The following is a 55,960-nucleotide window of genomic DNA, read 5'->3' as shown; positions in this document are numbered from 1 at the left end:
CTCGTCATCGGGGCGTTCTTCACCGTGTGGACGATCCAGCGCAGCGGTGACATCGCCGTCCTGAAGGCGCTGGGCTCCTCGACGTCCTATCTGCTGCGGGACGCGCTCGGCCAGGCCGTCGTGCTGCTCGTCGGCGGCACCGCCGTGGGCACCGCGCTGGCCGCGCTGATCGGGGCGTTCGTGCCGGACAGCGTGCCGTTCGTGCTGGAGCCGCTGACCAGCTTCGGCCCGGCCGCCGTCATGACCGTCCTCGGAGTCGCCGGCGCCGCCCTGTCCATCCGGCGGATCACCGCCGTCGACCCCCTCACCGCGCTCGGGAGCGCCCGATGACCCTGCTGCTCGACGACATCACCCTCACCTACGCGGACGGGGAGGGCCGGCTGACGGCCCTGGACCGGGTGGACCTGGAGGTCCCGGCGGGGACGGTGACCGCCGTGGTGGGACCGTCCGGCTCGGGCAAGTCCAGTCTGCTCGCGGTCGCCGCGACCCTGGTGACGCCCGACAGCGGGCGGGTGGTGATCGACGGGGCCGAGGCGACCGGTCTGCGCCGGGCCGCGGCGGCGGAGCTGCGCCGCCGCGCCGTCGGCATCGTGTTCCAGCAGCCCAATCTGCTGCCGTCCCTGACGGCCCTTGAGCAACTCCAGGTCATGGCCCACCTGGACGGCCGTCGCGCCCGCGAAGTGCGGGACCGCGCCGCGGAGTTGCTGGACGCGGTGGGTCTGGCCGGACAGGCCCACCGGCGGCCCCACCAGCTCTCCGGCGGCCAGCGTCAGCGGATCAACATCGCGCGGGCCCTGGTGAACGCTCCGCGGGTGCTGCTGGTGGATGAGCCGACCAGCGCGCTCGATCATGAACGAGGGGCCGCCGTGCTGGAGTTGCTGGGGCGGCTGACGCGGGAGCGGGGGGTGGCGACGGTGCTGGTCACGCATGACCGGGCGCACCTGGGCGTCGCCGACCAGGTCGTCGAGATGGTGGACGGACGGCTGGCGGGGGCGGAGGTTCTGCGTCTGCCTCGGTAGGTGTGCGGGTGGGTGCGGGGTGCGTCGTGGCGACCGGCCAGACAGCACCCGCACCCGCAGACGGCCCCGCTAGGACGCCGCCCCGGAACTGGCCAGCGCCTCGGAGAGCTCCCGCGCCACCTGCTGGAGCACGGGCACGATCTTGTCCGTGGCCGCCTCGGTGACCCGCCCCGCGGGACCCGAGATGGAGATGGCCGCCGCGGTGGGCGAGTCCGGCACCGGCACCGCCAGGCACCGCACCCCGATCTCCTGCTCGTTGTCGTCGACGGCGTACCCGAGGCGCCGCACGTCCTCCAGCGCGTTCAGGAACCCGTCGGCCGTGGTGATCGTCTTCTCCGTGGCCGCGGGCATCCCGGTCCGCGAGAGCAGCGCCCGCACCTCGTCCGCGGGGGTGTCCGCGAGCAGCGCCTTGCCCACACCGGTGGAGTGCGGCAGCACCCGGCGGCCGACCTCGGTGAACATGCGCATCGAGTGCTTGGAGGGCACCTGGGCCACGTACACGATCTCGTCCCCGTCGAGCAGGGCCATGTTCGCCGTCTCGCCGGTCTCCTCGACGAGCCGGGCGAGATACGGCCGGGCCCACGTGCCGAGCAGGCGCGAGGCGGACTCGCCGAGGCGGATGAGGCGGGGGCCGAGCGCGTAGCGCCGGTTGGGCTGCTGGCGTACGTAGCCGCAGGCGACCAGGGTGCGCATCAGGCGGTGGATCGTCGGCAGGGGCAGACCGCTGCTCGCGGAGAGCTCGCTGAGCCCGACCTCGCCGCCGGCGTCGGCCATCCGCTCCAGCAGGTCGAAGGCGCGCTCGAGGGACTGGACACCGCCACTGGGCGTGGCCTTGGCGGTGTCGGTGGTGCTGGCGTCGGACGTCGGCACGGCGCGTTCCTTTCGAGGACAAGCAGGCGATGGTGCAGCCTACCGAGCGTTTCCCGACCAGTGATCCCTTGACCCCGAAGTTCGTCGGTAGCTACGTTCTGCGTACCGGAATAATAATTTCACTTTGTGGAAACGTCCAGAGAGTGTGCGGGACGTACGGTGCGCGCTGCGGACCCTTGACGGACCGCGAACGAGGAGTGAAGACTCCTTCAACAGAACGTTGAATCAGAGGAGGTCCAGGGTGTCGGACGTCGAAGTCGAACTGGTGCTGCGCTCGACCCGCGTCATCACCCCCGACGGTACGCGGCCCGCGTCGGTCGCCGTCGCCGCCGGGAAGATCGTCGCGGTGCTCGGCCACGACGCGGAGGTACCGGCGGGCGCCCGGCTCGAGGACTTCGGCGACCACGTGCTGCTGCCCGGCATCGTGGACACGCACGTCCACGTGAACGACCCGGGCCGCACCGAGTGGGAAGGCTTCTGGACCGCCACCCGCGCCGCCGCGGCCGGCGGCATCACGACCCTCGTCGACATGCCGCTCAACTCGCTGCCGCCGACCACCAGCGTCGACAACCTCCGCACCAAGCAGGAGGTCGCCGCCGCCAAGGCGCACATCGACGTCGGCTTCTGGGGCGGCGCCCTGCCGGACAACGTCAAGGACCTGCGCCCGCTGCACGACGCCGGCGTCTTCGGCTTCAAGTGCTTCCTGTCGCCGTCCGGCGTCGACGAGTTCCCGCACCTGAACGGCGACCAGCTCACCGCCTCGATGGCCGAGATCGCCGGCTTCGGCGGTCTGCTCATCGTGCACGCCGAGGACCCGCACGAGCTGGACGTCGCCCCGCACCACAGCGGCCCCAAGTACGACGACTACCTCGCGACCCGGCCGCGTGTCTCCGAGGACGTCGCGATCAAGGGCCTCATCGACACCGCGAAGCGGATCGGCGCCCGCGTCCACATCCTGCACCTGTCGTCCTCCGACGCGCTGCCGCTGATCGCCGCCGCCAAGGCCGAGGGCGTCAAGCTCACCGTCGAGACCTGCCCGCACTACCTCACGCTCACCGCCGAGGAAGTCCCGGACGGCGCCAGCGAGTTCAAATGCTGCCCGCCGATCCGTGAGGCCGCCAACCAGGACCTGCTCTGGCAGGCCCTCGCCGACGGCACGATCGACTGCATCGTCACCGACCACTCGCCGTCCACCGCCGATCTGAAGACCGACGACTTCGCCACCGCGTGGGGCGGCATCTCCGGCCTCCAGCTCAGTCTCTCCGCGATCTGGACCGCGGCCCGCGAGCGCGGCCACTCCCTGGAGGACGTGGTGCGCTGGATGTCCGAGCGGACCTCCGCCCTCGTCGGCCTCGACGACCGCAAGGGCGCCATCGCCGTCGGCCGCGACGCCGACTTCGCGGTGCTCGCCCCCGAGGAGACCTTCACCGTCGACCCGGCCGCGCTCCAGCACCGCAACCGCGTCACCGCCTACGCGGGCAAGACGCTGCACGGCGTCGTCAAGTCGACCTGGCTGCGCGGCGAACGCATCGTCGCCGACGGCGAGTTCACCGCCCCGCAGGGCACGCTGCTCGAAAGGAACAAGTAACCACCATGTCCGCGAACTCTGGGATACCCAGCTTCACCGGTGACGCCAGCCCCTACGGCGGCGGCGACCCGTACGCCGACTACCGCACCGCGGACTTCCCGTTCACCCAGTACGCCGACCTCGCCGCGCGCCAGCTCGGCGCCGGTGTGATCGCCGCGAACGACGAGTTCTTCGCGCAGCGCGAGAACCTGCTCATCCCCGAGCGCGCCGAGTTCGACCCGGAGCACTTCGGCCACAAGGGCAAGATCATGGACGGCTGGGAGACCCGCCGTCGCCGCGGCACCGGCGCCGACCACCCGTGGCCCACCGCCGAGGACCACGACTGGGCCCTCGTCCGCCTCGGCGCCCCCGGCGTCATCCGCGGCATCGTCGTCGACACGGCCCACTTCCGCGGCAACTACCCGCAGGCCGTCTCGGTCGAGGCCGCGTCGGTCGCGGGCGCGCCCACCCCCGAGGAGCTCCTCTCCGACGACGTGAAGTGGACGACGCTCGTCCCCCGCACGGCCGTCGGCGGTCACGCGGCGAACGGCTTCGCGGTCGACGTCGAGCAGCGCTTCACGCACCTGCGCGTCAACCAGCACCCCGACGGCGGCATCGCCCGCCTGCGCGTGTACGGCGAGGTCGTCCCGGACCCGAAGTGGCTCGCCACGCTCGGCACCTTCGACGTCGTCGCCCTGGCGAACGGCGGCCGCGCCGAGGACGCCTCGAACCTCTTCTACTCGCCGGCCTCCAACACCATCCAGCCGGGCTACTCCCGCAAGATGGACGACGGCTGGGAGACCCGGCGCCGCCGCGACAACGGCAACGACTGGATCCGGTACCAGCTCGTCGCCCAGTCGCAGATCCGCGCCCTGGAGATCGACACCGCGTACCTGAAGGGGAACAGCGCCGGCTGGGCCTCGGTCTCCGTCAAGGACGGCGAGGACGGCGAGTGGGTCGAGGTCCTGCCCCGCACCCGCCTCCAGCCCGACACGAACCACCGCTTCGTGCTCGACACCCCGGCGGTCGGCACCCACGCCCGGATCGACATCTTCCCCGACGGCGGTATCTCCCGACTGCGCCTGTTCGGCTCCCTCACGGAGCAGGGCGCGTCTCAACTGGCGGCCCGCCATGCGGAGTTGGGTGCGTAACCGATAGGAAGAGCCTGCGGGGCACACCGGCCTGACAGCACCGGTGTGCCCCGCATCTTTTGCGTGTCTACGCGGCGTGCCCGCCGTCCACCGCGAACTCCGCACCCGTGACGTACGCGGCCGCGGGCCCCGCCAGGTGGGCCACGGTCCCCGCGATCTCGTCCGCCGTGCCGAAGCGGCCCAGCGCCGTCATCTGCGCCTGCCCGGCCGCGAAGGGGCCGTCCGCCGGGTTCATGTCCGTGTCGACCGGGCCCGGATGGACGATGTTCGCCGTGATACCCCGGCCGCCCAGCTCCCGGGCGAGCGCCTTCGTCAGACCGATCAGGGCCGACTTGCTCATCGCGTACAGCGTGCCGCCGGGGCCCGGGACGCGCTGCGTCATGCAGGTGCCGATCGTGACGATCCGGCCGCCCTCGCCCATGACCCGGGCCGCGGCCTGCGCGGCGAGGAAGACGCCGCGCACGTTCACCGCGAGGACCCGGTCCACGTCGGCGAGGGCCAGGCCGTCGAGCGGGCCGAGAACGCCGACACCGACGTTGTTGACCAGCACGTCGAGACGCCCGAGCCGCCGCGCCGTCACGGTCACCGCGCCCGCCGCCTCGTCCGCGTCCGCCGCGTCGGCACGCACCGCGAGTCCGCGCCGCCCCAGGGCCTCGATCCGGCGGACCACGTCCTCGGCCGCCTCCTTGCCCTGCACATAGGTCAGCGCGACGTCGAAGCCGTCCGCCGCGAGCCGCAGCGCCGTCGCCGCACCGATCCCGCGGCTGCCGCCGGTCACCAGAGCCACCTTGCCGTTCATGCTCTCTCCTGAGGTCATCGGTCGTTGTGGCCTCGAGTACAGCGGCGTACGGAGGCGGAAGCTGGCGGCAATCGGACGCCACGATCGGGCCCGGCGGAGGTATGGCCGGGACGATCACGCCACGGGTACGGTGATCGCTCCCGTGCGAGCCGCCGTCGTCTCCACAGCCTTCATGCCTCCATCCGAAGCCGGAGACCCGCCCTTGACCGCGCTCGCCCTGCCCGCGCCCCGCCCCCGTGCCTGGCTCACCGACGTCCCGCTCCTCGCGGTCGCCGCCGTCTGGGGCGCCAGCTACCTCGCGGCCAAGGGCGTCACCACCCGGTCCACCGTGCTCGCGGTCCTCGTGCTGCGCTTCGGGACGGTGCTGCCCGTGCTCGCCGTGGCCGGCCGACGGGCGCTGAAGAACCTGACCGCCGCCCAGTGGCGCGGCGCGGGCACGCTCGGCCTGATCCTCAGCGGCATCTTCCTGCTGGAGACGTACGGGGTCGTGCACACCTCGGCGACCAACGCGGGCCTCATCATCAGCCTCACGATGATCTTCACCCCGCTCGCCGAGGCGGCCGTCACCCGCACCCGGCCGCCCCGCGCCTTCGTGGCGGCGGCCGCGACATCCGTGCTCGGCGTCGTCCTGCTCACCCAGGGCGGCGGATTCACGGCCCCGTCGGCCGGCGACCTCCTGATGCTCCTCGCCGCGCTCGCCCGCACGGTGCACGTGCTGGTCATGGCCCGGCTGAAGTCCGTCCAGGGAGCCGACGCGCTGCCGCTGACCACCGTCCAACTCGGCTCCGCCGTCGTCGTGTTCGCCCTGCTGTGCGCCGCGCCCGGCACGGGCGCGGCGCCGTGGGACGCGGCGGCCGCCTTCACCCCCGCCGACTGGGCGGGGCTGCTGTTCCTGTCCGTCTTCTGCACGCTGTTCGCGTTCTTCGTGCAGATGTGGGCGGTGCGCCGCAGTTCGCCCTCCCGCGTCAGCCTGCTCCTGGGCACCGAGCCGCTGTGGGCCGCGGCCGTCGGCATCGTGCTGGGCGGTGAACACCTGGGCGCGACGGGCCTGGTGGGCGGCGCGCTGGTGCTGGCCGGAACCGGATGGGGCCGCAGGGCCGCACGTTAACTCATGGAAAACAAGCTGTAGTTGGTGTTGACGTGTACCCGTCTACGCGCGTCACACTAGGGGGCATGAAGATTCCCCCACGCTTCATCAGCGTCGCAGCCCTTGCCGCCGCTCTCTTCGTCGGCGGCCCCGCCACGGTCGCCGCCCAGGCCGCCCCGGCCCCCGTCACCACCGCCGCCACGTTCTCCGCCGCCGCGGTCGGCGACATCTGCTACTCCGACCTGCCGTCCCAGGCACACGACACCCTGGACCTCATCGCGCAGGGCGGCCCCTACCCGTACGAGCAGGACGGCACCGTCTTCCAGAACCGCGAGGGCGTCCTGCCGTCCCGGTCCACCGGCTACTACCACGAGTACACGGTCATCACGCCGGGCTCCTCCGACCGCGGCGCCCGCCGCATCGTCACCGGAGAGGCGAGCCAGGAGGACTACTACACGTCCGACCACTACGCGTCGTTCGACCTCGTCGACCACGACTGCTAGACCACGACCGCCGAGCCGGAGCCTCTTCCGGGGCCCGGGTCCTAGTCCGCCTTCTGACTCTCGGCGGCCGCGATCAGGGCGATCGCGACCACGATCAGCGCGATGCTGCCGTACACCTCGCGGCCGTCGAGGAAGCCGACATGGCGGATCAGGCCCCAGCCCAGCCGGCCGGTGAACTCGTGGACGATGCCGACCACGCCCTGGATCAGGGCGAGGCCGCCGACGATCTCCAGAATCTGCTGCACCTGCTTCTTGTTCATGCAAGGACTCTCGCCCCGCGGACCCCCCACTCACATCGGCCGCGGGGCGAGGCACGTACGACGCACGTCGCGGTCCGGACGGTGCCGGGCCGACCAAAGTCGCCGATCGCGCGACTTTGGTCGGCTCCGGGCGGCTCGGGGCGGTGCGGGGCCTCCACGGTGCGTAGATTTGTCGACCATGGAGGCATCGACGCGGAGCGGACACCCCGGGCATGCGGCCCCGTCACCGTCGCGGTCCCGCCGCTGGCTGCTGCCGTCGGCCGTGGCCGACGAACTCGACCTCGACTCCGACGGCCGCCCCGGCCGTCGTCGGCGTACCGCCCGGGACTGGGCCGTCGACTTCAGCTGCTTCCTGATCGCGGTCTTCATCGGCATGCTCTCCGCCGACCAGCTGGACAAGAACCCGGACATCTCGCACGGCGTCGCCGTCCTCGACCAGCTCGTCGGAGCCCTGTCCTGCGCCGCGGTCTGGCTGCGCCGCCGCTGGCCGCTCGGCCTCGCCCTCGCGATGGTGCCCGTCGGCCTGCTGTCCGACAGCGCCGGCGGCGCGGTGGCGATCTCCGTGTTCACGCTGGCCGTCCACCGCCCGCTGCGCTACGTCGCCTGGGTCGCGGGCATCTCCATCGCGCTGATCCCGGTCTTCTTCTGGATGCGCCCCGACCCGAGTTCCCCGTACCTGGTCTCGGTCGCCTTCACCGTGATCATCGCGATCACCTGTGTCGGCTGGGGCATGTTCGTCCGCTCCCGGCGCCAGCTCCTGATGTCGCTGCGGGACCGCGCCCACCGCGCCGAGACCGAGGCCGCGCTCCGCGCCGAGCAGGCCCAGCGGCTGGCCCGCGAGGCCATCGCCCGCGAGATGCACGACGTCCTGGCCCACCGCCTGACGCTGCTGAGCGTGCACGCGGGCGCCCTGGAGTTCCGGCCCGACGCGCCGCAGGCGGAGATCGCCCGGGCCGCGGGCGTCATCCGGGAGAGCGCGCACGAGGCGCTCCAGGACCTGCGCGAGATCATCGGCGTGCTCCGGGCCGGCGACCACGGCGAGGAGTCCGGCCGGCCCCAGCCCACGCTCGCCGCCCTGGACCTGCTGGTCGCCGAGTCCCGCGAAGCCGGCATGAAGGTCAGCCTCGACAACCGCGTCACCGAACCGACCGCCGTGCCCGCCTCCGCCGGCCGCACCGCCTACCGCATCGCCCAGGAGGGCCTGACCAACGCCCGCAAGCACGCCCCCGGCGCCGAGGTCGCGGTCGTGGTCGGCGGCGCGCCCGGCGACGGCCTCACCGTCACGGTCAGCAATCCGCCGCCGCCCGGCGACGTGCCGCACGTCCCCGGCTCCGGGCAGGGCCTGATCGGCCTGACCGAACGGGCCACCCTCGCGGGCGGCCGGCTCGACCACGGGCCCGGACCCGACGGCGGGTTCGTCGTCCGGGCCTGGCTGCCATGGAGCGGCTGAGCGGCTGAGCGGCAGGCAGGACGACGGATCCGGTACGACAACGGTGTGACTACGGTGGGGGCCATGAACGTGATCCGTTTGCTGCTCGTCGACGACGATCCGCTGGTCCGCTCGGGCCTGACCTTCATGCTGGGCGGGGCGCAGGACGTCGAGATCGTCGGCGAGGCGGCCGACGGCGAGGAGGCCCTCGCGGTCGCCGGCACGGTCCGGCCCGACGTCGTCCTCATGGACATCCGCATGCCGAACATGGACGGCCTCACCGCCACCGAACGGCTCCGGGCGCGGGCCGACGCCCCCGAGGTGGTCGTCCTCACCACGTTCCACGCGGACGAGCAGGTGCTGCGGGCGCTGCGCGCGGGCGCGGCCGGATTCGTGCTCAAGGATGCCACCCCCGCCGAGATCCTCGGCGCCGTGCGCAGCGTCGTGGCCGGTGACCCCGTGCTCTCGCCCGCCGTGACCCGGCAGTTGATGACCCACGCCGCCGCCTCCGAGCGGGACGTCCGCGCGGCGGGCGCCCGGCGCCGGCTCGACGACCTGGCCGACCGCGAACGCGACGTCGCCGTCGAGATCGGCCGCGGCAAGTCCAACGCCGAGATCGCCGCGACCCTCTACCTGAGCGTCGCCACCGTCAAGGCGCACGTCTCTCGCATCATGACCAAGCTCGACCTCACCAACCGCGTACAGATCGCGCTGCTCGTCCACGACGCGGGCCTGCTCGACGGCTGACCGTCCGCGGAGTCACGGTAAATTTCACACCGTGATCTAAGCGTTGCGCGAAGGGGGAGCCAGGGATGGCAGGGCCACGCCGGCGGACGGTGCGCGATCTGCGCCGCAACAACCGGGCGACCGTATTGAGCAAGCTCTACTTCGACGGACCGCTCAGCAGACAGGAGCTGGGCCCGCTCACCGCGCTCAGTTCCGGCTCCATCAGCAATGTCGTCGCGGAGCTGGTCGCCGACGGCCTGGTGGAGGAGGCCGGCTCCGTCGACTCCGACGGCGGCCGCCCGCGGACCCTGCTGCGCGTCGCGCCCGGCAGCGGGCACGTCGTCGGGGTGGACGTCGGCGAGACCCGGGTCCGGGTGGAGCTGTTCGACCTGTCCCTGAGCGAACTCGCGCGCGTGGACGCCCCGTTGCCCGACGCGACGCCGGACGGCACGTACGACGCCCACGAGGTGGTACGCCTCATCGCCGGCGGCCTCACCCAGGTCCTGGCCGGAACGGACGTCACCCCGGCGTCGCTCATCGGTGTCGGCATCGGTGTGCCCGGCATAGTGGACGCCTCCGGCCCGGCCGGCGCCGTCGTGCACGGCCAGACCATCGGCTGGGAGGCCGTGCCCCTGGAGGCGATGCTGCGCGCCCCGGGCGAACTCCCGCAGGAGATCCCGCTGTTCGTCGACAACGGCGCCAAGACGCTCGGCCGCGCCGAGATGTGGTTCGGCGCGGGCCGCGGCGCCCGCAACGCCGTGATCACCCTCATCGGCTCCGGCGTCGGCGCCTGCGTCATCGCCGACGGCGTGCCCTACCAGGGCTCCTCCAGCAGCGCGGGGGAGTGGGGCCACACCGTGCTGCGGGTCGGCGGCCGGCCCTGCCGGTGCGGGGCGCGCGGCTGCCTGGAGGCGTACGTCGGCGCCGAGGCGCTGCTGGAACGCTGGCGCGAGGCGGGCGGCGACCGGACGTCGCCGGACGAGGAGGGCGCGCTCGCCGAACTCCTCGCCGACCCGGGCCCGGCCGCCGCCGAACTCCTCGACGATACCGCCGAGTTCCTCGGCGCGGGCATCGCCGACCTGGTCAACCTCTTCAACCCGGAGCGGATCGTCGTCGGCGGCTGGGCCGGTCTGCTGCTCGGCCCGCGCCTGATCGAACCGGTGCGCCGCGCCGCCGCCGCGTACGCGCTGCGCCACCCCTTCGCCCAGACCACCGTCGAACTCGGCCGCCTCGGCGCCGACGCGGTCACGGTCGGCGCGGCGACCCTGCCGCTCGCCCGGTTCCTGGAGACCGGCGGGAGCGGACGGGAACGGATCGTGAGCGGCGCGAGTTGAACAGGCAGAGCGGTGGACACCGGCCGGCGGCCGTGACGAGAGCGGGGGACACACAGCCATGGCAGATCTGAGCGGGACCGTCGACCTCGGCGAATTCGCCGCCGACGCACGGTCGTTCTACGCCGACCCCTATCCCGTGTACGACGCGCTGCGCAGGCACGGTCCCGTGCACCACGTGCGCACGCCGGGCCCCGGGCCCCGCGAGGAGGTCTGGCTGATCGTCGGGCACGAGGCGGCCCGGGCCGCGTTCACCGACCCGCGCCTGGTCAAGTCGCCGCCCTGGGGCTTCGAGGACTCCCTCATCGGGCGGCATCTGCTCTTCGCGGACCCGCCCGAGCACGGCAGGCTGCGCTCCCTCGTCACCCGCGAGTTCACTCCGCGCCGGGTGGCGGAGCTCGCGCCGCGCATCCAGAAGATCACCGACGAGCTGCTCGACGACATGGTGCCGCGCGGCTCGGCCGACCTGATCGCCGCACTCGCCTTCCCGCTGCCCCTCGTCGTCATCTGCGAGCTGCTCGGCGTCCCCGACATCGACCGGGACCGCTTCCGCCGGATGTCGACCCAGGTGGTCGCGCCCACCAGCGCCGACGAGTCGGACGTCTACGTCGAACTGGCCGCGTTCCTCGACGCGTTGATCGAGGACAAGCGCCGCTCGGAGCCCGCCGACGACCTGCTGGGCGCGCTCATCAGGACCACCGCGGAGGACGGCGACCGGCTCTCCCCCTCCGAGCTGCGCGCCATGGCCTTCCTCCTGCTGATCGCCGGCCACGAGACGACGGTGAACCTGATCGGCAACGGCGTCCGTGCCCTGCTCGACCACCCGGACCAGCTCGCGGCCCTGCGCGCCGACATGACGCTCCTGGACGGCGCGGTGGAGGAGATGCTCCGCTACGACGGCCCGGTCGAGACCGCCACCCACCGCTTCGCGGCGGAACCGGTCGAGATCGACGGCCGGGTGATCCCGGCGGGTGCCCCCGTCCTCATCGGCATCGGCTCGGCGGGCCGTGACCCGGACCGCTTCGCCCGCCCGGACGACTTCGACATCCGCCGCGACGCCCGCGGGCACCTGGCGTTCGGCCACGGCATCCACTACTGCGTCGGCGCCCCGCTGGCCCGCATCGAGGGACGGACGGCGATCCGGTCGCTGCTGGAGCGCTGCCCGGACCTGGCCCTGGACGGCGAGCCGGACAGCTGGCTGCCCGGGGTGCTGATGCGCGGGGTCCGGGGACTGCCGGTGCGCTGGTAGCCGCCGACCGTCCCCAGGAGCTCCGATCTCCTACGCCGCGGACAGCGCCCTGATGTTCGCGGCGGGTGCCGCGCTCGGCCCGTCCGTCCGCACGTCCGGCGCACAGCTTCTCCGCGCCGGCCTCGTCGCGCGCCGGCACGCCGCCGCGCAGGGCCCGGTCCGCACCGCCGACCAGCGCTGATCCGCCGTCCGGCGGCGCGTCGCGGACGTGCCGAAGAACACCCTTGACACTCGCACCCCACCGAACTCATAGTTCTCGCCCCTGAGCGCAACGACGTTGCGCTCAGCGCACCGAGCAAGGGTACGGAGAGGAGCGAGCGATGACCGAGGCGACCCGCAGGAACGCCGACGACACCGCGGACGAGGCCGACCGGGACGACACCGCGGACGCCCCGGTTCCACCCCAGCCCGGCGTCCTCCAGGGCGCCGACCGGGCCCTGCTCGCCCTGCTCTCCTTCACCGAGCGCCGCCCGGAGTGGGGCGTGAGCGAGATGGCGCGCCGGCACGGCTGGGACAAGGCCGTCGCCCAGCGCATCCTCACCACGCTCGCCTCCCGCTCCTTCCTGACCTGCGACACCACCACCCGTCGCTACCGGCTCGGCCCCGCCGTCTCCCGGCTGGCCCGCGCCGGTGAGCACAGCGGCGTCCTGCCGTCGCTCGTCCGCCCCATCCTCGCGGGCCTGCTGCGCGAGACCGGCGAGAGCGTCGTCCTGAACGTGCCACAGGGCGCGGGCTACCGATGCGCCGCCGCCGTCGACGGCACCGGACCCGTCCGCTACACCGCGATCATCGGCGCCGTCATGCCCGGCCACGCCGGCGCCTCCGGCCACGCGATCTTCGCCCACTACCCCGAGGCCGAGATCCAGCGCCTGTTCGGAGCCACCCCGCTCCAGCGCTTCAACGACCACACCGTCACCGGACTCGACACCCTGCAGAGCCTGTACGCCGACGTACGCGCCCAGGGGTACAGCGTCAGCCACGGCGAGTACGACGAAGCCGTCGCCGCCGTGTCCGCCCCGGTGTTCCAGGCCGGCTCCGTCGCCGCCTCGCTCACCGTCATCGGCCCCGCGCACCGCATCACCCGCGCCGCCGACCGCATCACCGCACTCGTCCTGGCCGGCGCCGAGGAGGCCACGGCCGCCTTCGGCTCCTGACCCGGCCGGCGCGGCACCGCCCGCCGGACCACCACCGCCCGTACGACGCGCCCCGCACCGCCGTACGCGGCTCGCTGCCGCCTGCCCGCACCAGCCCCGCCCGTCCGCCCGTTCCAGGGGACGAGCCCGCCCACCAAGGGGTGCCCCCGTGTCGCACCACACCTCGCCGTCCGCCACCGAGCCGCCCCCGCCGCGCGACCCGGACCGGACCGCAGCGCCGCCGGGCGCCGGTCACCCGCGCGTGCGCGAACCCGTCGTGTTCGTCGTCCTCGCCGCGCTCTCCGTCGTCGGCGCCGTCATCGGCGCGGACCTCGTCGCCAAGCTCGGGATCTCCGCCAACACCTCGGTCGTCGGCGCCCTGATCGCCATGCTCATCGGACGCATCCCGCTCGGCGCGCTGCGCTCGATGCGCTCCGTCCACCGGCAGAACCTCGCGCAGAGCGCCATCTCCGCCGCCACCTTCGCCTCCGCCAACGCACTGCTCACCTCGATCGCGGTGCCGTACGTGTTCGGGCGCCAGGACCTGGTCTGGCCGATGCTCGCCGGCTCGTTCGCGGGCCTGCTCATCGACACCTGGGTGCTGTACCGGTCCTTCGGCTCGCGGCTGCTGCCCGCCGACGGCGCCTGGCCGCCCGGCACCGCCGCGGCCGAGACCATCAAGGCCGGTGACAAGGGCGGCAAGCGTGCCCTGGTGCTCGGCGCGGGCACCCTCGTCGGCATCGGCGGCACCCTGCTGAGCCTGCCGCTGTCCGCCGCGGGCGTCGCGTTCCTCGGCAACGTCTGGGCCCTGCTGATGTTCGGCGTGGGCCTCGGGCTGCGGGAGTTCGGCCCCGACCTGTTCCACACCGACCTCGGCGCGGGCTACGTCCCGCACGGCGTCATGGTCGGCGCGGGCGTCGTCGCGCTCGGCCAGGCCGTCGTCATGCTGGTCCGCCGCCGCTCGACGGCCGCGCCGGACTCCACCGGGCCCGCGGCCCCCGAGGCGCCGGCCGCCGACCCGACCACCGCGTACACCGTCGACGAGCGGGCCCTGCGCCGCTCCCTCGTCCGCGGCTACGCCCTCTTCGTCGCCGGCGCCGTGCTGCTCGCCGTCCTCGGCGGACTGATCGGCGACATGAGCCCCCTGGGTCTCGTCGGCTGGGTGCTGTTCGCCGCGTTCGCCGCCCTCGTGCACGAGCTCATCGTGGGACTCGCCGCCATGCAGTCCGGCTGGTTCCCGTCCTTCGCCGTCACCCTGATCTTCCTGGTCTTCGGCCTGCTCATCGGCATCCCCTCGGTCCCGCTCGCCCTCCTCGTCGGCTATGTGTCCGCCACCGGGCCCGCCTTCGCCGACATGGGCTACGACCTCAAGGCCGGCTGGCTGCTGCGCCGTGACCACCAGCCCTGGGACCCCTTCGAGCGGGAGGGCCGCCGCGAGCAGTTCCGCGCCGCGCTCATCGGCTTCGCCGCCGCCCTCGTGGTCGTGGCCGTGCTCTGGCAGTCGTACTTCCGCCAGGGCCTCGTCCCGCCGGTCGCCAAGGTCTACGCCGACACCGTCAAGCACGGCCTGGGCGAACCCGGAGTACTGCGCACGCTGCTGCTGTGGGCGATCCCCGGCGCCCTGATCCAGCTGATCGGCGGCACCCGGCGCCAGATGGGCGTGATGCTCGCGACCGGCCTGCTGATCCTCACCCCGCACGCCTGCTTCCTGGTCCTCGCCGCCCTCGCGGTCCGCGTCGGCTACCGCAAGTGGCGCGGCCCGCGCGCCGACGAGGAGCTGAACCTGGTCGGCGCGGGCCTCATCGCGGGCAGTTCGCTCGGCGACTCCGCCCAGATCATCAAGGCGGGCTGACGCTCCGCCTCCTCGAACCACCTCTCCCACCCGCACCCCCGCAAGGAGCACCACCATGGAGATGTTCAGCCGGCTCGAACCCCGGGCCGAGTACCTGAGCTACGAACTCGCCCTCGCCGCCCGCAAGCTGGTCGAGCAGGTGATGCTCGTCAAGCCCGGCGAGCACGTCGTCCTCACCGGCGACACCAGCAGCGACCGGCGCGTCGTCGACGCCACCGCGCAGGCCGTCGCCGCCGCGGGCGCCCACCCCGTCGTCGTCTGGTCCGAGACCATGCCCAGCTCGTCGATGGAGCCGCCGCGTCCCGTCGCCGGCGCCATCGCGGACGCCGACGTGTGGATCGAGTTCGCCGTCTCGTACGTCATGCACTCCGACGCCTTCCGGCGCGCCATGGCAAACGGCTGCCGCTACACCAACCTGACCGCCATGGACGTGCACATGCTCGTCGCGACGGTCGGCCGCCCCGACTTCGAGGGCGTCATCAAGCTCGGCAAGGCGCTGGTCCGCCTCCTGGAGCAGGCCGACGAGGTCCGCATCACCTCCGCCAACGGGACCGACATCACCGGCCGCAACGGCGACCGCCCGATCAACCTGCGCGGCAAGCCCGCCGAGAAGCCCGGCGAGACCGTCATGCTCTCCGGCCAGATCTCCTGGAACCCCCTGGAGGAGACCCAGGACGGCGTCCTCGTCTTCGACGGCGCCCTGTGGCCGCCGGACCAGCTCGGCCTGCTGCGCTCCCCGGTGCGCTGCACCGTCGAGAAGGGCGTCGTGACGAAGATCGACGGCGAGGGCCAGGACGCGGAGATCTTCCGCCGCTGGATGGAGTCCTGGGACGACCCGAACATGTTCCGCGTCGCCCACTGGTCGCTCGGCTTCAACCCGGGCGTGCCCGCGCCGACCGGCCGCATCGTCGAGGACGAGCGCGTCTTCGGCTGCGTGGAGCTCGGCATCGGCACCAAGGGCGCCTGGATCGGCGGCGAGCCGTGGGTCTCGGCCGCCCACACCGACGGCTCGATCCTCGGCCCGTCGATCTACCTCGACGGCGAGTGCATGGAGAAGGACGGCGTGTACGTGCACCCCGAGCTGGTGAAGATCTGCCGCGAACTGGGCGTGGCCGGCTACTGATCCGCTCCGCGGGTCCGAGGGTGACGGTCCTGGCCGGCGGGCGCCGTCGCCGACCGTCGCGCCGTCGTAGCCGGTCGCGCAGTTCCCCGCGCCCCTGAAATGCCAGCATTGCGTGCAGCATTGCCCCGATGAAGGGCGCGGGGAACCACGCGACCGGCCCCCGACCCACCCGCAGCCGGGAACGCACCGCTCACCACCCCTCCGAGGAGCCGACCCCCCCATGACCCCCAGCTACCGCCACAGCGGCCTCGTCTGCACCGACCACACCCTCGACGTCCCCCTGGATCACGCCAGGCCGGACGGCCCGCGGATCAGCGTCTTCGCCCGCGAGGTCGTCGCGGAGGGCATGGAGGGGCGCGAACTGCCCCGCCTGCTCTGGCTCCAGGGCGGCCCGGGCGGCCGCGCCGAGCGCCCCAACGCGGCCGGCGCCTGGCTGCGCCGCGCCCTGCGGGAGTACCGCGTCGTCCTTCTCGACCAGCGCGGCACCGGCCGCTCCACCCCGGCCGACCGCACCACCCTCGCGGGGCACCCGGACCCGGCCCAGTACCTCACGCACTTCCGCGCCGACGCGATCGTCCGTGACGCGGAACTGCTGCGCCGCCGGCTCCAGGGCGACCGCCCCTGGACCGTGCTAGGCCAGAGCTTCGGCGGGTTCAGCACCCTGACCTATCTGAGCCTGGCCCCCGAGGGCCTCGACCGGGCGCTGATCACCGGCGGCCTGCCCACGCTCACCGGTCACGCGGACGACGTCTACCGGGCCGCGTACCGGCGCACGCTCGCCACCAACGCCCGCTACTTCTCCCGCTACCCGGGGGACCGCGCCCTGGCCGAACAGGTGGCGGACCACCTCGCCGAGCACGACGTGCGGATGCCGTCGGGCGAGCGCCTGAGCGTGCGGCGCTTCCAGTCGCTGGGCATCACCTTCGGCACGTCGTCCGGGTTCGACACCCTGCACTACCTCCTGGAGTGCGCGTTCGTCGCGGGCCCGGACGGCCCGGCCCTCTCGGACCCGTTCCTGCGCGGCGTGGACGGCGTGGTCTCGCTCGCGCCGCGGCCCCTCTACGCGGTGCTGCAGGAACCGATCTACGCCCAGGGCGGCCGCGCCACGGCCTGGTCGGCGCACCGGATCAGGTCCGAGTTCCCCGAGTTCGACGCCGACGGGCGCGGCCCGCTGCACTTCACCGGCGAGATGATCTACCCCTGGATGTTCGACGAGGACCCGGCCCTCGCCCCCCTCAAGCCCACGGCGGAGAGCCTCGCCCACCGCACGGACTGGCCCGCCCTGTACGACCTCGACCGGCTCGCCGCCAACGACGTCCCGGTCGCCGCCGCGGTCTACCGCCACGACATGTTCGTCGACCACGACCAGTCCCTGGAGACGGCGTCCCTGGTGCGCGCCCTGCGCCCCTGGGTCAGCGACACGCACCTCCACGACGGCGTGAAGGCGGACCCGGCCGTCCTGGACCGCCTGCTGACCACTGAGCCGTAGGGGGGACCCGGGGCCGTCAGGCCCCGGCCACCTCCGCCACGCGTACGACCCGTCGCTCGGCCCGCGACCTCTCGCACGCCTCCGCGACCCGCAGCGCCCGCAGGGCCTCCCACCCGTCACAGGGGTTCTCCCGCGCGCCCCGGACCACGTCGACGAACGCCTTCAGCTCGGCCTCGTACGCCGGGGCGAACCGCTCCAGGAAACCGGGCCACGGCTTCGCGGCGGCCGGCGGGCCCTCCGGCTCCGTCGAGGTGACCGGCGTCCGGTCGTCGAGGCCCACGACCACGGTGTCCCGTTCGCCGGAGAGCTCCATCCGCACGTCGTACCCGGCGCCGTTGCACCGCGTCGCGGTGGCCGTCGCCAGGGTCCCGTCGTCCAGGGTCAGCACCACCGCCGCCGTGTCGACGTCGCCGGCCTCCCGGAACATCGCGGGACCCGCGTCGGACCCGGCCGCGTACACCTCGACGACCTCCCGCCCCGTCACCCAGCGCAGGATGTCGAAGTCGTGGACGAGGCAGTCCCGGTAGAGGCCGCCGGACAGCGGCAGATACGCGGCCGGGGGCGGCGCCGGATCGGACGTCATCGCCCGGACGGTGTGCAGCCGGCCGAGCCGCCCCTCGCGCACCGCCTCCCGCGCGGCCGTGTACCCGGCGTCGAAGCGCCGCTGGAAGCCGAGCTGGAGGACGGTGCCCGCCGACTCGACCTCGCCCAGCGCGGCCAGCGTCCCGGGCAGGTCGAGCGCGATCGGCTTCTCGCAGAACACCGGCAGACCGGCCCGCGCCGCCCGTCCGATCAGCTCGGCGTGCGCGGCGGTGGCCGCCGTGATCACGAGGGCGTCCACGCCCCAGGTGAAGAGTTCGTCGACGCTCGGCGCCGCGGTCGCCCCGATACGGTCGGCGAGCGCGACGGCCCGCGCGGGCTCGGCATCGGTGACGACGAGCGAGCCGACCTCCCGGTACCGCTCCAGCACACCCGCGTGAAAGGTTCCGATCCGGCCCGTTCCGATGAGTCCGATGCGCATGGACCCAACGTGCCGTTCCGTCCAGATGCTGTCAATCCTTTGTCCTGACAAAGCGACGCAGGTGAGCCACCGTACTTTGTCCGGACAATCGAACTTCAGGACTTCCCGTCAACATTCCCCACCGCTACTCTCGGCCCGTGGCCAAATCCGTAGCCGACCCGACCGTCCAGCTGGAGCTCAGCGTCGACCGCAGCAGCCCGGTCCCGCTGTACTTCCAGCTCTCCCAGCAGCTGGAGGCGGCGATCGAGCGCGGCGCCCTGACCCCCGGCAGCCTGCTCGGCAACGAGATCCAGCTGGCGGGCCGGCTCGGCCTGTCCCGGCCCACCGTCCGCCAGGCCATCCAGTCCCTCGTCGACAAGGGCCTGCTCGTGCGGCGCCGCGGCGTCGGCACCCAGGTCGTGCACAGCCAGGTCAAGCGCCCCCTCGAACTGTCGAGCCTGTACGACGACCTGGAGGCTGCGGGCCAGCGCCCCGAGACCCGGGTCCTCGGCAACACGCTCGTGCCCGCCTCCGCCGAGGTCGCCGCCGCCCTCGCGATCGGGGAGGGCGAGGAGGTGCACCGCGTCGAGCGGCTGCGCCTCGCCCACGGCGAACCCGTCGCCCACCTCTGCAACCACCTGCCCATCGGACTCCTCGCGCTGGACGACGTACGCCTGGAGGCCACCGGCCTCTACCGCCTGATGCGCGCCGCCGGGATCACCCTGCACAGCGCCCGGCAGTCCGTCGGCGCGCGCGCCGCCACCGCCGCCGAGGGCGAGCGGCTGGGCGAGCCGGCCGGCTCGCCGCTGCTGACCATGCAGCGCACGACCTTCGACGACAAGGGCCGCGCGGTCGAGTTCGGCTCACACACGTACCGGGCGTCGCGCTACTCGTTCGAGTTCCAGCTCCTCGTCCGTTCCTGACGGCCCCGGCCGATGCCGTAAGTGGTCCGAATGTTCTGACAAATTCATTGACGCTGGGAAGGCGACCCCGCTACAAACTCCTCCAGCCGCACCGCGCGGCCGGAGGAGAGGTGGCTCCACGATGCGCACGCGTACGACCCGCACAGCTCGCACGGCCGCGGCCCTCGTCGCGATGGTCGCCCTCGCCGCCGGATGCAGCGGATCGGGAGGCAAGGACTCCGAGGCCACGGCGGACGGCGCCCAGGACGGCACGGCGGTCTCCACGCCCCGCCTGAAGATCGCGATGATCACGCACTCCGGTGAGGGCGACACCTTCTGGGACATCGTGCGCAGTGGCGCGAAGCAGGCCGCCGCCAAGGACAACGTCGACTTCCTGTACTCGAACGACAAGGAAGCAAAGGGCCAGGCCGAGCTCGTCCAGGCCGCGATCGACAAGAAGGTCGACGGGATCATCGTCACGCTCGCCAAACCGGAGGCCATGCAGGCGGTGCTCGCCAAGGCGAAGGCCGCGGGCATCCCGGTGGTCTCGATCAACTCGGGCTCCGAGTTCTCGCGGAAGTACGGCGCGCTCAGCCACATCGGCCAGGAGGAGGCCGTGGCCGGCGAGGCGGTCGGCGCCGAGCTGACCGAGGAGGGCCGCAAGAAGACGCTGTGCGTGATCCACGAGCAGGGCAACGTCTCGCTGGAGCAGCGCTGCGCCGGCGTCAAGGAGACCTTCAAGGGCACCGTCGAGAACCTGAACGTCGACGGCACGAACGCCCCCGGCTCGCAGTCCTCCATCGAGGCCAAGCTCCAGGCCGACAAGTCCGTCGACGCGATCGTCGCGCTCGGCGCCCCCATCGCGGCCCTGGCGGTGAAGGCCAAGGGGGACACGGGCAGCAAGGCGGAGATCGCCACCTTCGACCTGAACGCCGAGGTCGTCCGGCGCCTCAAGGCCAAGGAGGTCTCCTTCGCCGTCGACCAGCAGCCGTATCTGCAGGGCTATCTGGCCGTGGACGAACTGTGGCTCCACAAGACCAACGGCAATGTGCTGGGCGGCGGAAAACCCGTGCTCACCGGCCCCGCGCTCGTCACCGGGAAAGACGTGCCCCGGCTGGAGAAGTACACCGCGCGCGGTACCCGGTGAACCGTTGGATGATCCCCGTGACCCATACTTGTGCGTTTGGGACCGCAAAGTGGTCCTCAAGGACCGGTAAACGGTCCGCCGGGGCCGGCTCGCGGCCGGTCCCGGCGTACGACGCAGCAGACCAAGAAGGGCACGGCCTCGTGGCACGGTTTCGGACCTGGGTGAGCATCGCCGTAGCGGGGGCGCTCGGCGTCACGCTCGCCGGATGCAGCAGCACCGGCGGCAAGCGGGCGGAGGACGCCCGGAAGGCCCAGACCGCCCAGGGCAAGGCCGCGGTGAACACCCCGAAGTGGACCTTCGCGATGATCACCCACTCGGGTGATGGGGACACCTTCTGGGACATCGTGCAGGAGGGGGCCAAGCAGGCCGCCCGCAAGGACAACATCAACTTTCTGTACTCGCACAACGACGAGGCCCAGCAGCAGGCGCAGCTCGTCGACGCCGCCGTGGACAAGAAGGTCGACGGCATCATCGTCACGCTCGCCAAGCCGGACGCGATGAAGGCGGCTGTGGCCCGCGCCGAGAAGGCCGGCATCCCCGTCATCACCGTGAACTCGGGCTCCGCGGAGTCCAAGAGATTCGGCGCGCTCACCCACATCGGCCAGGACGAGAAGATCGCGGGCGAGGCCGTCGGCGAGGAGCTCAACAAGCGCGGCAAGAAGAAGGCCCTCTGCATCCTGCACGAGCAGGGCAACGTCGGCCACGAGCAGCGCTGCGCCGGCGCCAAGGAGACCTTCGACGGCACGATGCAGAACCTGTACGTCGAGGGCACCAACATGCCCGACGTGCAGTCCTCCATCGAGGCGAAGCTCCAGTCCGACTCGTCCATCGACGCGGTCGTCACGCTCGGCGCGCCCTTCGCGGCCACGGCCGTGAAGGCCAAGGACGACGCGGGCTCCAAGGCCGAGATCGACACCTTCGACCTGAACGAGAAGGTCGCCCAGGGCCTGCGGGACGACTCGCTCGGCTTCGCCGTCGACCAGCAGCCCTACCTCCAGGGCTACGAGGCCGTGGACCTGCTGTGGCTGTACCGGTACAACGCCAATGTGCTCGGCGGCGGCAAGCCGGTCCTCACCGGCCCGCAGATCGTGACCAAGGACGAGGCCGCCAAGCTGGAGGAATACGCGAAGCGGGGGACACGATGACAGTGACCGCTCCGGAGAAGCAGCTCGACGAGAGGCTGCTGAGAACCTCTCCCTGGAAGAAGCTGCTCGGCCGCCCCGAACTCGGCTCGGTCGTCGGCGCCATCGCCGTCTTCGTCTTCTTCTCGGTCTTCGCCGACAGCTTCCTGCGCGCGACCAGCCTCGCGACCGTGCTGTACGCGGCGTCGACCCTGGGCATCATGGCCGTGCCGGTCGCGCTGCTGATGATCGGCGGCGAGTTCGACCTGTCGGCGGGCGTCCTCGTGACGTCGTCGGCGCTGGTCTCGTCGATGTTCAGCTACCAGATGACGGCGAACACCTGGGTCGGCGTGGGAGTGTCCCTCCTGGTCACCCTCGCCATCGGCGTCTTCAACGGCGTCATGCTGACCCGTACCAAACTGCCCAGCTTCATCATCACGCTGGGCACGTTCCTGATGCTGACCGGCATGAACCTCGGCTTCACCAAGCTGATCAGCGGCACCGTCTCCACGAAGTCGATCTCCGACATGGAGGGCTTCTCCTCCGCGAAGGCGCTCTTCGCCTCGACGTTCACCATCGGCGGCGTCGACTTCAAGATCACCATCGTCTGGTGGCTCGCCCTGATCCTGGTAGCGACCTGGATCCTGCTGCGTACCCGCGTCGGCAACTGGATCTTCGCGGTCGGCGGTGACGTGGACGCGGCCCGCGCGGTCGGCGTCCCGGTCAACAAGACCAAGATCGGCCTGTACGCGGGTGTCGCGTTCGGCGCCTGGATCTCGGGCCAGCACCTGCTCTTCTCGTACGACGTCGTGCAGTCCGGCGAAGGCGTCGGCAACGAGCTGATCTACATCGTCGCGGCCGTCATCGGCGGCTGTCTGATCACCGGCGGCTACGGTTCGGCGGTCGGCGCGGCCATCGGCGCGCTGATCTTCGGCATGACCAGCAAGGGCATCGTGTTCGCCGAGTGGAACTCGGACTGGTTCAAGTTCTTCCTCGGGGCGATGCTGCTCCTCGCGACCCTGCTCAACGCATGGGTCCGCAAGCGCGCGGAGGCGATCAAGTGACGACCACCGGGGAACGTACCCCGCTCGTCGAGCTCGACGGCGTCAGCAAGTACTACGGCAACATCCGCGCGCTCGAGGAGGTCTCCCTCGTCGTGCACCCGGGCGAGATCACCTGTGTCCTCGGTGACAACGGCGCCGGCAAGTCCACCCTCATCAAGATCATCGCGGGTCTGCACCGGCACGACACGGGCTCCTTCTCGATCGAGGGCGAACCGGCGCGGCTGGCCAACCCGCGCGAGGCCCTGGACCGCGGCATCGCCACGGTCTACCAGGACCTCGCCGTCGTCCCGCTGATGCCGGTCTGGCGCAACTTCTTCCTCGGCTCCGAGCCGACGAAGGGCAAGGGCCCCTTCACGCGCATGGACGTCGACCTCATGCGCCGCACGACCCGCGAGGAACTGCTGCGCATGGGCATCGACCTGCGCGACGTCGACCAGCCCATCGGCACGCTCTCCGGCGGTGAGCGCCAGTGCGTCGCCATCGCCCGCGCCGTCTACTTCGGCGCCAAGGTCCTGGTCCTCGACGAGCCGACGGCCGCGCTCGGCGTCAAGCAGTCGGGCGTCGTCCTCAAGTACGTCGCGGCGGCGCGTGACGCGGGTCTCGGCGTGGTCCTGATCACGCACAACCCGCACCACGCCTACCTGGTCGGCGACCGGTTCATCCTGCTCAAGCGCGGGGCCATGTTCGGCAGCCACACCCGCGAGGAGATCACCCTCGACGAGCTGACCCGGCAGATGGCGGGCGGCAGCGAGCTCGATGACCTCCGTCATGAGCTGGAGCGGGCGCCGGTGCCGACACATCTGGGCGGGCACGCGTCGGACGGGGCCGAGAAGTAACGCCCCCTCGCCGTAGGGCGGGGGCCGCCTCATCGGCGGGTGCGGGCCGGTGGGGCTTCCCCCACGCGGCCGTACCCGCCCGCGTGATCCCCACCACCCCGCCTCCTGGACGCACCCGGAAACGACCCCGCCGCACCGGAAACCCGGCATGCGGCGGAGCCACGCCGTGAGGCAGAATCGCCGCAATGAGCACCTACCGCGACCTCGCCCACCGGGGCAGCGCCCGGGCCACCGTCCTGCGAACCGTCGGCACCCGGGAGCGCCGCTCGCACCTGACCGCGCCCCGGGTCCCCACCGTCGGCATCGACATCGGGGGCACCAAGGTGATGGCCGGTGTCGTCGACGCGGACGGCGTCATCCTGGAGACGGTGCGCACGGAGACCCCGGACAAGTCGAAGAGCCCCAAGGTCGTCGAGGACACCATCACGGAGCTGGTCCTCGACCTGTCCGACCGGCACGACGTGCACGCGGTCGGCATCGGCGCGGCCGGCTGGGTCGACGCGGACCGCAACCGCGTGCTGTTCGCCCCGCACCTGTCCTGGCGCAACGAGCCGCTGCGCGACCGGCTGGCGGGCCGCCTCTCCGTCCCGGTGCTGGTCGACAACGACGCGAACACCGCCGCCTGGGCCGAGTGGCGGTTCGGCGCCGGCCGCGGCGAGGACCACCTCGTCATGATCACGCTGGGCACCGGTATCGGCGGCGCGATCCTGGAGGACGGCCAGGTCAAGCGCGGCAAGTTCGGCGTCGCCGGCGAGTTCGGCCATATGCAGGTCGTGCCCGGCGGGCACCGCTGCCCGTGCGGCAACCGCGGCTGCTGGGAGCAGTACAGCTCCGGCAACGCGCTGGTCCGCGAGGCCCGCGAGCTCGCCGCCGCCGACTCCCCGGTCGCGTACAACATCATCGAGCGGGTCAAGGGCCACGTGCCCGACATCACCGGGCCCCTCATCACGGAGCTGGCCCGCGAGGGCGACGCCATGTGCGTCGAGCTGCTCCAGGACATCGGCCAGTGGCTCGGCGTCGGCATCGCCAACCTCGCGGCCGCCCTCGACCCGTCCTGCTTCGTCATCGGCGGGGGAGTGTCCGCCGCCGACGACCTCCTCATCGGCCCCGCCCGCGACGCGTTCAAGCGGCATCTCACCGGCCGCGGCTACCGCCCCGAGGCCCGCATCGCCCGCGCCCAGCTCGGCCCCGAGGCCGGCATGGTCGGCGCCGCGGACCTGGCCCGCCTGGTCGCCCGCCGCTTCCGGCGCGCCAAGCGCCGCCGCGTGGAGCGGTACGAGCGGTACGAGCGGTACACCCGCACGCGCAGCGGCGCCGAGGGCTAGGGCCTGTCCGGCCAGGCCACAGAACAGCGACAGGAATGCCAGCAATGACGACCGTGCCCCGCCAGCCCTCGTCCCCGGACGACGAGCCGCGCCCGGGCGAGGACCGCGGCCGGATGATCCGCCGCCGCGCCCTCACCCTCCTGACCATCGTGCTGCTCATCGGGATCCCCGCCGGATACCTGGTGATCTCCGCGAACCAGAGCCGCAACAGCGGCAAGGACAAGGAGGCCAAGTACTCGGCGACCGGCCTCACCATCGGCTGGCCGTCCAAGGTGCAGCGCCGCCTCTACCAGATCCCGATCCCGTCGTACTCCCGCTCCGTCGCCTACTACGAGACGAACAACTACAAGGTCAGCCGCCTGTACGCGCAGTTCCTCACCGACAACGACGGCCTGGACGCGTTCCTGGCGAGGATCGACAGCGATCCGGCCGACCTCAAGAAGGACGACTTCGCGATCGGCGCCCGTGACCGGCACGTCGCCGGCTGGGACTTCACGGGCCCCGGCCCCTGGTACGGACTGACCCACACCCAGCGGGAGCCGTCCCCCACCCAGAGCGTCGTGGTGAACCGCTCCAACCCCGACCACCCCATGGTGTACGTCGTCTCGACCACGCACCCCTGACGCGCCCGGTGATGTGAACAGCGCATTGCGGTAAGGGAGTTGCTCTGGGCCGCGGCGCCGCGGCCTTCCTACACTCGCCGCGTGACGACACCGACCGACGCACCTGACACAGCAGTCGACGAGGCCGCCTACGACCGGCGCCGGCTGCGCCAGTGGGTGACGGGCCGGGCCCGCGCCGACGGAGTGGCCCGCCGCGACCTGCTGAGACTGCTCGCCGCCGCGGGTCTGGCGACGGGCCTGCCGGCGGCCCTTGCGGCCGCGGCGCGCGCGGCGACCCCGGCCGCGCCCGGCATCGTCAAGCCGCTCCCCGAGGAGTGGTTCACGGTGCGCGGCACGAACGCGGAGACGAACTTCGCGTCCCTCGCGGCCACCGGCCACCACACCCCCGTCTCCCACTTCTTCGTGCGCAACCACACCTCCACGCCCCAACTGGACGCGAAGAAGTGGGAGTTGAGTGTCTGGGGCAGCGGGCTCGCCGGCCCGGGGCGGACGTTCACCCTCGCCGACCTCAAGCGCCTGCCCGCCGTGACCCGCTCCTCCTTCATCGAGTGCGCGGGCAACGGCCGCAGCTTCTACACCAGCCAGCAGGGCCAGAAGGCCGAGGGCACCGCCTGGACCCTGGGCGCGATCGGCTCGGCCCGCTGGCGCGGCGCGCGGCTCGCCGACGTCCTGCGTCTGGCGGGCATCCGGCGCGACGCGGTCGACGTCCTGCCGGGCGGGCTCGACCCGGACTACGTCACGGCGGACGGCACGAACCTGGGCCGCGTACGCCGCCCCCTGCCCGTGACGAAGGCCCTCGACGACGTGATCCTCGCCTACGAGATGAACGGCGAACCCCTCCCGCCGGACCACGGCGCCCCGGTCCGCGTCGTCGCCCCGTCCTGGATCGGCATCGCCTCGATCAAGTGGGTGGGCGACATCGAGGTGTCGCGCGAACCCCTCTACTCGCCCTGGAACACGGACTTCTACCGCCTGTTCGGCGACGCGTACCCGGCCGGCGGCAGCGCCCCGCTCACCCGCCAGACCCTGAAGTCCGCCTTCGAGCTCCCCTGGAACGCGCGCGTCACCGCGGACACCGGACACCATCTGACGGGCCGCTCCTGGTCCGGTGCGGGCGCCATCGCCCGCGTCGAGATCAGCACGGACGGGGGCGGCACCTGGCACCGCGCCCGCCTCCACGACACCCCGCGCCGCGCCGACTGGGTCCGCTGGTCCACGCACTGGCGCCCGACGGCCAGGGGCCCGGTGGAGCTCCGGGCGCGCGCCACCGACACGACGGGCCGCACACAGCCGGAGACGACGGTGCACAACACCCAGGGCTATCTCTTCGACGCGGTGGTGCGGCACGCGGTCACCGTCGTCTGACGCCCCGCCCCGCGGCGCGGCGGCAACGACCTGTTCGCGCGGGGACGTGCCGCCGTCGCGGTGGGACGATGGCAGGACCGAACTGCCTCAGGGGGTGGCCATGCCGGAAAGCCGTGGTGGAACGCTGCGGGGCACGACCGGGCACCGGGACACCGATCCGGTCACCGGCCCGCCCATGTTCGCCGGCCTGCTCCTGGAGCTGAGCGGGTCGCTGAGCTTCGTCATGGGCGTCGCCGGCATCGCGGGCGACACCATCTTCCACGCGTCCCGGTACGTCTACCGGTTCGACCTGACGGCCTGGGGCTGGATCCACACCGTGCTCGGCCTCGCGCTGATGGTCGTGGGACTGGCGGTGCTCCTCGGCAAGAGCTGGGCCAGGGCGGCCGGACTGGCCCTGGGCGCGGTGAGCCTGGTCGGCCAGTTCCTGTTCCTCCCGTACTACCCCCTGTGGTCGATCAGCGTGATGACGCTCGACCTCGTCGCCATCTGGGTGCTGAGCAGGTACAGCCTGTCGTAGCGGCGCCGGCGACGGACCAGGACGGGACGCCGGGACCGGACGTGGAGGATCTGCGTCCGGTGATGGAACCTTGGGGAGGTTTGGCGATCGTGGTGACCCGCGTCCGTGAGGAATGAGGAGATGTGGGAGCGTGAGCGGGTGAGCAAGACGACGATCGCACCTTTGCAATACCGCTTTGACGGGCCGGACGACGCCCCGGTCCTGATCCTGGGACCGTCCCTCGGCACCACCTGGCACATGTGGGACCGGCAGATACCCGAGCTGGCCCGGCAGTGGCGGGTGTTCCGCTTCGACCTTCCCGGGCACGGCGGCGCCCCCGCCCACCCGCTCGGTTCCGTCGCCGAGCTCGCGGACGCGCTGCTCGCCACCCTCGACGAGCTGGGCGTGCAGCGCTTCGGCTACGCGGGCTGCTCACTGGGCGGCGCGATCGGCGCGGAACTGGCCCTGCGCCACCCGCAGCGCGTCGCCTCCCTCGCCCTGATAGCGGCCTCGCCGCGCTTCGGCACGGCCGACGAGTTCCGCCAGCGCGGCGTCATCGTGCGCAGCAACGGCCTGGACCCCATCGCGCGTACCTCACCCGAGCGCTGGTTCACCTCCGGGTTCGCCGCCGCACAGCCGGCGATCACGGACTGGGCCGTCCAGATGGTCCGCACCACGGACCCCGGCTGCTACATCGCGGCCTGCGAGGCGCTGGCCGCCTTCGACATCCGCGCGGAACTGGGCGCCATCGGTGTCCCGACGCTCGTCCTGGTCGGCTCCGAGGACCAGGTCACGGGCCCGGCGCAGGCCCGCACCCTCGTCGCCGGCATCCCGGACGCCCGCCTCGCGGTCGTCCCCGGCGCCTCCCACCTGGCCCCGGTCGAGCAGCCCGCGGCCGTCACCGACCTCCTCGTACGCCACTTCTCCACGGCCTGGCTGCCCGCGTACGACACCGGCCAGCACGCCATTCCGGCCGCCCCGGTCAAGCCGGTCCTCGCCCCGCCGCCCCCGCCGATCGCCCCCGTCGCGGAGATCGCCCCGGCCGCCGCGCAGCCCGAGGCGGCCGTCCGCCCCGACCCGCACGACGCGGGCCTGAAGGTGCGCCGCGAGGTGCTGGGCGACGCGCACGTGGACCGCGCCCTGGCCACGGCCGACGACTTCTCCGGCGACTTCCAGGAATTCATCACGCGCTACGCCTGGGGCGAGATCTGGAACCGTCCCGGCCTCGACCGCCGGATGCGCTCCGGCGTGACGCTGACGGCGCTGGTGGCGGGCGGCCACCTCGACGAACTGGCCTTCCACACGCGCGCGGCCCTGCGCAACGGCCTGACGGCCGACGAGATCAAGGAGATCCTGCTCCAGGCGGCCGTCTACTGCGGGGTCCCCGCGGCCAATTCCGCCTTCAAGGTGGCCCAGCAGGTCATCCGCGAGGAGACGACCCCGCAGGAGTGACCGTCAGCCGGGTGCCCGGAGCACCGGTCTCCGGTTGCCCGGACCCCGCCCGGCGGGAGCAGGATGGGAAGCATGAAGCTCACGAAGAAGTTCCACTCCTGCGTCCGCCTGGAGAAGGACGGGCAGGCCCTGGTCATCGATCCGGGCGGCTTCGGCGAAGAGGACGCGGCCGTCGGCGCCGACGCGATCCTGGTGACGCACGAGCACCCCGACCACTTCGACGAGGCACGACTGCGCGCCGGGATGGAAGCCAATCCCGGCGCGCACATCTGGACCCTGAACGCGGTCGCGGAGCAGATCGCCGCGGCGTTCCCCGGCCGTGTCCACACGGTCGGGCACGGCGACACGTTCACCGCGGCCGGATTCGACGTCCAGGTCCACGGCGAGCTGCACGCCGTCATCCACCCGGACATCCCGCGCATCACGAACGTCGGCTATCTCGTCGACGCCGGCACGCTCTTCCACCCCGGCGACGCCCTGACCGTCCCCGACCACCCGGTCGAGACGCTGATGCTCCCGGTCATGGCGCCCTGGAGCAAGATCTCCGAGGTCATCGACTACGTGCGCGAGGTCAAGCCGCGTCGCGCCTACGACATCCACGACGCGCTGCTGACCGACCTGGCCCGGCCGATCTACGACCGGCAGATCGGCGAGCTGGGCGGCGCGGAGCACCTGCGGCTGACGCCGGGGGCCTCCGCGCAGGTCTGAACGGCCGCTAGCGGCCCAGGAGTTCGAGCACCTCGTCGGTCGTGCCGATCTCCGCGATGCGCGGGAAGATCTTCCCGAAGGCGTGCTCGTGGGACGCGGCGTCCGTGTCGGTCGTCGCGTCCGAGACGATCACCTGGTGGTAGCTCAGCTCGAACGCGGAGCGCGCGGTCGACTCGACGCCGATCGACGACGAGATGCCGCCGAGCACGATCTGCGTGACCCCGCGCCGCCGCAGCTGGAGGTCCAGCTCGGTGCCGGTGAACGCGCCCCAGTGCCGCTTGGTGATCACGATGTCGTCGCCCAGCGGGCCCAGCTCGGCCGGGAACTCGGCGAACTCGGCCGGCGGGGCCTGCGTCAGGCCCGGCGTCGCGGCACGGCTCACGGGCAGGTCGCCGCCGTCGGGCGACCAGGTCACGCGCACGCGCACGACCGGCAGGCCCTTGGCGCGGAAGGCGTCGGCGAGCCGCGCGCCGTTCTTCAGGACCTCGGCCGAGGGGTGCACGGTCGGCAGGCCGAGGATGCCGTTCTGGAGGTCGATGAGGACGAGGGCGGTGCGCTCGTCGAGGGGGGTGCTGATGCTCATATTCGGCAGGCTACCTGTCTGACAGGAAAACTTGCAAGGTTGCCTGTCTATGTCCGGGTGGCGCGGAGGCCCGCTGTCGTACCCGCCCGGTAGGTTGTGAGGCATGCGCATTGCTACCTGGAACGTGAACTCGATCACCGCGCGTCTGCCGCGCCTCCTGGCCTGGCTGGAGAACAGCGGCACGGACGTGCTCTGCATCCAGGAGACCAAGTGCTCGGCCGAGCAGTTCCCCGCGGACGAGCTGCGGGAGCTGGGCTACGAGTCGGCGGTGAACGCGAACGGCAGGTGGAACGGGGTGGCGCTGCTCTCCCGCGTCGGCCTGGAGGACGTCGTCAAGGGCCTGCCCGGCGACCCGGGCTACGACGGGGCGCAGGAGCCCCGCGCCGTCTCCGCGACCTGCGGCCCGGTCCGCGTCTGGTCGGTCTACGTGCCGAACGGCCGCGAGGTGGACCACCCGCACTACGCGTACAAGCTCCAGTGGTTCGAGGCCCTGAAGGCGGCCGTCGCGGGTGACGCGGCGGGCACCCGCCCGTTCGCGGTGCTGGGCGACTACAACGTGGCACCGACGGACGACGACGTCTGGGACATCGGCGTCTTCGAGGGCGCGACGCATGTGACCCCCGCCGAGCGGGCCGCTCTCGCGGCGTTGCGGGACGGCGGGCTGACCGATGTCGTCCCGCGCCCCCTGAAGTACGACCACCCGTTCACGTACTGGGACTACCGCGCGCTCGGCTTCCCCAAGAACAAGGGCATGCGCATCGACCTGGTCTACGGGAACCCCGCGTTCGCCGGGGCGGTCAAGGACGCGTACGTCGACCGTGAGGAGCGCAAGGGCAAGGGGGCCTCGGATCACGCCCCCGTCGTGGTGGATCTCGACGTGTAGCGCGACGGCGGCTCCGTCGCGGTTGCTCGCGCAGTTCCCCGCGCCCCTGAGATGCGCACTTCGTGCGGCATCTCATCGATGGGGCAGCAGCGAAGCTGCATGCCTCAGGGGCGCGGGGAACTGCGCGAGAAGCCCCACCGACCCGCACCGCACGACCCCCACCCGCCGGGCTACGGCGCCAGGACGCCCAGGTCCACCGAATCCGCCAGCGCCTTCAGTCCCGCGTCCCCCGGATGCAGATGATCCCCGCTGTCGAACTCGGCCCGCATCCGCGAGGGCCGCACCGGATCCCGCACCACCGCATCGAAATCGAGCACCCCGTCGAACCCTGAACCGGGCCCGCGCACATACGCGTTCACGGCGACCCGCTCCGCATCGGCGGCCGCCGTGCACAGCGCCTCGCCCTCGCACGGAGTGATCGTCGCCCCGACCACCTTCAGCCCCCGCGCGTGCGCCCGCTCCACGATCTCCCGCAGCCCGGCCTCGACCTGCGCCGCGGTCGCGCCCCACCGCACGTCGTTGACGCCCTGGAACACCACGACGGTCCGGGCCGAGGTCTGTGCGAACACGTCCCGGTCGAGCCGGTGCAGGGCGCTGACCCCGCCCGTGTCCGTGGAGATCCCGTCCCCGGGGTACCGGTCGGCGACGACCCGGTTCGCCGAGATGCCCTCGTTGAGCACGCCGTACCGCGGCACGTCCGACTGCGCCAGCAACCGCGCGGCCAGCACGTTCGGCCACCGCCTGTTCGCGTTCTGCGTCGACTTCACGCCATCGGTGATGGAGTCGCCGAGCAGCACCACCGACCCCGGCCCGCCGGCGACATCGACCCCGGTGAGCAGCGGCCAGTACGCGATCGTCGACGTGTAGGCCGAGCCGTCCGCCTCCGTCGCGTGGTCCCCGGGCCCGCTCACGTACGAGCCCTGGATCGCCTGACTGTGCACGGGCGCCGCGGCCACCGGCTGCGGCAGATGGAAGCTCACCAGGAGGTTGGCGTCGGCGGGGACGCGGAAGTCCACCGGATCGCTGAACTCCTGGGCCCCCGCCGGGAGCAGTGCGCCCCGCGCGCCCCGGAACGTCAGCGGCACCGGCTTCCCGCGCGCCGCCGCCCCGGCCTCCTGCACCGCGACCGACGCGCCGCCGATCCGTACCGGCGTCGACGCGAACGTGTTGTCCAGCCGGATCCGCACCCGCGGTCCGCCCGTGCTCGTGTGCACGACGAGGCGTACCGTGCGATCGACCCAGGGCCCCACGGTCGTGTAGCCGGCCGGGGACGCCGCCCAAGTCCCGGTCCATCCCGCCGTCGCCGCGCGCACGGACGCCGCGAACACGTGCAGCGCGGCGCCGCCCGTGGTCCGCGGCAGCTCCACGGACGCGATCCGGTGCCCCGCCCGCACCGGCACCGTCACCACGTACAGCCGTGTCTTCTCGGTGAGTTGACCGTCCGGCGTGTTGCGGTGCGGCAGCGCGACCGACTTCGTGGCGAGCGGCCCGGTCCGCCAGTCGGGGGCGGTGAGCGTGTACCCCGACCGGGTGCCGTCCGCGTACCGCACGGTGCCCGAACCCCGCGCGTCCCCGCCCGTCCCCGCGACGAGGAACGCCAGCGCGTCGCCCCGGCCGGTCACCCGGACCCGCTGCCCGTCCGCCCGTACGTTGTCCGGCCCGGTCCCCGCCGATCTCGGCCAGGTCAGCCGTGCCCGCTCAACTCCCAGTCCCTGCCCGGGAGTCCAGCCCGCGGCGGCCAGGTCCTGGGCGGACAGCGAGCCGCCCGCGCCGTCGAAGTCCGCGTCGCCGGGCGCCCGGTCGTCGCTGACCGCCCGGTTGTCGAAGAGCCGCTCCAGGGGGAGCGGCCCGGGTCCGTGCGGGGCGGCCGCCCGGGCCGTCGTGACGGGGGCGAGCCCCGCGCAGACGGCCAGCAGGACGGCGGTTGCCCAGGTGCGTCGGCGCAAGACCGGCTCCCTCCGCTGAGACGTTCACTGTGTCGGCCGTGACCAGTGCGCCATGAACGTAAGGAGGCGACGTGGACGCGTCAATGAGGCGCGTATGAAGGTGGCGCGAACTCCCCTGGAACGGAGGCCTGCGCGCCTGTGGTGCGTGGAGCGGACCGGATGCGAGGCTGGTCGGTATGAAGATCCCTTTCGTGGGCAATTGGCGTAAGAAGCAGGATGCGGCCTTCGGTGTCGCCGTGGTGTCCGAGGGGGGCGGCCCCGGTGACGACAGCGCCGAGGGCGTCGCCGAACTCCTCTCCGAGTGTGAGCTGTTGCGCTCCCAGGCCCAGGACGCCGGAGTCGAACTCGACGACTCCGTCGGGTCGTTGGCCGCCCTGGACCAGCTCGTCCCGCGCTGGCGGGAGGACGAGGAGGTGCTGCCGTGGCTCGGCAACGACGCGGGTCTGTACCTGGGGACGATCCTCGTCCGCCACGTGCCCGACGCCACCTGGGTGATCTGGCCCAACGGGCAGCCGGTGGTACGGCTCGCGTCCGGACGGGAGATCGACGTGGTCGAGGCGGGCCGCGACTGGGCGGTGAGCGGCGCCCCCGAGCTCTCCCAGTTCTACGCGGAGGCCGCCGAGTCGTGAACTCCCGCTCCGCAAGAACGTAGAGCCTCAAATACGGTTAATGCCCATTGATGCGTGTCGTCCAGTAAGTACCAAATTGGCGTGGGTAGTTTGCGCGGACCGACACAGCTGAGAGTGGGCAGGTACTGCCATGGCCGTCGATCCGTTGATCGAGCTGCGTGACGTCAACAAGTACTACGGGGAGCTGCATGTCCTCCAGGACATCGACCTCACCGTCGGCAAGGGGGAGGTGGTGGTGGTCATCGGCCCTTCGGGGTCGGGAAAGTCGACGCTCTGCCGGACGATCAACCGACTGGAGACCATCCAGTCCGGATCCATCCGCCTCGACGGCAGGCCGCTGCCCGAGGAGGGCAAGGCGCTCGCCCAGCTGCGGGCCGAAGTGGGCATGGTCTTCCAGTCCTTCAACCTCTTCGCGCACAAGACGGTCCTGCAGAACGTCTCGATGGCCCAGGTGAAGGTCAGGAAGCGCAAGAAGGACGAGGCCGACAAGCGCTCCCGCGAGCTCCTCGACCGGGTCGGACTCGCCGCCCATGCCGACAAGTTCCCCGCACAGATGTCCGGCGGCCAGCAGCAGCGCGTGGCCATCGCCCGCGCCCTCGCCATGGACCCCAAGGCCCTGCTCTTCGACGAGCCGACCTCGGCCCTCGACCCCGAGATGATCAACGAGGTCCTCGAGGTCATGCAGCAACTGGCCCGCGACGGCATGACGATGGTCGTGGTCACCCACGAGATGGGCTTCGCCCGCACCGCAGCCGACCGCGTCGTCTTCATGGCGGACGGGAAGATCGTCGAGGACCGCGCCCCCGAGGACTTCTTCACGCACCCGGAGAGCGAGCGCGCCCGGGACTTCCTCTCCAAGATCCTCAAGCACTGACGGGGGAGCGCAGCACACCATGATCGCCAAGTCGCTACGGCTGCTCGCCGTCCTGGTGGTGACGGCCCTGGCCGCCACCGCCTGCGGCAAGGAAGGCAGCCCGCCCACCAAGGGCCCCTCGGCCGACGAACTCCCCAAGTACCCCGTGGCGCAGGGATTCTCGCTGCCCGACTCCGGCACGTGGAAGAAGGCACAGCGGCGCGGGCACTTCGTCGTCGGCGCCAAGGAGGACCAGCCCTACCTCGGCGAGAAGAACCCGGCCAACGGCGTCTACTCCGGCTTCGACATCGAGATCGCCAAGATGATCTCGGCCTCGCTCGGCCTCGACCCGAAGAAGATCGCCTTCCGGACCATCGCCTCCGCCAACCGCGAGACCGCCCTGCAGAACGGCCAGATCGACTACTACGTCGGCACCTACACCATCAACGACAACCGCAAGAAGCTCGTCGGCTTCGGCGGCCCCTACTACATGGCGGGCCAGGGCCTGCTCGTGCGCACCGACGAGGACGACATCAAGGGACCGGGCGACCTCGACGGCAAGCGGGTCTGCTCGGCGGCCGGCTCGACCCCGTACCAGCGCATCCAGGCCGACTACCCGAAGGCACAGCTCGTCGCCTACGACACCTACTCGGTCTGCGTCGACAACCTGCTGACCTACCAGGTCGACGCCGTCACCACCGACGACGCGATCCTGCTCGGCTACGCGGCCAAGGTCCCCGACGACCTGAAGCTCGTCGGCAAGCCGTTCTCCGAGGAGCCCTACGGCATCGGCGTCCCCAAGGGCGACACCGCGCTGCGGTTCGCCGTCGACGACGCGCTCAAGGCGCGCGAGGACGACGGCGACTGGAAGAAGGCCTACGACGCCACGCTCGGCCTGTCCGGCGTGCCCGCCCCGAAGCCGCCCGCCATCGACCGCTACCCGGCGAACTGAGGAGGCGTCACGTGAATGTCCTGACCGACAACTTCTCGACGTACTGGAAGGGCTTCCTCGGTACGGTCGAACTCACCGTCTACGCCTCGCTCCTGGCCCTCGTGCTCGGCTTCGTCATGGCGTCGTTCCGGGTCGCGCCCGTCGGCTCCTTCCGCGCCTTCGGCACCGCCTGGGTCACGGTCCTGCGCAACACCCCGCTGACCCTGCTGTTCTTCGCGGTGCTGCTCGGTCTGCCGCGCTTCGGCCTGGTCCTGCCCTTCACCGTCTTCGCGGTGCTCGCGCTCGGCTGCTACACCTCGGCGTTCATCTGCGAGGCGCTGCGCTCCGGCATCAACACCGTGCCCAAGGGGCAGGGCGAGGCCGCCCGCAGCCTCGGCATGACGTTCGGCCAGACCCTGACCACCGTGATCCTGCCGCAGGCCTTCCGGTCCGTGATCCCGCCGGTCGGCTCCACGCTCATCGCGCTCGCCAAGAACTCCGCGATCGCGGGCGCGTTCAGCGTCGTCGAGCTGCTCGGCACCTACAAGACGCTCAGCGAACTCGGCTACAACATCATCTGGACGTTCGTCTGGATCGCGCTCGGCTACCTCATCATCACGCTGGCCATCAGCGCGGTCTTCAACGTCCTCGAGAAGCGCTGGGGAGTCGCCCGATGAAAGCCCTCGACCACAGCGCCACCGCCCTCTACGACATCCCGGGACCGAAGACCGAGCGCCGGCACAAGCTGTACGGGCTGATCTCGACGCTGATCGTGCTCGCCCTCGTCGGCTGGATCCTCTACCTCCTGTTCGACACCGACCAGTTCACGTACACGAAGTGGATGCCCTTCGAGTACAAGGGCATCCAGGAGCTGCTGCTGCGCGGGCTCGGCAACACGCTGAAGGCCTTCGCCATCGCGGCCGCGCTCTCGCTCGTGCTCGGCACGGTCCTCGCGGTGGGGCGGCTCTCCGACCACAGGCCGGTGCGCTGGCTCGCGACGCTGTTCGTCGAGTTCTTCCGGGCCATGCCCGTCCTCGTGATGATCTTCTTCATCTACGTGGCCCTGAAGGTGGAGCCGCTGCCCGCGCTCGTCGCCGGCCTGACGCTCTACAACGGCTCCGTGCTCGCCGAGGTGTTCCGCTCGGGCATCAACTCCGTGGAGCGCGGGCAGCGCGAGGCGGCGTACGCGCTCGGAATGCGCAAGACGCAGGTCATGGCGCACGTGCTCGTACCGCAGGCCGTGCGGGCGATGCTGCCCGCCATCATCAGCCAGCTGGTGGTGGCCCTGAAGGACACCTCGCTGGGCTATCTGATCACCTATGAGGAGTTCCTCCACGCCGGGAAGCTCATCGCGTCGAACCTCGACTACGATTTGCCGTTCATCCCCGTGGTGATGGTGATCTCGCCGATCTACATCGGGATGTGCATGCTGCTGTCGTGGCTCGCCCAGCGGGTGGCCAGGCGTCAGCGGCGTAATCCCAAGACGGACGCCGCGGGTGTCGCCGCGGCCGAACCAGGGACGCTGCTGCCAGGAGTGCAGTAGGCGGAGCATGGGCAGTCCCCGCCCAGCAGCCGGAGATCACTCCGCACGTCCGTGCGGAGAAGGTCAGCTGCGCGCGGGACGGGACGCGCCTGCTTGCCGAGGCCGAGCGGGCCCTTGTCGCACTCGTACGCGACAGGGGCACCGCTCCCCTTGGTTATCGGGGTTATTTCGCGCGGTGCGAGGTGCGCGACGCCGCCGGGGCCGGCAGCGGCGTCTGGGCGGCCCGTGTGACGTCCGCGACCAGTTCGACGACGTCGGGACCGTACGCCTGGGAGTTGACGACCTTCAGCAGCAGGACGAACGAGTTGTTGCCGTGCTTGCGGGCGAGACGCTCGTGGTGGCGGGCGAGATAGCGGGTGGCGGCCTGGTTGGTGATGGGCAGCTGGCCGCAGAAGAGGAACACCGGTCTCGCCTCCTTGGCCTGGCCCGCCGTCAGCCGGGCGAGGACCACGTACTCGGTCGTCCCGGGCTCCAGGCGGTAGCGCTCGGAGCCGATCTGGAAGGCACCGCGGTCCGGGCCCGGCTCGGGGTCCGTGTTGACGCGGATGCCGGGCAGCAGGCTCACCATGTGGGCCGCCATCCGGCGATTGGAGGAGGGCCCTCCGACGCAGAACTCCGTCCGTTCGCCGAAGCCCTGCTGGGCCGTGTCATGGGCGACGACCTGGGCGTGGGCGCCGCAGTCCTTGATGAGCGCGGAGAGTTCGAGGAGCGCGAAGACGTCGTGGCGCTTCACCGTCAGCTCGGGGCCGCCCGCGTCGCGGTTCACCACCAGCAGCGACTCGGAGTTGTCGGGCAGCCCGAAGAAGCCCTGCTTGCGGCGGAGCCTGCGCTTCCACAGATAGGTGCGGGCGAGCCAGCCCAGCGCGGCGCTGATGCCCGCTGCGATCAGGCCGAGGACGATGTTGCGCACGTCTTCAGTCATGGGGGCGCACTCTAGCCAACCGGCGCACCCGTGTTCGAGGGGGTCCTGACGGCTCTTCGAAGTCAAGTTACGCTGCGCAGACGGCTGTTGACCGGAGGTACTGATGAGGCGTTCAGTTGGGCGGAATGTGTCGTTGTGCGCGGTTGCGGCGACCATGGTGGCGGTCGGGGCGGCGGCCCCGCCCTCGGCCGCTTCCGGTAGCCGGAACGGCACGGTGCACAAGACTCCGGTCGCCGTCGGGTACGGCGGCGCCGTGGCGAGCGTCGACCAGGACGCCTCGGCCGCCGGCATCGAGGTGCTGCGCAACGGGGGCAACGCGGTGGACGCCGCCGTCGCCACCGCGGCCGCGCTCGGTGTCACCGAGCCGTACTCGTCCGGCGTCGGCGGAGGCGGCTACTTCGTCTACTACGACGCCAAGTCCCGCAAGGTCCACACCGTCGACGGCCGCGAGACGGCGCCGTTGACGGCCGGATCCGACCTGTTCCTGGAGAACGGCAAGCCGCTCGCCTTCAACGACGCGGTCACCAGCGGGCTGAGCGTCGGGACGCCCGGCACCCCGGCCACCTGGCAGTCCGCGCTCGACGCGTGGGGCAGCAAGGGGCTCGGCACCGTGCTGCGGCCCGCGCAGAAGCTGGCGCGCGACGGGTTCACCGTCGACGACACGTTCCGCTCGCAGACCGCGTCGAACGAGGCCCGGTTCCGGAACTTCCCCGACACGGCGAAGCTGTTCCTGCCGGGCGGACAACTGCCGGCCGTGGGCTCGACGTTCAAGAACCCGGACCTGGCACGCACGTACCAGGAGCTGGGCCGCGAGGGCGTCGACGCGCTGTACCGCGGGGACCTCGGCGCCGACGTCGTCAGGACCGTCAACAAGCCGCCGGTGGCGGCGGGTTCCGGCTACAACGCACGCCCCGGCAGGCTCTCGGCGAAGGACCTGAAGGCGTACACCGCCAAGTACCGGGCGCCGTCCAGGACTTCGTACCGCGGGCTCGGCGTCTACTCCATGGCACCGTCCTCCTCCGGCGGCACGACCGTCGGCGAGGCCCTCAACATCCTGGAGCGGACGAACCTCTCGAAGGCGTCCGACGTCCCGTACCTGCACCGCTTCATCGAGGCGAGCCGCATCGCGTTCGCCGACCGGGGCCGCTGGGTCGGCGACCCGGCCTTCGAGGACGTGCCGACGAAGCAGCTGCTGTCGCAGAGGTTCGCCGACGCGCGGGGCTGCCTCATCAAGGACGACGCCGTGCTCACCAGCCCCCTCGCGCCCGGCGACCCGCGGCACCCCGGGACCTGCGGCAAGACCGGTGACAACGCCGCCCCGACGACGTACGAGGGCGAGAACACCACGCACCTCACCACCGCCGACAAGTGGGGCAACGTCGTCTCCTACACCCTCACCATCGAGCAGACCGGCGGCAGCGGCATCACCGTGCCGGGCCGCGGCTTCCTCCTCAACAACGAGCTGACCGACTTCTCCTTCGCGCCCGCGAGCCCCGACGTGCACGACCCGAACCTGCCGGGACCGGGCAAGCGGCCGCGCTCCTCCATCTCGCCGACGATCGTCCTGGACAAGGCCGGCAAGCCGGTCGTGGCCGTCGGATCGCCCGGCGGCGCCACCATCATCACCACCGTGCTGCAGACCCTGACCGGGTTCCTCGACCGGGGCCTGCCGCTCGTCGACGCCATCGCGGCACCCCGCGCCAGCCAGCGCAACGCCGCGCAGACCGAGCTCGAACCCGCCCTGTACGACAGCGCGACGCGGACACGGCTGGAGGCCATCGGGCACTCCTTCAAGGCCAACCCGGAGATCGGCGCCGCCACCGGCGTCCAGCGGCTCCCGGACGGCAGGTGGCTCGCGGCGGCCGAGAAGGTGCGGCGCGGCGGCGGCTCGGCGATGGTGGTCCGGCCCGGCCGGTGACCACGGCGCCTGTCGGCCCACGGGATGCATCCCGTGGGCCGATGCCCGCCCGCGTCCGCCCTCGTACGCTCACCGGTGTGAACGCACCCACCGCCTCCCGCGCCGCCGCCTGGTCCGGCCTCGCCCTCTACCCGGTCGGCATCGGTCTCGCCGTGTTCGGCTCGTCCCAGGTCGTGCCCGCCGTGCGCACCCTGGGGGTCGCGCTGTCGGCCGTGCTGATGGTGCCGGCCGTGCGGCGCATGCCGCTCCCGGGGCTCGTGGTGGCGCTGCTCGGGACGCTGATCCCGGTCGCCGCGCAGCCGTCGAGCGGGCCCTTCGACGAGTCCCGGCAGATGACGCTGCTCGCGTTCGTCTCGGCCGACGTGGTCTTCGGGTACCTGGTCGCGACCCGCCCGCGGTGGCAGTGGATCACGGGGGCCGTGCTCTGTGTCCTCGCGCAGGCGACCGGCATCCTCCTGTTCGTGCCCGCCGAGAACCTCATCGCGGGCGGCGTCGTCGCCCTGCTCGCGCTGCTCGTCTCCGGCATGGTCGGCCTGCTCGGCCGGGAGCGGCGCGAGCACGCGAGCGCACTGCGCAATCAGGCCGTCGCGGAGGCCGTGACCGCCGAACGGCTGCGAATCGCAAGGGAGTTGCACGACATGGTCTCCCACAGCATCGGCGTCATCGCGATCCAGTCCGGCGTCGCGAGCCGGGTCATCGAGACCCAGCCCAAGGAGGCGCGCGAGGCCCTCGCGGCGATCGAGACGACCAGTCGCGAGACCCTCAAGGGGCTGCGCCGCACCCTGGTCGCCCTGCGCAGGGCCGAGCCGGGCGACGCGGCACCGCTCGCCCCCACCACCGGGCTCGACGACCTCGACCGGCTCACCGAGACCACCGCCAGGAGCGCGGGCGTGCACGTCGAGGTGGTCCGCAGCGGCGAGCGGCGCGCGCTCCCGGCCGACGTCGACCTCTCCGCGTACCGGATCGTGCAGGAGTCGCTGACCAACGTGGTCCGGCACGCGGGCACCGACACGTGCCGGGTCCTCGTCTCGTACGCGGACGACGAACTGATCCTGGAGATCGTCGATGCCGGGACGGGAGCGTCGGATACCGTCCCGGGCATGGGGATCACGGGGATGGGGGAGCGGGTGAGTCTGCTGCACGGCGAGTTCAGTGCCGGGCCGCGGCCGGAGGGCGGGTTCCGGGTGGCGGCGCGGATCCCGCTGCCGGACGCGCGGACGGAGACACGATGACGGTCCGGGTCCTGCTCGTCGACGACCAGCCGCTGGTTCGCTCAGGGCTCCGGGTCCTGATCGCCGACACGGACGACCTGGAGGTCGTCGGCGAGGCGGGCGGCGGCGCCGAGGCCGTCGAGCTGGCCGCGCGGCTGCGGCCCGACGTGGTCGTGATGGACATCCGGATGCCCGGCATGGACGGCATCGAGGCGACGCGGCAGATCACGGCCGCCGACACCGGAAGCCGTGTCCTCGTGCTCACCACCTTCGACGAGGACGACTACGTGTACGGGGCGCTGCGGGCCGGGGCCGGCGGCTTCGCCGTCAAGGACATGCAGCTGGAGGACATCCTCGCGGCGGTCCGGGTGGTCGCCGCGGGCGACGCCCTCATCGCGCCCGGTGTCACCCGCCGCCTGATCGCCGACTTCGTCGGGCGGCCCGGACCCGGCGTGGCACGCTCGCCGCGCCGCGTCGAGGGCATCACGGAGCGCGAGCGCGAGGTCCTGACGCTGGTCGGGCTCGGCCGCTCGAACCAGGAGATCGCCGAGGAGCTGGTCATCAGCGTGGCCACCGCCAAGTCCCACGTGGCACGCCTGTTCACCAAGCTGGACGCCCGGGACCGGGTCCAACTGGTCATCACCGCCTACGAGTCGGGTCTCGTGGAACCGTCCCGCTGATCCCCCGCGGGACGGTTCCACGAGCCCCGGGGCGACCCGGACGGCTCCAGGTGTGCGGTGGCCGCGGCGCCGGCGTGCACCCGGCGGCGCGCGGCCCGGAGGACTCCGTGTCGCTGGGCCGTGTCCGCAACGTCCCGTCTCTGCGCGCCGCACGCGCCTGGGGCCGGGCCCTCGTCGGCCGCAGGGGCGGCAGCCGCGTCCTGATGGTCGCGCCGTCCGCGAGCGGTTTCGGCCCGCACGGCGCGGTGTCCGCCGGGGCCGGCCGGGCCGGTCCCATGGTCCTCGTCCTCGACCTGGTCGGCGGGTACGGCATCGACCAAAGGGTGCCGGAGCGGAAGGCGCCCGGCGGGGGCAGCGGGGCCGCGCCCTCGGTGTCGTTCACCGGTCCCGGGAAACTGCCATCTTCCGGGTGGTCGGCGTACTGGACCGTCAGGACCGCTGACGCCGGCACGAGAGCGCCGTATGCCAATAAATATACCGGTATTCTCATCCGGTATAGGAATGTGCTCTCGGGTACGCTGTAGGAATGGTCCGTACCCCATTGACTCCGCAGGAGCGCGAGCGCGGCGAGCACCTCGGCCGCTTGCTGCGCGAGGCACGGCTCGGGCGCAGCATGACGGAGGTCGCCGCGGCCGCGGGCGTCTCCGTGGAGACGCTGCGCAAGATCGAGACGGGGCGGGCGCCGACCCCGGCGTTCTTCACTGTCGTCGCCGTCGCGCGGGAGCTCGGCCTGTCCATGGACGAGCTGGCGGAGCGCTGCGCCCTGGTGCCCGTCTGAGCGAGTGCGCGCACGTGCCCGTCATGGAAAAACGCGCGTAGCAGTTCCGTAACACGAGGGGTGTTGTCTGCCGGGTGTTTCCTTCCGGAGCGGACGGCTCCAGGGTGTGACGAACGGCGGGGCGCGTGACGGACGTGGATCAACTGCCTGATGGAGTACGGGAGTTCGCGGTCTATCTGCAAGGACTCGTCTCCCGGGTCGACCAGAGTGCCGGCTGGTGCGGTGTCTTCTGGCAGCGCGACCCCGAGGGCATGAAGGCATGTCTCGACGGGCGTGAGGTGCCGCCCTGGGACGTCGTGGAGGCGCTGCTCCAGGACCTCGCCGCGGTGTACGGCGCGCAGTGGGCCGAGCGCGAGGGAGTCAGGGCGCGCGCCCTGCAGAACGCGTCGGCGCGGGACCACGACGCCGGGCCCGGCGGACACGCGGCGCTCACCGACCGGCTCGACGTGATGGTGCGCGAACAGCGGTACGCGGCCGACCGCCGACGGGAGCTGGGACGGCGTCTTGACGCGGCCACCACGCAGGAGGAGGCGGAGGCGGTCCGCCTGGACCTGGCCTGGGTCCGCGACGACCACGAACGCGCGACGGCCCGTATCGCCGAACTCCGGTCCAGGCTGTCCTTCCTGGGCGCGCGCGAGGCGGCGCGACCCGCGGCCGCCGCTGACGGCTCACGGCCGCCGGCGGCGCAGCGCCATGACGCCCCGGGCGGCGAAGCCGCGCGTGCGACGGCCGCCAAGCCGTCCAAGGAGCGCAAACGCCGCCCGAGAGGCAGCGCCCGCTTCGCCGGCATGATCCAGGAGGAGCCCGCCGCTCAGGAGGCGATCCCGGCAACACCCGCCCCGCGCGAGGAAGTTGCCACACCCCGCGGTGCCCGTTTCGCAGGCTCCGCGCAGGAGGTGCGGGCCGCCCCGGCCCCGGCGGACCCCGTCGCCTCCCGCGAGGTGACCTCGGCGGTCGACACCCTGCTGCGGCTGCGCGCGGAAGGCCGCAGCGGCGAGGCGCACATCGTGCTCGCCGACGCCGCGGGCTGGCCCGCCCCGCGCCTGCCGCTGCTCGCCGACGCACTGCACCACGCGGGCCTCGACGCCGACTGGGCCACCCTGTTGTGGGAGGTCGCCTCCCTGCCCCCGGACCGCCTCGTCGACGCCGCCGACGCGCTGGCCGCCGCGGGCCGCACCGCCGACGGCCGGCAGGTGCTGCGGCAGGGCGTCGGACGGCCGCCCGCCGAGATCGGTGAGGCGGCGGGCCGGCTCGACGCCGCGGGGCGGCACCGCGCGGCCCGGGCCCTGCTGGACGCGTACGTGCGCGGCCGCACTCCGGAGGAGGCGGCCCGCAGCGCGCACAGCGACCCCGGACGCCTCGTCCCGCTGATCGTCGACGCGGCGCGCGCCGTCTCCGACGAGCGCTACTGGGACGTGCTGCACGCGCTGCGCGTCGCGGGCCTCGCCGCCTGACACCGGCGGGCCGGGTCACCCGCACGGGTGCGAAACGAGATCGATCCAGCGGGTTAACGACGATGGTCTTGGCAAGCCTCCCGGGTGGGCTTACGTTCGTCCCTCTACGACCCGGTCTACGGGCGTAGAGGATCAGGCAAAGGAGCGGCACATGGCCCCCGTCGTACGCGCCGCACTCGTCCAGGCCACCTGGACGGGCGACACCGAATCGATGATCGCCAAGCACGAGGAGCACGCCCGCGAGGCGGCCCGGCAGGGCGCGCAGGTCATCGGCTTCCAGGAAGTCTTCAACGCCCCCTACTTCTGCCAGGTCCAGGAGCCCGAGCACTACCGCTGGGCCGAGCCCGTCCCGGACGGCCCGACCGTGACGCGGATGCGCGCACTCGCCCGCGAGACCGGCATGGTGATCGTGGTCCCCGTCTTCGAGGTCGAGCAGTCCGGCTTCTACTTCAACACCGCGGCCGTGATCGACGCCGACGGCTCGTACCTCGGCAAGTACCGCAAGCACCACATCCCGCAGGTGAAGGGCTTCTGGGAGAAGTACTACTTCAAGCCGGGGAACCTGGGCTGGCCGGTCTTCGACACGGCCGTCGGGCGGATCGGCGTCTACATCTGCTACGACCGCCACTTCCCGGAGGGCTGGCGCCAGTTGGGACTGAACGGGGCGCAGCTCGTCTACAACCCGTCCGCGACCAGCCGCGGCCTGTCGGCCTACCTGTGGCAGCTGGAACAGCCCGCGGCCGCCGTCGCCAACGAGTACTTCGTCGCCGCCATCAACCGCGTCGGCGTCGAGAGTTACGGCGACAACGACTTCTACGGGACGTCGTACTTCGCGGACCCCCGCGGACAGCTGGTCGGCGAGGCCGCGAGCGACAAGGCCGAGGAACTCCTCGTCCGCGACCTGGACTTCGGCCTCATCGACGAGGTACGGCAGCAGTGGGCGTTCTACCGCGACCGCCGCCCCGACGCGTACGAGGGACTCGTCCAGCCGTGACGTGACCCGCCCGAGCCGAGCCGACCGACGAAGGGACACCGCCGCCGTGATGACACCCGATCTGCGTGCCCGCCACCGTGCCGCGCTGCCGGACTGGCTGGCGCTGTACTACGCCGACCCCATCGAACTCACCCACGGCGAGGGCCGCCACGTCTGGGACGCCGACGGGAACAAGTACCTCGACTTCTTCGGCGGCATCCTCACCACGATGACCGCCCACGCGCTGCCCGAGGTGACCAAGGCGGTGAGCGAACAGGCGGGCCGCATCATCCACTCCTCGACGCTCTACCTGAACCGCCCGATGATCGACCTCGCCGAGCGCATCGCGACGCTGTCCGGCATCCCGGACGCCCGGGTCTTCTTCACCACGTCCGGCACCGAGGCCAACGACGCGGCCCTGCTGCTCGCCACCTCGTACCGCCGCTCGAACCAGATCCTGGCCATGCGCAACAGCTACCACGGCCGCTCGTTCGCCACGGTCGGCATCACCGGCAACCGCGGCTGGTCGCCGACGAGCCTGTCCCCGCTGCAGACCCTGTACGTGCACGGGGGCGTCCGGAGCCGGGGCCCGTACGCGCACCTGTCCGACGCCGACTTCGCCGACGCCTGCGTCACGGACCTGCGGGACATGCTCGGTCAGACCCGTGGTGACGTGGCCGCCCTCATCGCCGAACCGGTTCAGGGCGTCGGCGGGTTCACCTCCCCGCCGGACGGCCTGTACGCACGCTTCCGCGACGTCCTCCAGGAGCACGGCATCCTGTGGATCGCGGACGAGGTGCAGACCGGCTGGGGCCGCACCGGCGACCACTTCTGGGGCTGGCAGGCCCACGGACAGTCGGGACCGCCGGACATCCTGACCTTCGCCAAGGGCATCGGCAACGGCATGTCGATCGGCGGCGTCGTCGCCCGCGCCGAGGTCATGAACTGCCTCGACGCGAACTCGATCTCCACCTTCGGCGGCTCTCCCGTCACCATGGCCGCAGGTCTCGCCAACCTCTCCTACCTGCTGGAGCACGACCTCCAGGGCAACGCCCGGCGCGTCGGCGGCCTGCTCATCGAGCGGCTGCGGGCGATCGCCGCGGGCCTGCCCGGGGTCCGGGAGGTCCGCGGCCGCGGCCTGATGATCGGCGTCGAACTGGTCCGGCCCGGCACCGACGAGGCGGCCCCGGACGCCGCCGCGGCGGTCCTGGAGACCTGCCGCGAGAACGGCCTCCTCATCGGCAAGGGAGGCGGCCACGACACGAGCGTGCTGCGCATCGCCCCTCCGCTGTCACTGACGGTGGCGGAGGCGGAGGAGGGCGCCGCCGTCCTGGAGCGGGCGCTGCGGACGGCGTCCTGACGGAGGAGGCGGCCACATGCCGACAGCGACCGGTGCCGAACACGCCCTGTCCGTACGCCAGATACTCGCCCTGGAACGCATCGCCGCCGGTGAACCGGAGGTCGTCGCCGCGGCGGACCACCTCGACCGCCCCGTCCGGTGGGTCCATGTCGCGGAGGCGGCGGACGTGGGCGTCATGCTCAGCGGCGGGGAGATGATCCTCACCACCGGTGTGCTGCTCGCGGGCGACGTCCGCAGCCAGACCGAGTACATCAAGTCCCTGCACCGCGCGGAGGCCGCGGCCCTGGTCCTCGGCCTCGGCCGCGCCTTCCCGGCCCCGCCGCGGGACATGCGGCGCGCCGCGGAGCGCTACGGGCTGCCGATGGTCGTGCTGCACCGGCCGTTCCCCTTCGCCGAGCTGACCGAGGAGGTCCAGTCCCGGCTCGTCCGGCGGAAGTTCGCCGCGGTCAGCCTCTCCGAGGGCATCCGCACCGCGCTCACCGGACTCATCACCGCCGGCGCCCCGCTGCAGAACCTGCTCGACGAGGTCGCCGCGCACAGCGGCTGCCCCGTCGTCGTCACGAACCTCGCGCACCGCGTCCTCGTCACGGCGGGGGAGCGGCCCGCCGTCGACGACGTGCTCCGCGACTGGGACCGCATCGCCCGCCAGCCCGGGGAGGTCGACGGCGAGGGCTGGGTCCGGGCCGACCTCGGCGGGCGGGGCGAGCGCTGGGGCTCCGTCGTCCTGTGCGGGTACCGCGGTGACGGCGCGTCCGGGCGCCTCCTCGCCGACCGCGCCGCCGAGGCCCTCGTCCTGCACCGGATGCTGTCCGGCTCGGCCACCAGCTGGGAGGGACAGTCCGCGCAGTGTCTGCTCGCCGACCTGATGTCCGGCGTCGTGCCTGCGCGACAGCTGCTGCCCCGGGCCCGCGCCGCCGGCCTCCCGGTGAACCGCCGCACCTTCGTCCCGCTCGTCGTCCGCGACGGCGACCCCGCCCGACTCGACCGCGTACTGCGCCTGCTGGGGCTCCCGGGCCTCGTCGCCGAGCTCGCCGAGAACGCCACCGCCGTGCTGCTCAGCCTCGCCCGCGACCAGGCCGCCGAACCGCTCGCCGAGCACTTCGCGTCCCGCCTGCGCGGCGAGACGGGCACCCCGGCTGTCGTCGCGGCCGGGCCCGCCTGCACCGGGTGGGAGGACGTGCCCGAGGGGCTGCGCGAGGCGCTGCACGTCGCCGAGGCCGTCGCCGGGGCGCCGCCCGGTCTGCCCGCCGTGGTCCGCCTCGGCGACGTACGGCTGCGCGGACTGATGCGGCTGCTCCGCGACGACCCGCGCGTGCAGTCCTTCGCGCGGCGGGAGCTGGACGCACTGCTGTACGCCGAGGACGCCGACGGGCTGCTCCCCGTCCTGCGCACCTACCTCGCCACGGGCCGCAACAAGTCCCGTACCGCCCACCTCCACCACATGAGCCGGCCCGCCCTCTACCGCCGTCTGGAGACCATCGAGACGCTGCTCGGCGTGGCGCTCGACGACTTCGAGCAGGCCGCGTCCCTGCACATCGCGCTGCTCGCGCACGACGCCCAGCGCGGGACGTGACACCGTGGAACGGCGACCGGCACGGGACGTGACACGGTGCAACTCGGCCACCGCGGCCGGGATTCCTATCGTCGTGGGCACACCGCGCACCCCCCTCAGCCGGAGGTCCCGATGAGCCCCGTGATCCGCGCCGCGATCTTCCAGACCGCATGGACCGGCGACAAGGAATCCATGATCAAGGTGCACGAACAGGCCGTTCGTGACGCCGCCGCGCAGGGCGCCCAAGTCCTCTGCTTCCAGGAGCTGTTCTACGGCCCATACTTCTGCCAGGTCCAGGACCCCGCGTTCTACGAGTACGCCGAGGCGATCCCCGACGGCCCGATCGTGCGCCGCTTCCAGGACCTCGCCCGCGAGCACGGCATCGTCCTCGTGCTTCCCATGTACGAGGAGGAGCAGCCCGGCGTCCTCTACAACACGGCCGCCGTGATCGACGCCGACGGCAGCTACCTCGGCAAGTACCGCAAGACGCACATCCCCCAGGTCCAGGGATTCTGGGAGAAGTTCTACTTCCGTCCCGGCAACTCGGGCTGGCCCGTCTTCGACACGGCCGTCGGGAAGATCGGCGTGTACATCTGCTACGACCGGCACTTCCCCGAGGGCTGGCGGGCGCTCGGTCTCGAAGGCGCGCAGATCGTCTTCAACCCGTCCGCGACCAGCCGCGGCCTGTCCCGCTACCTGTGGCAGCTGGAGCAGCCGGCCGCCGCCGTCGCCAACGAGTACTTCGTCGGCGCCATCAACCGCGTCGGCGTCGAGAGCTACGGCGACAACGACTTCTACGGCACGTCCTACTTCGTCGACCCCGAGGGGCAGTTCGTGGGCGAGGTCGCCGACGACAAGGCCCCCGAACTCGTCGTGCGCGACCTCGACCTCGCCAAGCTGCGCGAGGTCCGCGACCGCTGGCAGTTCTACCGCGACCGCGCCCCGCAGGCGTACGAGCCGCTGACCCGCCCGTAAGACCGGAAGCACCCGTACGTACCTGGAGGAGAGCATGAGCGCCGTCCGTACCGTCATCCGCGGCGGTCTCGTCGTCACCGCCGCCGACGAGATGCACGCCGACGTCCTCGTCGAGGACGGCCGCGTCGTGGCCCTCGCGGCCAGCGGCAGCGACACCGCCGCGTCCTGGACGGACGCGCGCACCATCGACGCGAGCCAGAAGTACGTCATCCCGGGCGGCGTCGACGCGCACACCCACATGGAGATGCCGTTCGGCGGCACGTTCGCCGCCGACACCTTCGAGACCGGGACCCGCGCCGCGGCCTGGGGCGGCACCACGACGATCGTCGACTTCGCCATCCAGACCGTCGGCCGCTCCCTGCGCGAGGGCCTCGACGCCTGGCACGCCAAGGCCGACGGGCAGTGCGCGATCGACTACGGCTTCCACATGATCGTCTCCGACGTGCACGACGAGACGCTCAAGGAGATGGACCTGCTGGTGGGGGAGGGCGTGACCTCCTTCAAGCAGTTCATGGCCTACCCGGGCGTCTTCTACTCCGACGACGGGCAGATCCTGCGCGCCATGCAGCGGGCCGGCGAGAACGGCGGCCTGATCATGATGCACGCCGAGAACGGCATCGCGATCGACGTCCTGGTCGAGCAGGCGCTGGCCCGGGGCGAGACCGACCCGCGTTACCACGGCGAGGTCAGGAAGGCGCTGCTCGAATCGGAGGCGACGCACCGCGCGATCAAGCTGGCGCAGGTCGCCGGGGCGCCGCTGTACGTCGTGCACGTCTCCGCGCAGGAGGCGGTCGCCGAGCTGGCGCGGGCCCGCGACGAGGGCCTGCCGGTGTTCGGTGAGACCTGCCCGCAGTACCTGTTCCTGTCGACGGACAACCTCGCCGAGCCCGACTTCGAGGGCGCCAAGTACGTGTGCTCGACGCCCCTGCGGCCGAAGGACCACCAGGCGGCGCTCTGGCGCGGGCTGCGCACCAACGACCTGCAGGTGGTCTCCACGGACCACTGCCCGTTCTGCTTCACCGGCCAGAAGGAGCTGGGCCGCGGCGACTTCTCGAAGATCCCGAACGGCATGCCGGGCGTGGAGAACCGGATGGACCTCCTGCACCAGGCCGTCGTCGACGGGCACATCACCCGGCGCCGCTGGATCGAGATCGCCTGCGCCACGCCGGCCCGGATGTTCGGCCTCTACCCGAAGAAGGGCACCATCGCGCCCGGCGCGGACGCCGACATCGTCATCTACGACCCGCAGGCCGAGCAGACCATCAGCGCTGAGACCCACCACATGAACGTCGACTACTCGGCGTACGAGGGCAAGCGGCTGACCGGCCGCGTGGAGACGGTCCTGTCGCGCGGCGAACTCGTCATCGCCGAGCGGGAGTTCACCGGACGCGCCGGGCACGGCGCGTACACCCCGCGCGGCACGTGTCAGTACCTGAACTGAGCGACGTACAGAACTGAGGGGCCACACCATGGATTTCGGACTCGTCCTGCAGACCGACCCGCCGGCGTCACGGGTCGTGGAGCTGATGAAGCGCGCGGAGGGCAGCGGTTTCACGTACGGGTGGACGTTCGACTCGTGCGTGCTGTGGCAGGAGCCGTTCGTCATCTACAGCCGCATCCTCGCGGAGACGGACACCCTGACGGTCGGCCCGATGGTGACCAACCCCGGGACACGGACCTGGGAGGTCACGGCCTCCACCTTCGCGACGCTGAACGACATGTACGGCAACCGCACCGTGTGCGGGATCGGCCGCGGCGACTCCGCCATGCGTGTGGCGGGCCGCAAGCCCAACACGCTGGCCCGGATCAGCGAGGCCATGAAGGTCATCCGGGCGCTGGGCCGCGGCGACGAGGCCGACCTCGGCGGAACCGTCATCAGGTTCCCCTGGGTGCGCGACGGGGCCGAACTCCCCGTCTGGATGGCCGCGTACGGGCCCAAGGCGCTGAAGATGACCGGCGAGGAGGCCGACGGGTTCATCCTCCAGCTGGCGGATCCGTTCCTCACCGAATGGATGGTGAAGGCGGTACGGGACGCCGCCGTCGCCGCGGGCCGTGACCCGTCGGACGTCAGGATCTGCGTGGCCGCGCCCGCGTACGTCACCGAGGACGACTCGCCCGAGGCGCTCGCCCACGCGCGCGAGCAGTGCCGCTGGTTCGGCGGCATGGTCGGCAACCACGTCGCCGACCTGGTGGCCAAGTACGGCGCGCACTCCGGCATGGTCCCCGACGAGCTGACGGAGTACATCAAGGCCCGCGAGGGCTACGACTACGCGCACCACGGCCGCTCCGGGAACCCCGACACGGCCTTCGTCCCGGACGAGATCGTCGACCGGTTCTGTCTGATCGGCCCGGCCGCCGCCCACGTCGAAAAGCTGCGCAGGCTGCGGGCGCTCGGCGTGGACCAGTTCGCGGTGTACGCGATGCACGACGCGAAGGAGGAGGTCATCGACGCGTACGGCCGCGACGTCATGCCCGCCCTGAACGCATGACCGGTGACTTAGCAACACACGTACCAGGCACGGCAGTTCACGGCACCCGCACGGTCGCCCAGTTCCCCCGTCCCCCGTAGGCCGGCCCGGCCGGTCTCTCACGAACGGACTGCCCATGACCGACACCGCACCACCACCGGCCCCCGCCCTCGACCTCGGCGCCGACGCCTACCCGGCCGGCAGCCGCTACGCGAACGACGACCTGCGGCCCGTCCCGCTCGCCGAACGCCGCTGGACCACCTACAACTTCGTGGCGCTGTGGATCGGGATGGCCCACTGCATCCCGTCCTGGACGCTGGCCTCGGGCCTGGTCGCGCTCGGCATGGACTGGAAGCAGGCGGTGCTCACCATCGCCCTGGCCAATGTGATCGTGCTGCTGCCGATGCTGCTCACCGGCCACGCCGGACCCAAGTACGGCATACCCTTCCCGGTCCTGGCCCGGGCCTCGTTCGGGATACGCGGGGCGAACCTGCCCGCGATGGTGCGCGCGGCCGTGGCCTGCTGCTGGTTCGGCATCCAGACCTGGATCGGCGGCCAGGGCATCTTCGTGCTCCTGGGCAAGATCTTCGGCGGCTGGGCCGACGCCGGGAAGGTCGGCGGCTACCCGTGGACGCTGTGGCTGTGCTTCGTCGTCTTCTGGGTGCTCGAACTGGCCATCATCTACCGGGGGATGGACACCCTGCGCCGCTTCGAGAACTGGGCGGCGCCGTTCGTGCTCGTCGGCGCGGTGGTGCTGCTGGTCTGGATCGCGAACAAGGCGGGCGGCTTCGGACCGCTGCTGCACGAGCCGTCGAAGGTCGGGTGGGGTCCGGACTTCTGGAAGGTCTTCTTCCCGGGCCTGATGGGCATGATCGGCTTCTGGTCCACCCTGTCGCTGAACATCCCGGACTTCACCCGCTTCGGCAAGGGCCAGCGGGCGCAGGTCTGGGGCCAGACGCTCGGCCTGCCGACCACCATGACGCTCTTCGCCCTCATGTCGGTGCTGGTGACGGCCGGTTCGGAGAAGGTGTACGGGGCGGCGATCTGGGACCCGGTGGAGCTCGCGAGCAAGACGGACAACGTCTTCGGCCTGCTCTTCGCGCTCCTCACCGTCTTCGTGGCGACGATCTCGGTGAACATCGCGGCGAACGTCGTGTCCCCGGCCTACGACCTGGCCAATCTCGCGCCGAAGGTCATCACGTTCCGCACGGGCGCGATCATCACGGGCATCGTGGGTGTCCTGGTGATGCCGTGGAAGCTGACGTCCACGCCGGAGCTGTACATCTTCACGTGGCTGGGCGTCGTCGGGGGACTGCTCGGCACGGTGGCGGGCATCCTCATCGCCGACTACTGGATCATCCGGCGGACCGTGCTGCACCTGGCGGATCTCTACGTGGCCGAGGGCCGGTACTGGTACGCGGGCGGCTGGAACTGGCGGGCCGTCGTCGCCTTCGCGGTCGGCGGCGTGCTGGCGGTGGGCGGTTCGTACTCGACGCTGGACGCGGAGGGGAACAAGGCAGGGCCGTTCCCGCTCGACGGGATCATCCCCTTCCTCAAACCGCTGGCCGACTACGGGTGGGCCGTCGGGCTCGGTACCTCGCTCCTGGTGTACGTCCTCCTGATGGGCACACGTCCCCGCGACGCCCGAGGAGTCTGAACGCCACCTGTTCGAGTGGCCGCGCCGCGCGCCGATGAGTTTCCGCGTTCCGCCGGGTCTCTTCTGTCGGTTCAGTAGGTTCGGCGGGCCGGTCGGTGACCGTCGCCGACGCGCGGTTGTCACTCGTTGCCAGGAGGAAATCCGACATGCGTACGTTGATCAGCACTGCCTTCGTCTCGCTCGACGGCGTCGTCGAGGCCCCGGGCGGCGAGCCGGGTTACCGCAACGCGGGGTGGACGTTCAAGGACATCGAGTTCGTCCCCGAGGCCTTCGAGATCAAGGGCCGGGAGCAGAAGGAAGCCGCGGCCATGCTGCTGGGCCGCGTCAGTTACGAGGCCTTCAGCCCGGTCTGGCCCGCGATGGAGGAGTTCGCCGACTACAAGGCGATGCCGAAGTACGTCGTGTCGAGCACGCTCACCGAGGACGCGCTGGTGGACGGCTGGGGCCCCACCACCGTCCTGCGCTCGCTCGACGAGGTCGCCGCGCTCAAGGAGACCGAGGGCGGCCCGATCATCGTCCACGGCAGCGCCACCCTCAACCGGAACCTTTCGGAGGCGGGCCTCATCGACCGCTACCACCTGCTGGTGTTCCCGCTGCTGCTCGGTGCGGGCAAGCGGCTGTTCAGCGACGCCGACAAGGACACGCAGCAGCTGAAGCTCGTCGAGCACGAGGCGTACGCCAACGGTCTGCAGAAGAACGTGTTCGACGTCGTGCGCTGAAGTGGCCTACGCCGGCCCCTGGTTCGAGCGAAGGGATGTGAGGCGGCTCAGAGGTGAGTGGGACGGGTACCTTGACAGCTCCCCGTATTAGTTCGGATTGTAGTCGAACTAATTCATGCGGGAGAGGAGCACTTGTGTCAGCCCGTTCCAGAGCAAGGACCGTCACCGCCCTCGCGGCGGTGGCCGTCGTGCTGGCCGGCGCGGCGGCGTCCGGTCCGGCCACCGCGGACACCCCCACCTACACGGTGACCATCGGGCAGAAGGGCCCGTGGACCCACCCCGACGACAGTCCCGCGGCGACGTTCATCGACAAGGACGGCTCGTTCCACTATCAGTCGGCCCATGCCCTGTACGGGGCGGACGACCCGCGGGAGTGGACGTTCTACAGCGGCAAGGATTTTGATGCGGCTGCTCGTGACGGCGAGTTGAGCGATGCTGTGAATCCGGCGAATGCGGACGACCGTAACGACGACACCACGTGGCGCTGCAACAACAGTCCCACGGGCCGGGAGTCCACGTACGCCCCGGACACGTCGCACTATGCGCAGAAGAACTACTGCGACCTGATGGGTGTGTGGGTCGACCCGGACAGTGGTGACTGGTACGGGCTCGTGCACAACGAGTTCACCCCGAGCCCGTACGGCGACGGCCTGCATTACGACGCGATCGACTACGCCGTCTCGAAGGACCGGGGCAGGACGTGGGACATCAAGGACCACGTGCTCACCTCGCCCTACAGCACGAAGAGGGGTGACAGTGCGGCGTTCCCGCACGAGACGTACTACTACGGCGACGGTGATCCGCGTCTGTTCGTGGACACGGCCTCCGGCTACTTCTACGTCTTCTACAACTCGCGGGTGATCCCGAAGGGCGGTGTGCCCGGCGGCTGGACCGACGGCAGCCGGGCGCATGTCGCCCGCGCGCCGATGTCCGGGAAGATGGCGCCGGGTTCGTGGAGGAAGTGGTACGACGGGGCCTGGTCGCAGCCCGGACGTGGCGGCCTGGAGAGCAACATGGAGCCCGTCGACGCCTCCCACCCCACCGGGTACACGGCCGTCGCGCACGACTACGACCCGGCCAACGAGGGGTCCGTCAAGGAACAGCAGGACGCCGGTGAACTGCCCGCGAAGTCGGACCTGCTGACCATGAACGTCGCCTACGACGCCCACCTGGGCCTGTACATCGGGCAGCCCGAGGCCATCACCCAGGACAGCAACGAGCCCCAGCGGATCTACGCCACCGACGACCTCGCCACCCAGAAGTGGCGGCTGCTCGGCGACACCGGCGCCTACAAGACCGGCTCCTGGTACCGCTGGTTCCTCGACCCGGTGAACCGGACCGGATCGACCATCGTCGGCAAGACGTTCCGCAGCTACTGCTCCTTCCAGTGCTCGGGCGGCGCCGACGGCGAGTACTACGGCACCACCATCGACACCGATGCCCCCGCCGCTCCGGTCGCGACCGGCACCCGGTACACGATCGGCAACGGTGACGGCCGGGTTCTCGCGCTGAACGGACGCACCGTCACATCGGTTGCCTCTGCCGGTGGTTCCGGCCGCGGCCGCTGGGTCTTCACCGCGAACGGCGACGGCTCGTACCGCATCGCCGACACCTCGACCGGAAAGCTGCTCGGTGTCGACTCGACCCGGAACGCGGGCCGCGCCTGGGGCGCCGGACTGACCGTCGCCGCGGCGTCGGGCGGCGGACCCGCGGTCGGCCGGCAGTGGTTCGTCGTCCCGAACCGTGACACCGACGGCCACGCCACCGGCACGTTCCGCCTCGTCAACCGGTACAGCGGCCTGGTCCTCGGGATGTCGGGCACGAAGGGACGGCTCGCCGAGACCACGCCCACCCGCGCCTGGACCGACACCACCGGCAGCCGGGTCGGCGGAGCGCGCACCGCCGCCCAGCAGACGCTGACCCTCACGCCCGCCGGGCGATAGAGACACCCACCGCGGCGGGGCGTCGTCCGTGGACGGCGCCCCGCCTGCCATCCCCCCCAAGGAGATCCCGCGTGCCCGCCCGGTACCACCTGCGGTTCCAGATCCGCCCCGGTTTCGCCGCCCGTCAACAGGCCCTGGAGCTAGCCGAGTTCTGCCGGGAGACCGGCGTCGACGAGGTCGTCCTGCTGCTCGCCGCCGAGGAGTTCCACGACGGACATCCGGCAGGCGTCGTCGAGGACCTGCTCTACGACACCGCGGCCGAGACCACCGCCGTCCTGAAGGGCGCGGGCCTCGACGTCAGCCTCAACCCGTGGGTGACCACCGGGCACGCCGACCGCGGGCGGCGCGACCGGCA

At 71.8% G+C, this 55,960-nt stretch carries 54 protein-coding genes (2 of these 54 running past the window's edge); 47 read left to right on the top strand and 7 right to left on the bottom strand.

Annotation, left to right across the window (positions count from 1 at the left end; all coding sequences use genetic code 11):
* Positions 1 to 330, top strand: the 3' portion of a protein-coding gene (locus ACQUQD_RS08740; RefSeq protein WP_428951458.1) for an ABC transporter permease. Its footprint begins 747 nt before the window's first position; 330 of the gene's 1,077 nt are visible here — the last part of the coding sequence; its start codon lies beyond the left edge, outside the window; its stop codon occupies positions 328 to 330.
* Positions 327 to 1,019: an ABC transporter ATP-binding protein gene (locus tag ACQUQD_RS08735; RefSeq protein ID WP_428951457.1), complete on the top strand. Its 693-nt coding sequence runs from the start codon at positions 327 to 329 to the stop codon at positions 1,017 to 1,019. The genes ACQUQD_RS08740 and ACQUQD_RS08735 overlap by 4 nt, the downstream gene beginning before the upstream one ends.
* 69 nt (positions 1,020 to 1,088) lie before the next feature.
* Here ACQUQD_RS08735 and ACQUQD_RS08730 read toward each other — a convergent pair whose 3' ends face one another.
* Positions 1,089 to 1,889, bottom strand: coding sequence for an IclR family transcriptional regulator (locus ACQUQD_RS08730; RefSeq protein WP_428951456.1), 801 nt, complete (start codon positions 1,887 to 1,889; stop codon positions 1,089 to 1,091).
* 241 nt (positions 1,890 to 2,130) lie between these two features.
* On the opposite strand from ACQUQD_RS08730, the gene allB reads away from it, so the two are divergent.
* Both allB and alc read left to right on the top strand, forming a co-directional pair.
* Positions 2,131 to 3,477, top strand: a complete 1,347-nt coding sequence (allB, locus tag ACQUQD_RS08725) for an allantoinase AllB (protein ID WP_428951455.1) — start codon at positions 2,131 to 2,133, stop codon at positions 3,475 to 3,477.
* Positions 3,478 to 3,482: 5 nt separating this feature from the next.
* Positions 3,483 to 4,607: an allantoicase gene (gene alc, locus ACQUQD_RS08720; RefSeq protein ID WP_428951454.1), complete on the top strand. Its 1,125-nt coding sequence runs from the start codon at positions 3,483 to 3,485 to the stop codon at positions 4,605 to 4,607.
* Between the two features lie 67 nt (positions 4,608 to 4,674).
* On the opposite strand, the gene ACQUQD_RS08715 is transcribed toward alc, so the two are convergent.
* Complete coding sequence (locus tag ACQUQD_RS08715; RefSeq protein ID WP_428951453.1) at positions 4,675 to 5,406, bottom strand: SDR family oxidoreductase; 732 nt, start codon at positions 5,404 to 5,406, stop codon at positions 4,675 to 4,677.
* A 202-nt stretch (positions 5,407 to 5,608) separates the two neighbouring features.
* On the opposite strand from ACQUQD_RS08715, the gene ACQUQD_RS08710 reads away from it, so the two are divergent.
* Both ACQUQD_RS08710 and ACQUQD_RS08705 read left to right on the top strand, forming a co-directional pair.
* Complete coding sequence (locus ACQUQD_RS08710; RefSeq protein ID WP_428951452.1) at positions 5,609 to 6,514, top strand: DMT family transporter; 906 nt, start codon at positions 5,609 to 5,611, stop codon at positions 6,512 to 6,514.
* Between the two features lie 65 nt (positions 6,515 to 6,579).
* A complete protein-coding gene (locus tag ACQUQD_RS08705) occupies positions 6,580 to 6,996 on the top strand; it encodes a ribonuclease (protein WP_428951451.1) in 417 nt (138 codons plus the stop codon).
* Positions 6,997 to 7,037: 41 nt separating this feature from the next.
* On the opposite strand, the gene ACQUQD_RS08700 is transcribed toward ACQUQD_RS08705, so the two are convergent.
* Positions 7,038 to 7,256: a hypothetical protein gene (locus ACQUQD_RS08700; RefSeq protein ID WP_428951450.1), complete on the bottom strand. Its 219-nt coding sequence runs from the start codon at positions 7,254 to 7,256 to the stop codon at positions 7,038 to 7,040.
* Positions 7,257 to 7,434: 178 nt separating this feature from the next.
* Between ACQUQD_RS08700 and ACQUQD_RS08695 the strand changes: the two genes are divergently transcribed.
* The 9 genes from ACQUQD_RS08695 (at position 7,435) to ACQUQD_RS08655 (ending at position 17,588) form a co-directional block, all read left to right on the top strand.
* Entirely contained in the window at positions 7,435 to 8,706 is a 1,272-nt protein-coding gene (locus ACQUQD_RS08695; protein WP_428951449.1) for a histidine kinase, read from the top strand.
* Positions 8,707 to 8,769: 63 nt separating this feature from the next.
* Positions 8,770 to 9,432 carry a response regulator gene (locus tag ACQUQD_RS08690; protein WP_428951448.1) on the top strand — a complete coding sequence of 221 codons (663 nt, stop codon included), beginning with the start codon at positions 8,770 to 8,772 and terminating at the stop codon, positions 9,430 to 9,432.
* A gap of 65 nt (positions 9,433 to 9,497) precedes the next feature.
* Complete coding sequence (locus tag ACQUQD_RS08685; RefSeq protein WP_428951447.1) at positions 9,498 to 10,745, top strand: ROK family protein; 1,248 nt, start codon at positions 9,498 to 9,500, stop codon at positions 10,743 to 10,745.
* 58 nt (positions 10,746 to 10,803) lie between these two features.
* The gene (locus tag ACQUQD_RS08680) at positions 10,804 to 11,991 is read left to right on the top strand and encodes a cytochrome P450 family protein (protein ID WP_428951446.1); all 1,188 of its coding nucleotides are present in this window, start codon (positions 10,804 to 10,806) and stop codon (positions 11,989 to 11,991) included.
* A 52-nt stretch (positions 11,992 to 12,043) separates the two neighbouring features.
* Positions 12,044 to 12,172, top strand: coding sequence for a hypothetical protein (locus ACQUQD_RS08675; RefSeq protein WP_428951445.1), 129 nt, complete (start codon positions 12,044 to 12,046; stop codon positions 12,170 to 12,172).
* Positions 12,173 to 12,311: 139 nt separating this feature from the next.
* Entirely contained in the window at positions 12,312 to 13,145 is an 834-nt protein-coding gene (locus ACQUQD_RS08670) for an IclR family transcriptional regulator (protein WP_428951444.1), read from the top strand.
* Positions 13,146 to 13,293: 148 nt separating this feature from the next.
* A complete protein-coding gene (locus tag ACQUQD_RS08665) occupies positions 13,294 to 14,976 on the top strand; it encodes an OPT/YSL family transporter (protein WP_428951443.1) in 1,683 nt (560 codons plus the stop codon).
* Between the two features lie 55 nt (positions 14,977 to 15,031).
* Positions 15,032 to 16,099 carry a hypothetical protein gene (locus tag ACQUQD_RS08660; protein WP_428951442.1) on the top strand — a complete coding sequence of 356 codons (1,068 nt, stop codon included), beginning with the start codon at positions 15,032 to 15,034 and terminating at the stop codon, positions 16,097 to 16,099.
* Positions 16,100 to 16,319: 220 nt separating this feature from the next.
* Positions 16,320 to 17,588, top strand: coding sequence for an alpha/beta fold hydrolase (locus ACQUQD_RS08655; protein WP_428951441.1), 1,269 nt, complete (start codon positions 16,320 to 16,322; stop codon positions 17,586 to 17,588).
* A 16-nt stretch (positions 17,589 to 17,604) separates the two neighbouring features.
* Here ACQUQD_RS08655 and ACQUQD_RS08650 read toward each other — a convergent pair whose 3' ends face one another.
* Positions 17,605 to 18,609 (bottom strand): Gfo/Idh/MocA family protein, encoded by a 1,005-nt coding sequence (locus tag ACQUQD_RS08650; protein ID WP_428951440.1) that lies wholly within the window; start codon positions 18,607 to 18,609, stop codon positions 17,605 to 17,607.
* 137 nt (positions 18,610 to 18,746) lie between these two features.
* Here ACQUQD_RS08650 and ACQUQD_RS08645 point away from each other — a divergent pair, with 137 nt between their 5' ends.
* From ACQUQD_RS08645 to ACQUQD_RS08595, 11 genes are all read left to right on the top strand, one after another.
* Entirely contained in the window at positions 18,747 to 19,511 is a 765-nt protein-coding gene (locus ACQUQD_RS08645) for a GntR family transcriptional regulator (RefSeq protein WP_428951439.1), read from the top strand.
* Between the two features lie 121 nt (positions 19,512 to 19,632).
* A complete protein-coding gene (locus ACQUQD_RS08640) occupies positions 19,633 to 20,637 on the top strand; it encodes a sugar ABC transporter substrate-binding protein (protein ID WP_428951438.1) in 1,005 nt (334 codons plus the stop codon).
* Positions 20,638 to 20,777: 140 nt separating this feature from the next.
* On the top strand, positions 20,778 to 21,782 hold the full coding sequence (locus tag ACQUQD_RS08635) for a sugar ABC transporter substrate-binding protein (RefSeq protein ID WP_428951437.1): 1,005 nt from the start codon (positions 20,778 to 20,780) through the stop codon (positions 21,780 to 21,782).
* Positions 21,779 to 22,822, top strand: coding sequence for an ABC transporter permease (locus tag ACQUQD_RS08630; RefSeq protein WP_428951436.1), 1,044 nt, complete (start codon positions 21,779 to 21,781; stop codon positions 22,820 to 22,822). The genes ACQUQD_RS08635 and ACQUQD_RS08630 overlap by 4 nt, the downstream gene beginning before the upstream one ends.
* Entirely contained in the window at positions 22,789 to 23,658 is an 870-nt protein-coding gene (locus ACQUQD_RS08625) for an ATP-binding cassette domain-containing protein (protein ID WP_428951435.1), read from the top strand. The genes ACQUQD_RS08630 and ACQUQD_RS08625 overlap by 34 nt, the downstream gene beginning before the upstream one ends.
* A gap of 185 nt (positions 23,659 to 23,843) precedes the next feature.
* Positions 23,844 to 24,983 carry an ROK family glucokinase gene (locus ACQUQD_RS08620; protein WP_428951434.1) on the top strand — a complete coding sequence of 380 codons (1,140 nt, stop codon included), beginning with the start codon at positions 23,844 to 23,846 and terminating at the stop codon, positions 24,981 to 24,983.
* 44 nt (positions 24,984 to 25,027) lie between these two features.
* Positions 25,028 to 25,606 (top strand): sugar kinase, encoded by a 579-nt coding sequence (locus ACQUQD_RS08615; RefSeq protein ID WP_428951433.1) that lies wholly within the window; start codon positions 25,028 to 25,030, stop codon positions 25,604 to 25,606.
* An 81-nt stretch (positions 25,607 to 25,687) separates the two neighbouring features.
* A complete protein-coding gene (locus ACQUQD_RS08610) occupies positions 25,688 to 26,971 on the top strand; it encodes a sulfite oxidase (protein ID WP_428951432.1) in 1,284 nt (427 codons plus the stop codon).
* A gap of 100 nt (positions 26,972 to 27,071) precedes the next feature.
* The gene (locus ACQUQD_RS08605; RefSeq protein WP_428951431.1) at positions 27,072 to 27,488 is read left to right on the top strand and encodes a DUF7144 family membrane protein; all 417 of its coding nucleotides are present in this window, start codon (positions 27,072 to 27,074) and stop codon (positions 27,486 to 27,488) included.
* 138 nt (positions 27,489 to 27,626) lie between these two features.
* Positions 27,627 to 28,919 (top strand): 4-carboxymuconolactone decarboxylase, encoded by a 1,293-nt coding sequence (pcaC, locus tag ACQUQD_RS08600; protein ID WP_428951430.1) that lies wholly within the window; start codon positions 27,627 to 27,629, stop codon positions 28,917 to 28,919.
* Positions 28,920 to 28,991: 72 nt separating this feature from the next.
* On the top strand, positions 28,992 to 29,627 hold the full coding sequence (locus tag ACQUQD_RS08595) for an MBL fold metallo-hydrolase (protein ID WP_428951429.1): 636 nt from the start codon (positions 28,992 to 28,994) through the stop codon (positions 29,625 to 29,627).
* Between the two features lie 7 nt (positions 29,628 to 29,634).
* Here the strand turns inward: ACQUQD_RS08595 and ACQUQD_RS08590 are convergent, their stop codons facing one another.
* Complete coding sequence (locus ACQUQD_RS08590) at positions 29,635 to 30,210, bottom strand: isochorismatase family protein (protein WP_428951428.1); 576 nt, start codon at positions 30,208 to 30,210, stop codon at positions 29,635 to 29,637.
* A 103-nt stretch (positions 30,211 to 30,313) separates the two neighbouring features.
* On the opposite strand from ACQUQD_RS08590, the gene ACQUQD_RS08585 reads away from it, so the two are divergent.
* Positions 30,314 to 31,093 carry an exodeoxyribonuclease III gene (locus tag ACQUQD_RS08585; protein WP_428951427.1) on the top strand — a complete coding sequence of 260 codons (780 nt, stop codon included), beginning with the start codon at positions 30,314 to 30,316 and terminating at the stop codon, positions 31,091 to 31,093.
* A gap of 170 nt (positions 31,094 to 31,263) precedes the next feature.
* On the opposite strand, the gene ACQUQD_RS08580 is transcribed toward ACQUQD_RS08585, so the two are convergent.
* Positions 31,264 to 33,039 carry an SGNH/GDSL hydrolase family protein gene (locus ACQUQD_RS08580; RefSeq protein ID WP_428951426.1) on the bottom strand — a complete coding sequence of 592 codons (1,776 nt, stop codon included), beginning with the start codon at positions 33,037 to 33,039 and terminating at the stop codon, positions 31,264 to 31,266.
* Positions 33,040 to 33,215: 176 nt separating this feature from the next.
* Between ACQUQD_RS08580 and ACQUQD_RS08575 the strand changes: the two genes are divergently transcribed.
* The 5 genes from ACQUQD_RS08575 (at position 33,216) to ACQUQD_RS08555 (ending at position 36,995) form a co-directional block, all read left to right on the top strand.
* On the top strand, positions 33,216 to 33,668 hold the full coding sequence (locus tag ACQUQD_RS08575; RefSeq protein ID WP_428951425.1) for a DUF6278 family protein: 453 nt from the start codon (positions 33,216 to 33,218) through the stop codon (positions 33,666 to 33,668).
* 130 nt (positions 33,669 to 33,798) lie between these two features.
* Entirely contained in the window at positions 33,799 to 34,542 is a 744-nt protein-coding gene (locus ACQUQD_RS08570) for an amino acid ABC transporter ATP-binding protein (RefSeq protein WP_428951424.1), read from the top strand.
* 19 nt (positions 34,543 to 34,561) lie between these two features.
* Positions 34,562 to 35,473, top strand: coding sequence for a glutamate ABC transporter substrate-binding protein (locus ACQUQD_RS08565; protein WP_428951423.1), 912 nt, complete (start codon positions 34,562 to 34,564; stop codon positions 35,471 to 35,473).
* Positions 35,474 to 35,484: 11 nt separating this feature from the next.
* The gene (locus ACQUQD_RS08560; RefSeq protein WP_428951422.1) at positions 35,485 to 36,129 is read left to right on the top strand and encodes an amino acid ABC transporter permease; all 645 of its coding nucleotides are present in this window, start codon (positions 35,485 to 35,487) and stop codon (positions 36,127 to 36,129) included.
* A complete protein-coding gene (locus ACQUQD_RS08555) occupies positions 36,126 to 36,995 on the top strand; it encodes an amino acid ABC transporter permease (RefSeq protein WP_428951421.1) in 870 nt (289 codons plus the stop codon). The genes ACQUQD_RS08560 and ACQUQD_RS08555 overlap by 4 nt, the downstream gene beginning before the upstream one ends.
* 163 nt (positions 36,996 to 37,158) lie before the next feature.
* Here the strand turns inward: ACQUQD_RS08555 and ACQUQD_RS08550 are convergent, their stop codons facing one another.
* A complete protein-coding gene (locus ACQUQD_RS08550) occupies positions 37,159 to 37,917 on the bottom strand; it encodes a hypothetical protein (RefSeq protein ID WP_428951420.1) in 759 nt (252 codons plus the stop codon).
* 103 nt (positions 37,918 to 38,020) lie between these two features.
* Here ACQUQD_RS08550 and ggt point away from each other — a divergent pair, with 103 nt between their 5' ends.
* From ggt to ACQUQD_RS08475, 15 genes are all read left to right on the top strand, one after another.
* Positions 38,021 to 39,835 (top strand): gamma-glutamyltransferase, encoded by a 1,815-nt coding sequence (gene ggt / locus ACQUQD_RS08545; RefSeq protein WP_428951419.1) that lies wholly within the window; start codon positions 38,021 to 38,023, stop codon positions 39,833 to 39,835.
* 77 nt (positions 39,836 to 39,912) lie between these two features.
* Positions 39,913 to 41,067: a sensor histidine kinase gene (locus tag ACQUQD_RS08540; protein WP_428951418.1), complete on the top strand. Its 1,155-nt coding sequence runs from the start codon at positions 39,913 to 39,915 to the stop codon at positions 41,065 to 41,067.
* Positions 41,064 to 41,726, top strand: a complete 663-nt coding sequence (locus ACQUQD_RS08535; protein WP_428951417.1) for a response regulator — start codon at positions 41,064 to 41,066, stop codon at positions 41,724 to 41,726. Before ACQUQD_RS08540 ends, ACQUQD_RS08535 begins: the two co-directional genes overlap by 4 nt.
* Before the next feature lie 526 nt (positions 41,727 to 42,252).
* Complete coding sequence (locus tag ACQUQD_RS08530) at positions 42,253 to 42,504, top strand: helix-turn-helix domain-containing protein (RefSeq protein WP_428951416.1); 252 nt, start codon at positions 42,253 to 42,255, stop codon at positions 42,502 to 42,504.
* Between the two features lie 134 nt (positions 42,505 to 42,638).
* The gene (locus ACQUQD_RS08525) at positions 42,639 to 43,958 is read left to right on the top strand and encodes a hypothetical protein (RefSeq protein ID WP_428957493.1); all 1,320 of its coding nucleotides are present in this window, start codon (positions 42,639 to 42,641) and stop codon (positions 43,956 to 43,958) included.
* Positions 43,959 to 44,109: 151 nt separating this feature from the next.
* The gene (locus ACQUQD_RS08520) at positions 44,110 to 44,952 is read left to right on the top strand and encodes a nitrilase-related carbon-nitrogen hydrolase (RefSeq protein WP_428951415.1); all 843 of its coding nucleotides are present in this window, start codon (positions 44,110 to 44,112) and stop codon (positions 44,950 to 44,952) included.
* Positions 44,953 to 45,001: 49 nt separating this feature from the next.
* Positions 45,002 to 46,291, top strand: a complete 1,290-nt coding sequence (locus ACQUQD_RS08515) for an aspartate aminotransferase family protein (RefSeq protein WP_428957492.1) — start codon at positions 45,002 to 45,004, stop codon at positions 46,289 to 46,291.
* Positions 46,292 to 46,307: 16 nt separating this feature from the next.
* Entirely contained in the window at positions 46,308 to 47,864 is a 1,557-nt protein-coding gene (locus tag ACQUQD_RS08510) for a PucR family transcriptional regulator (protein WP_428951414.1), read from the top strand.
* A 111-nt stretch (positions 47,865 to 47,975) separates the two neighbouring features.
* Positions 47,976 to 48,818 (top strand): nitrilase-related carbon-nitrogen hydrolase, encoded by an 843-nt coding sequence (locus tag ACQUQD_RS08505; protein ID WP_428951413.1) that lies wholly within the window; start codon positions 47,976 to 47,978, stop codon positions 48,816 to 48,818.
* Between the two features lie 34 nt (positions 48,819 to 48,852).
* Positions 48,853 to 50,259: a dihydropyrimidinase gene (gene hydA, locus ACQUQD_RS08500; protein ID WP_428951412.1), complete on the top strand. Its 1,407-nt coding sequence runs from the start codon at positions 48,853 to 48,855 to the stop codon at positions 50,257 to 50,259.
* 28 nt (positions 50,260 to 50,287) lie between these two features.
* Positions 50,288 to 51,307: a TIGR03842 family LLM class F420-dependent oxidoreductase gene (locus ACQUQD_RS08495; protein WP_428951411.1), complete on the top strand. Its 1,020-nt coding sequence runs from the start codon at positions 50,288 to 50,290 to the stop codon at positions 51,305 to 51,307.
* 115 nt (positions 51,308 to 51,422) lie between these two features.
* A complete protein-coding gene (locus tag ACQUQD_RS08490; protein ID WP_428951410.1) occupies positions 51,423 to 52,943 on the top strand; it encodes an NCS1 family nucleobase:cation symporter-1 in 1,521 nt (506 codons plus the stop codon).
* Positions 52,944 to 53,089: 146 nt separating this feature from the next.
* Positions 53,090 to 53,662: a dihydrofolate reductase family protein gene (locus tag ACQUQD_RS08485; RefSeq protein ID WP_428951409.1), complete on the top strand. Its 573-nt coding sequence runs from the start codon at positions 53,090 to 53,092 to the stop codon at positions 53,660 to 53,662.
* 134 nt (positions 53,663 to 53,796) lie between these two features.
* A complete protein-coding gene (locus ACQUQD_RS08480) occupies positions 53,797 to 55,605 on the top strand; it encodes an RICIN domain-containing protein (protein ID WP_428951408.1) in 1,809 nt (602 codons plus the stop codon).
* Between the two features lie 71 nt (positions 55,606 to 55,676).
* On the top strand, positions 55,677 to 55,960 hold the 5' portion of the coding sequence (locus ACQUQD_RS08475) for a hypothetical protein (RefSeq protein WP_428951407.1). It continues 1,705 nt past the right edge of the window; only the first 284 of its 1,989 coding nucleotides appear in the window; it begins with the start codon at positions 55,677 to 55,679; its stop codon lies beyond the right edge, outside the window.

Origin of the sequence: Streptomyces sp. cg35 (assembly GCF_050410835.1) — a bacterium.
Taxonomy (GTDB): Bacteria; Actinomycetota; Actinomycetes; order Streptomycetales; family Streptomycetaceae; genus Streptomyces.
The sequence above is the reverse complement of the archived record's forward strand: the minus strand, read 5'-3'. Positions and strand labels throughout refer to the sequence as shown.

What these genes read in the sequence shown, in the direction of transcription:
- ACQUQD_RS08735 (WP_428951457.1), top strand. Translation starts at nt 327, where the DNA reads ATGACCCTGCTGCTCGACGACATCACCCTCACCTACGCGGACGGGGAG.
- alc (WP_428951454.1), top strand. Translation starts at nt 3,483, where the DNA reads ATGTCCGCGAACTCTGGGATACCCAGCTTCACCGGTGACGCCAGCCCC.
- ACQUQD_RS08715 (WP_428951453.1), bottom strand. Translation starts at nt 5,406, where the DNA reads ATGAACGGCAAGGTGGCTCTGGTGACCGGCGGCAGCCGCGGGATCGGT.
- ACQUQD_RS08705 (WP_428951451.1), top strand. Translation starts at nt 6,580, where the DNA reads ATGAAGATTCCCCCACGCTTCATCAGCGTCGCAGCCCTTGCCGCCGCT.
- ACQUQD_RS08700 (WP_428951450.1), bottom strand. Translation starts at nt 7,256, where the DNA reads ATGAACAAGAAGCAGGTGCAGCAGATTCTGGAGATCGTCGGCGGCCTC.
- ACQUQD_RS08695 (WP_428951449.1), top strand. Translation starts at nt 7,435, where the DNA reads ATGGAGGCATCGACGCGGAGCGGACACCCCGGGCATGCGGCCCCGTCA.
- ACQUQD_RS08690 (WP_428951448.1), top strand. Translation starts at nt 8,770, where the DNA reads ATGAACGTGATCCGTTTGCTGCTCGTCGACGACGATCCGCTGGTCCGC.
- ACQUQD_RS08685 (WP_428951447.1), top strand. Translation starts at nt 9,498, where the DNA reads ATGGCAGGGCCACGCCGGCGGACGGTGCGCGATCTGCGCCGCAACAAC.
- ACQUQD_RS08680 (WP_428951446.1), top strand. Translation starts at nt 10,804, where the DNA reads ATGGCAGATCTGAGCGGGACCGTCGACCTCGGCGAATTCGCCGCCGAC.
- ACQUQD_RS08675 (WP_428951445.1), top strand. Translation starts at nt 12,044, where the DNA reads ATGTTCGCGGCGGGTGCCGCGCTCGGCCCGTCCGTCCGCACGTCCGGC.
- ACQUQD_RS08670 (WP_428951444.1), top strand. Translation starts at nt 12,312, where the DNA reads ATGACCGAGGCGACCCGCAGGAACGCCGACGACACCGCGGACGAGGCC.
- ACQUQD_RS08660 (WP_428951442.1), top strand. Translation starts at nt 15,032, where the DNA reads ATGGAGATGTTCAGCCGGCTCGAACCCCGGGCCGAGTACCTGAGCTAC.
- ACQUQD_RS08655 (WP_428951441.1), top strand. Translation starts at nt 16,320, where the DNA reads ATGACCCCCAGCTACCGCCACAGCGGCCTCGTCTGCACCGACCACACC.
- ACQUQD_RS08650 (WP_428951440.1), bottom strand. Translation starts at nt 18,609, where the DNA reads ATGCGCATCGGACTCATCGGAACGGGCCGGATCGGAACCTTTCACGCG.
- ACQUQD_RS08640 (WP_428951438.1), top strand. Translation starts at nt 19,633, where the DNA reads ATGCGCACGCGTACGACCCGCACAGCTCGCACGGCCGCGGCCCTCGTC.
- ACQUQD_RS08630 (WP_428951436.1), top strand. Translation starts at nt 21,779, where the DNA reads ATGACAGTGACCGCTCCGGAGAAGCAGCTCGACGAGAGGCTGCTGAGA.
- ACQUQD_RS08625 (WP_428951435.1), top strand. Translation starts at nt 22,789, where the DNA reads ATGGGTCCGCAAGCGCGCGGAGGCGATCAAGTGACGACCACCGGGGAA.
- ACQUQD_RS08620 (WP_428951434.1), top strand. Translation starts at nt 23,844, where the DNA reads ATGAGCACCTACCGCGACCTCGCCCACCGGGGCAGCGCCCGGGCCACC.
- ACQUQD_RS08615 (WP_428951433.1), top strand. Translation starts at nt 25,028, where the DNA reads ATGACGACCGTGCCCCGCCAGCCCTCGTCCCCGGACGACGAGCCGCGC.
- ACQUQD_RS08605 (WP_428951431.1), top strand. Translation starts at nt 27,072, where the DNA reads ATGCCGGAAAGCCGTGGTGGAACGCTGCGGGGCACGACCGGGCACCGG.
- ACQUQD_RS08595 (WP_428951429.1), top strand. Translation starts at nt 28,992, where the DNA reads ATGAAGCTCACGAAGAAGTTCCACTCCTGCGTCCGCCTGGAGAAGGAC.
- ACQUQD_RS08590 (WP_428951428.1), bottom strand. Translation starts at nt 30,210, where the DNA reads ATGAGCATCAGCACCCCCCTCGACGAGCGCACCGCCCTCGTCCTCATC.
- ACQUQD_RS08585 (WP_428951427.1), top strand. Translation starts at nt 30,314, where the DNA reads ATGCGCATTGCTACCTGGAACGTGAACTCGATCACCGCGCGTCTGCCG.
- ACQUQD_RS08575 (WP_428951425.1), top strand. Translation starts at nt 33,216, where the DNA reads ATGAAGATCCCTTTCGTGGGCAATTGGCGTAAGAAGCAGGATGCGGCC.
- ACQUQD_RS08570 (WP_428951424.1), top strand. Translation starts at nt 33,799, where the DNA reads ATGGCCGTCGATCCGTTGATCGAGCTGCGTGACGTCAACAAGTACTAC.
- ACQUQD_RS08565 (WP_428951423.1), top strand. Translation starts at nt 34,562, where the DNA reads ATGATCGCCAAGTCGCTACGGCTGCTCGCCGTCCTGGTGGTGACGGCC.
- ACQUQD_RS08555 (WP_428951421.1), top strand. Translation starts at nt 36,126, where the DNA reads ATGAAAGCCCTCGACCACAGCGCCACCGCCCTCTACGACATCCCGGGA.
- ACQUQD_RS08550 (WP_428951420.1), bottom strand. Translation starts at nt 37,917, where the DNA reads ATGACTGAAGACGTGCGCAACATCGTCCTCGGCCTGATCGCAGCGGGC.
- ggt (WP_428951419.1), top strand. Translation starts at nt 38,021, where the DNA reads ATGAGGCGTTCAGTTGGGCGGAATGTGTCGTTGTGCGCGGTTGCGGCG.
- ACQUQD_RS08535 (WP_428951417.1), top strand. Translation starts at nt 41,064, where the DNA reads ATGACGGTCCGGGTCCTGCTCGTCGACGACCAGCCGCTGGTTCGCTCA.
- ACQUQD_RS08530 (WP_428951416.1), top strand. Translation starts at nt 42,253, where the DNA reads ATGGTCCGTACCCCATTGACTCCGCAGGAGCGCGAGCGCGGCGAGCAC.
- ACQUQD_RS08520 (WP_428951415.1), top strand. Translation starts at nt 44,110, where the DNA reads ATGGCCCCCGTCGTACGCGCCGCACTCGTCCAGGCCACCTGGACGGGC.
- ACQUQD_RS08515 (WP_428957492.1), top strand. Translation starts at nt 45,002, where the DNA reads ATGACACCCGATCTGCGTGCCCGCCACCGTGCCGCGCTGCCGGACTGG.
- ACQUQD_RS08510 (WP_428951414.1), top strand. Translation starts at nt 46,308, where the DNA reads ATGCCGACAGCGACCGGTGCCGAACACGCCCTGTCCGTACGCCAGATA.
- ACQUQD_RS08505 (WP_428951413.1), top strand. Translation starts at nt 47,976, where the DNA reads ATGAGCCCCGTGATCCGCGCCGCGATCTTCCAGACCGCATGGACCGGC.
- hydA (WP_428951412.1), top strand. Translation starts at nt 48,853, where the DNA reads ATGAGCGCCGTCCGTACCGTCATCCGCGGCGGTCTCGTCGTCACCGCC.
- ACQUQD_RS08495 (WP_428951411.1), top strand. Translation starts at nt 50,288, where the DNA reads ATGGATTTCGGACTCGTCCTGCAGACCGACCCGCCGGCGTCACGGGTC.
- ACQUQD_RS08490 (WP_428951410.1), top strand. Translation starts at nt 51,423, where the DNA reads ATGACCGACACCGCACCACCACCGGCCCCCGCCCTCGACCTCGGCGCC.
- ACQUQD_RS08485 (WP_428951409.1), top strand. Translation starts at nt 53,090, where the DNA reads ATGCGTACGTTGATCAGCACTGCCTTCGTCTCGCTCGACGGCGTCGTC.